Genomic DNA, 47,948 nt, shown 5'->3' with positions numbered 1-47,948 from the left:
CATTGCGGACCCCTGGAGGGACAATGAGGGCCTCCCACCTGCTTCCTGGAGCCTGGATAAGGGATGATCGCCGCCCGCATGCTTCACAGCAAGGTGCGGGACGCCGGATACTGATAACGATGAGGCCAAGGGAGCGCCACAGGGAGGGAAACCCGCCATACCAAACGCAAGGCATTGCCTGCAAATGCCTCAGGACTGGTGCGGCCGAAAAAGTGGCAAGTTGATATCTGCTTGATTTTATGGGAATTACAAAAAGTCAAAATCACCCTTGACAGGAGACATTATAGGATGTCCCCAAGAACTCCAATCAAAGACGTCCCCAAGAACTCCAAGACGTCCCCAAGAACTCCGGTCGTTGTGATAGTAATAGTAGACGCCGTCCTGCACCATAAACAGGGGATTGGACGACCACATGGAGTCGGGCTTGTACCCGTAGGACTTGATCAGGGTTCCGGTGGAGGTGAACTCTCCGATGAGGCCTTCGTCCGAGTAGAAATAGCATGTACGGGTTCCGCTGACGTCCTTCCACAGCCTGCGGCCGAAGGGATCGTAATAGTATTGTGCAATGACGCCGCCGGACCCGTTTTCCACCCGGATCATCCGTCCGTCCACGTCGTAGAAGTAGTTGACGGTTTCGTTGTTTTCGGTGCGGGAGATTACGGCGCCGTTTTCGTCGTATTGGAACGTTGCATCGCCGTAGCTGAGAAGTTCGTTGTTAGCGTTGCGGGTGAAGGTTATGGGCTGGCCGTTTTCCAGGGCGGTCGCGATGTTGGCGACTTCGTCATAGGTAAAGGTTTCCGTCCCCGAGGACTGGCTGACATGGGAGATCAGCATTCCCAGGTCGTCGTAAGCGTATCCGATGCTGTCGTTATGGGAGATCCTGTTGGTGACGTTTCCGGATTTATCCAGGGTGTACTCGTTGGATGCGACCACGTTTCCGGCGGGGTCTTTGGAAAGAGTGGCGCTTGTCTGGAGGAGCCGGGTGTACTGGGTTTCGGTCAGTGTCCGAATTTGATAAATCAGTGCTTCCATCCGTTGTGAAAAATTGCCAGCATCTCCATTTTTCTGACCATTTGTGGAATAAAAATTGCAGATTTTGGTGCGAGCATTTTCTTTTCTTTTTCAAAAAAAAGAGATAAGGCAAGGCCGGATGGATTGCTTTACCGGAAGTTGCAGAAGAGGTTTTCATGGAAAAAATGTCGTTGAAGGAACTTGCTGTCCCCATGATCAAGGCCATAGACAGTTTTAATTTCCTTCTGAAGTCCCACCACCGCAGAACCGCCGTAATATCCTATTATATTGGAAAAGAGCTGCACCTGAAAGACGACGAGTTGACCGACCTGGTATTGGCGGCGGCTCTTCACGATATCGGCGCCTTGTCCGTGCAGGAAAAAAAGTGCCTTATCGAGGAAGACGTGCTCCGCCCCAGCCCCCATTGCCTCATGGGATGTAAAATGCTGTCTTCCTTTGATGCTTTTGGCAACATCGCCCGCATTATAAAGCATCATCACGTCAAATATGAAGAATCTCGACAAGTTGAAGAAGGTGAAATCCTGTTCCAGAGCCATATTGTGCATCTTGCGGACCGGTGCGACATCCTGGTCAACCCGGATTTGTTTATTTTAAACCAAAAGAAAAAAGTGGTGGAAAAAATCCGCGAAAAATCAGGGACCCTGTTTCACCCCCGGGTTTTCCGGGCCTTTGAACAGGTTGCCAAAAAAGACATCTTCTGGATAGAAATCAATTACCTGACAATGGATCAGTTGTTCCGCAGAATCGATTTTTCCATTGATTACGAGCTTAGCGTGGAAAAGCTGGTGGACTTCGCCCGGACCATATCCCGAATCATCGACTTCAGAAGCCGGTTCACGGCGTCCCATTCCTACACGGTGGCGCATTTGGCCTATTTGATCTCCGGATACTTCGGATTCTCCGAAGAACGGCGAACAAAAATGATGATCGCCGGATATTTGCACGACATCGGTAAATTAGGGGTGGACCCGGCGTTGATTGAAAAGGAAGGCGGCCTCACCGACGAGGAATTCAATCTGGTTAAGCTGCACACCTATTTCACCAGCCAGATACTAAGCGAACTCAGCAGCTCGGTCTGGTTTCACGAAATCGTGCTTTGGGCGGAAAGACACCATGAAAAATCCGACGGAAGCGGCTATCCTTTCGCCCTGGATGACAGCAGCCTGGACGAAGGGGTGAAGATCCTGGCTTTTTCCGATATTATTTCCGCCCTGATGGAGGAAAGGCCTTATCGTAAAGGAATGCCTTCGGAAGAAGCCTTTGATCTCATCGGCAATATGCTGGCCGACCGCCTCTCGCCGGAGATGTTCGTGGAAATCGATAATCACAGGGACGAAATCGAAGACATGGTAAAGCAATGCTACGCGCACTCCTTTGAAGAGTATTATTCAGGACGTTCATGATCCGATGTTTGGGCGCGGCGCATTGCCCTGCATCCAAGGCGTCTTTGCCTTTAAAAAAGGACGAAAACGGCGCATGGCTTAGCGCTTTTGACAGCTGATACGGGCATGACCTGATTGCCTGACCGGGATTTATTGGCCGGGCAATGAATTTAAGGCGGAACCACCCGCAAGGCTTCCTCCACGGTGGTAATGCCCATGGCGACCATCTCCAGGGCGTATTCCTCCATGGTGACCATGCCGGCGGACTTCGCCGCCTTGAGAATTTTTTGCTCCGTGGCGTCCTGCCTGATAAGCTCCTGGATTTCTCCGCTTATCATAAGCATTTCATAGGTTCCAATCCGGCCTGAGTAGCCGGAAAAATGGCATTTTTCACAGCCTGCGCCATGCATGTGTTTAATTCCGGCCAGCTTTTCGGCAAGGATTCCCAGCCTTTCCAGGGATTCTGCAGGCGGCTCATATTCCTCGATGCAGGCCTGGCAATTGCGGCGCAGCAGCCTTTGCCCCAAGAAGGCCAGGGACGAGGAGGCGATGAGGTATGGCTTGATCTGCATGTCCACAAGACGGGTCACGGCGGACACGGAGCTGTTTGCATGCAGGGTGGACAAAACCAGGTGGCCGGTCAATGAAGCGCGAAAGGCGATTTCCGCGGTTTCCATATCCCGTATTTCCCCCACCATGATCACGTTCGGGTCCTGGCGCAATATGGCTCTCAGGCCATTGGCGAAGGTGATCCCGGCCTTGGCATTGACCTGAACCTGGTTGGCGCCCGGGATTTCATATTCAATGGGGTCTTCCACCGTTACCACGCTGATTTCCTCGGAGATGACTTCATTGAGCGAAGCATACAGGGTGGTGCTTTTTCCGCTCCCAGTGGGTCCGGTTGTCAGGATAAGCCCCTGGGGCTTGTGCAGGCAGGTTCTTAATTGTTCGTCCAAGGCAGGGCTCATGCCAAGTTCCCGGAGGGTAAGGAGTTTGGTGCTGTTTCCCAGGAGCCGTAACACCATTTTTTCCCCGTATTGAGAAGGCAGGGAAGAAAGCCTTAGATCGATCTTTCGGCCCTTGATGCGAATTCTAGCAGCGCCATCCTGGGGCCGCCTTCTGACGGCGATATCCATGTCCGCCATAACCTTTAAACGGGAGATGAGAGGCTGGTGAATCTTTTTGGGGAAGCGGTGCCGGGTCTGGAGCATGCCGTCAATGCGGTATCGGACCAGGGTTTCCTTTTCCGCCGCCTCGATGTGGATGTCCGTTGCGTCCGTGTCCACCGCCCAATACAGGATGATATTCACCATCCGCACAATGGGCTTGTCGTCCAGGGTCTTGTCTATGTCCTGGGTTTGCGTTTCATCTTCTTCATCCAGGCTTTCAAGCAATTCAAAGGCCTGGCTGGGATCGTACTTATCCAGGACGCTTTGGACCTCGGTGGGCACGAAATAAGTGGATTCGATCAGTTGCAATATCTGCTGGGGCGTCGCCACGATGGGCTTGATGGACGAAGAAAAGAGAAATCCCATTTCGGAAATGGTGTCCGTATCCAAGGGATTGGCCATGAGCACCCGGATTGTGCGGCCGTCCCGGGACAAGGGAAATACAATGCGCGAGGAAAGATACTCCGAGGACAGGATGCCGGACACGTCCTTGACCGGTTCCTGGCCCTCGTACATGGGAAGATCCAATTGATTTGAGAGCGCTTTGGCGATATCCTGCGCATCGACGCCCCGATGGGCCAGAATTTTTCCTATCCTCTCCCCTGTGGTGCGTTGTTCGTTCAGCGCCTTCCATAAATCCTTAAGGTCTATAACTCCCTCAGATAGCAGGATTTCCCCCAGTCTTTTTCGGGAGGTGGAATAGGAGGGCCTGGGAGCCTTGGTCTGCTTTGTCTGTTTTTGCACTTCCATACACGCCTACTTTTAAGCTCATGAAAAATATTTTAAAGCATGATGCACAGCGTTCGTAATGGACAGTTCAAGTGTGACCTATTTAACATGTTGATACCAAATAATAAACTGTCTTGACAATTAAATATAAAATAGGGAAATATATTCTCAGGATTTCATAGCATTCGGCTTAGGAGAGGTGGGACGGCTTGCGTATTGCTCTAATATCTGACATCCACGGTAACGACATCGCCCTGGAAACAGTGTTGAAGGATATAAAGTCCGCGGGCGGCATCGACCAGATTGTTTGTCTGGGAGACGTGGCGAACCTGGGGCCGGACCCGTGTTCCGTGGTGGCCAGGCTTCGGGACGTTAACTGCCCTTGCGTTCTGGGAAACCACGACGCTTTTTTATTCGACCGGGATTTGATTCATCAGTATACCGAGGTGGACTACATCATCGAAGCCGTGGATTGGTGCCGGGATCAACTGACCCAGGACGATATAGACTGGATGGGGGATTTCCACCGGGTTCTGGAAGTGCTCATGGAGAACTCGGGAAGCCTGATCGCATTTCACGGCTCTCCTTTGTCCCACATGGACAATATCCTTTCCAGGACTCCGGACGCGGAAGTGGACCGCATGATCCAGGGCCTGAACGGTGAAATCCTGGCCTGCGGGCACACCCACATCCAGATGGTCCGCCAGCACCGGGGCCGGCTGATAATCAACCCCGGCAGCGTGGGCCTCCCTTTCCGGGAATTTTTGATCCGCAACACCCCGCAGCTCATGGATCACGCGGAATACGCCATAATCACCTCTGAAAATGGAACCTTGGGCGTGGAATCCCGCCGGGTTTTCCTGGACAAAAGAGCCATGTTCCAAGCCGCCAAGGCCAGTTCCAACCCCATGCGCGCCTGGCTGATGGAAGAATACTCCTGATCAAGGCGGCTTTTCCCTTCATTTCCGGTTTCAATTCAAAACGGAAAACCTGACCGCCAAACATTCGGCCCGGATGTCCAGGATGCGCTTTTCGTCCTCCGTGCGCAGGATCTTATCCAGGTAATTTCGTAGAATGTCCTCCTGCTCCTCGGTTTTTACATTGTACCGGACCCGGTAAAAATCCACGGCCTCCTCCAGACCTGAAAATGCGCTGTTGCTCTCGTAGGAAAATGGAGTCGCCTCAGGGGCGTATCCCATTTGTTTGATCACGTTCATCAAAACGCAGGAATCAGGCATGGAGGAAAACTCCCGGCCGTGGAGAAGCGGATACAGTTTCTTGTAATGCTTGTTCCAGGAGACGTCTTCGGCGAACCAATACAGATAAACCGTATTGCTGCAGACGGCGGCCATCTTCTTGAGAGCGGCCCTTAGGTCGTCCATGCCCAAGGCGAAGGAGCAAACCACCGCATCGTAAGGCCCCTGGAGGTCGGATTCCAAGTCCACGTCCTCCCAACGCTTTTCCACAATGGACAGATTGGAGATGTTTTGAGCCTGAATGATTTCCTTTAATCGGTGGATCATCCCCGCGGCGGGCTCCACGGCCGTGACAAGCTCCGCCTGTTTCGCCAAAGGAACGGCCAGAATTCCGGGCCCTGCACCGATATCTAAAATTCTCAGACATTTGGCTGCGGTCAGGTCTTCAAGCATCTGGACGATTCGAGGGCCTTGGGTTGCTTTGGCCGAGTTTTCATAGATCTTAGCGGTGGAGGCCTTGGACCAGAAAGCCACGCAGTCGCGCCCCCCGTCCGAAGCCTTGTGTTTCGCCATTTGCTCCATCCAAACCTGATTCCAATCTGAAACATTCGTCGTCATTGGGGTTTTCCTTTGTTCAATTTCTGTTGACATTTTTTTTTATCCTCGTGTATGTTCAGTCCAATTGTGCAATAGAAGTTGTACGCAAAGCAGTAATCCATACAAAATACGCGAGAATAAGGCCATGAAGGTTTTTCCTTACAGGAGAAATGTTCATGGCTTTTTTTATTGTTTTAATACGGGGATCGGAAGGCATTTGGACTGATTGAAATGATTAATAAGGCGGGAAGACGGCGTCCCTCGGCCAAGGTAGCCGCCGTCCTCCCTCGGACGACGGATGTTCCACCGTTCCTGTTGGAGTTTTACTCATAATTCCCGGTTCTCGTCAAGACTGGAACGGCAGGAGCCTCCGCGTCCTGTAAAATCCTAACGGAGGAGTAATATACAGGAGGCGGTATAATGAAGAGGAAGTTTGGTTTTTTGGCAGGATTGATCTGCCTGGCGCTTTTATGCGCCCCTGCTTACGCCGAGGAAGAAAAGGCGGCCAAGGAAATGGATCAAATGGTGGTAACCGCCACCAAAACGGAAACGCCCTTGCGGGACGTTGCGGCGTCCGTGGATGTTCTGGATCGGGAAGCCCTGGAACTGCGCTCCCAGCCCAACGGCGATTTTATCGACCTGCTCAGAAACATTCCGGGCATGACCGTGGCCAGGGCTTATGCGCCCTTCCCGGCTACCGTGCGTATGCGCGGCGGCGTGGGCCAGACCGTGATTTTGGTCAATGGCCTGCCCGTGGATTTTAAGATGAGCCAGTCCATCCCCAATGAAATCATTGACCGGGTGGAAATCGTCAGAGGACCTACCTCGGCGATCTACGGCGCGAACGCCACCGGCGGCGTCATCAATATTATCACCAAAACGGGCAGCGAGAACCTGCGCGCAGAAATCCGGGGCGGCGGCGGCACCTCGGGCGCCTACCGGACCAGCGTCATGACCGAAGGCAGGGAAGACAACGTGGGCTTTGCCTTTGCAGGGCATTACGGCGGGGCGGCCGGAGAAAACGTGGTCAAGAATAATAATAACCCCACCATCCACATGATCAATAAATGCAAGTACAACAAATCCGGCGCCGCGGCTTCCGGCCAGTACGATTTCGGCAGGGCGTCCTCGGTCTCCCTGTTTTACAACTACTGGTGGGGAGACTACATGCGCGGCCGTGTGTATTACGGCGGCGAGTGGGAGCGGAATTACGCCAACATAAAATTCAACCAGGGCTTCAACGACATGTTCGACATGCAGGTCAACCTGGCCTATCACGTGGACGATCTGCTGCACACCTACGACATGGGCGGAACCAATTATTACACGCCCAAACAAAGGCGCTATACGGACTATGAAGCCATTCCCCTGGACGTCCAGTTTAACGGACGCTTTTTTGAAGGCAAAAACACCCTTGCAATTGGGTATTTCCATAACGATACCAGTGAGGAGCAGGATTATCGGGATTGGAACACCAACCAGGAATTGAACCTGATCCGCTATTCCACGGAAACCTGGGCCGTCTATGCCCAGGACACCTGGAAAATATTGGACAACCTGATCCTTTCCACGGGCATCCGTTATGACGATTGGAAAAACTACGACAACTACTTCGGCAACTACGTCAACAAAACCCCGGATGAAAGAACCGAAGATAACTGGAGCCCCAGAGTCGGACTGCGCTATAACTTCAACACCGCCACTTCGGTCTGGGCCAATTACGGACAGGGTTTCAACACTCCCACGGCTACCCAGCTTTACGATGACCGCACAGCCGGCGGCAACAAGCGCATCCCCAACCCGGACCTGCAGCCGGAAAAAACCCATTCCTACGAACTGGGCACGGACCATTGGTTCGGCAACTTCGCCAATGTCAAGCTGGTGGGCTTTCACACCTATACGGAAGACACGATTCTTTCGAGCTTCACTTCCGCCAACACCGTAACCAATGAAAACATCGGTAAAACCAAGTCCACGGGACTTGAACTAAACCTGGACTTTTTCATCACGCCCGAATGGAGCACCGGCGGCAACTATACTTATAATACTGCGGAAGTGGATGAGAATCCGGTGGATCGCACGCTGGAAGGCAAGGTCCTGCTGTACGCCCCCGAGCATCAGTTCAACTGGGACGTGACCTATAAAAAGCCCGAGGACGTCACGGCCTGTTTATCGGTTCGCTACAAAGGCGACCAACACGTCAATGCCACCAACACCAAGTATAACGCTCTTGACGAGCAGCTTTACATGAACAGCTCCTGGGTGTTGGATTTCAAGGCCACCAAGACGATCCTCAAGGATAAATGGATCCTGGATAAAGCGGACTTTTCTTTCTACATTGATAATATCTTCAACGAGAAATACCGCACCATGATCTATTACGAAGATCCGGGCACGACCGTGTACAGCGAAATCGCCCTGTATTTTGACTAAACCCAAGGTCTGTTTATGAAAAAGGCATTCAAGCCTATAACGCAATTCATCTGCCTTTTCCTGGTTTTGGCGGGCATGTTTACGGCCTGCCAAGGCCGGGAGAAGGCCTCCGAGGCCGGGGAGTTGGTTTTTCGCATTGGCTCCCCCATGACAATCCGAAGAGTCAACTCCCTGGCCGACTATGGGTACAGCACGCTGGCCATGCTCATGACCCACGACACCCTGGTGCGCTTTGACGAAAACCTGCGCCCCATCCCTCAACTGGCCAGCAAGTGGCGGTCCAACGAAAACGCCACCGAGTGGGTCTTTACTATTACGGACAAAGCCAAGTGGCATGACGGCGTTCCCGTCACTCCCGAAGATATTGTTTTTACGTTTAATTATTTGGCGGATACTCAAGTAGCAGGATATTCATGGGTTAAGCAATTCATTGATGAAATGATAGTTGACGGGCAAGACGTTATTTTTCGCCTGAACAAGCCCTACAGCCGTTTTTTAAGCCAGGGGGGGTACATCGTGCGCATTCTGCCCAAGCATGTCTGGGAAGGAATTTCCGACCCGGAAAAGGCGGAAGACGAAAGATTGTCAATAGGTTGCGGGCCGTTTTTATTCCAATCCTTTAATATGCAATCCAATCAGGTATCATTCGTTAAAAATCCCGATTATTATCTGGGCGCGCCCCTTGTGGACAAGGTGGTGTACACCTTTTACAAAAATCAGGACGTCCTGACGATGGCCCTGGTCAATGGGGAGGTGGACGCTTTTTACAAATACGCCTCCGGTTATCCGCCGGGCAAGGCCGTGCGCCTGAAAAACCAGGAAGGGATAACGATTGCCAAAGCCCCTTCCCTGGGAGTTCCGGCGGCCATGGGGTTCAACCCCCACGTAGCCCTGACAGCCGACCTGCGTGTGCGCAAAGCCATTACGTTGGCCATCAATTACAAACGCATCGGCGACAGCGTGGCCCTGGGAGAGGCCCAGGTTCCCGGCCCGGGATTTGTACCGGCTTCTTTCCCCTATTTCGCCCACATGCCCGCTTTTAATACGGATATTGAGCAAAGCAAGGCTCTGCTGGCGGAAGCCGGGCTGATTGACCATGATGGAGACGGCATCCTGGAAACCCCGGAGGGCGAGCCGGTTTGCTTGAAGCTCATCGCCCGGTCTGACCTGTTCGGCGACAAACAGGCGACCAAGTTGCTCATCCATGATCTGGCGCAGGTGGGGATCGCCGTGGATGTGATGTCGGCGGATCTTTCCACATGGATGGCTAAAATCAATAAGGATGATTACCATCTGATCCTGTTTCGGGCCACGCCGTGGGGCATGCTCATGGGGCCGGGATACGGGACCGGCTATTTTGACTCCCGCACCAAGGGAAGCGGACGCCTGTCCAGCCTGGACAGTCCTGCTTTTCACGCCTTGTGCGACGAAATCCTGGCGACCACCAATCCGGACAGGTTAAAGGAGTTGTATACCGGCGTCCAGGAGCAATACGCCGCCCAATTGCCGGCTATCGCCCTGTACTGGACCGACAACCTGTATCCCTATTCCGACAAGTGGGAAGGCCTGGTGGTTAACCAGATAGAGGGAGGCCTTGCCAATCGGCTGACCTGGAAAAGCCTGCGGAAAAAAGCAGACGCCGGGGAGGCAGGACCGTGAGGCGGTTTTCCGGGCTTGCACGCTACGCCGTGGTCTTATTGGTGATTGTGAGCGCGCAGTTTTTCCTGTTTCGAGCCATGCCGGGGGACCCCTTGATTCACGTTCTGGGTGAAGAAGGCTATCTTTTGGCCTCCATGAATCCCGAAGAAATGGCCCGGCTGCGTGTGGAATACGGCCTGGACAAGCCCTTGCCGCTTCAGTTTGCATCCTATTTATGGGAAACGGCCCACGGCCGCCTGGGATGGTCCTCTACCTGGAACATGCCGGTTTTTAGAATAATTATGGACCGTCTGCCATGGACGATTCTGTTGATGTTTCCGTCCATTATGCTGTCGGTTTTCTTTTCCGCCCTCTTGGGAACCTGGGCGGGATGGACAAACGATTCCCTGCCCCAAAAATGGGTTACCGGGTTTTTCTTGCTCCTTTACTCCTTTCCGGGATATTGCCTGGCGCTGCTATTGGCGGCGGCGCTTGGATTTGGGTGTGCAATTTTTCCAACAGGAGGCATGGTCCCGTTAGGAAGCCCGGGGCAGGGCTTTTCATTATTGGACGCAGCCAGGCACATGGCCTTGCCGGTCCTATCCCTGGCTTTAAGCGGGACGGCGTACAAATTCTTGGTCATGAAAAGCGCGGTCATGGGCATTACGGATCAGGAATACGTGCTGACCGCCGTGGCCAAAGGCTTGTCTCCGTTTCGGGTTGCGGTTTTTCACGTATTTCCCAACGCCCTGCCCCAGTTGATTCATCTGGCGGCCATGAGCCTGGGGCACATGGTTTCCGGCGCCTTGCTCATTGAGGTGGTTTTTTCGTGGAACGGCATGGGCGTGTTGATGCACGAGGCGGTCATGACCAGGGATTATCCCTTGCTTATGGGATCGTTTTTGGTGCTGACCTTTTGCGTGATGCTGGCAAACGCTTTGGCTGACCTGTTGCACAAAGCCGTGGACCCCAGGGTAAGGGACGGCGCGTATGGGGTTTGATCAAAAAAAAGCGCGCCTTTTGGCGCTGGCGGTTGCCATCTGCACGCTTCTGGCGATTTTCGCCCCTTCCCTCATCGCGCCCCAGGGCATGGACGAACTGGGCAGCCCCTATCTGCCTCCCGGCCCCGGACATGTTTTGGGGACCAACGACATTGGGCAGGATCTCCTGTCCGAACTGGTTTTCGGCGCACGGGCTTCGCTGCTGGTGGGCCTGCTTTCCGCGCTGATAGCAACGGCCGCCGGGGCTCTGGCAGGCGCTTTGGCCGGATATTTTCGCGGCAGGACCGACGCCTTGCTGATGGGCCTTACGGACATGTTTCTGGCCATTCCGGGACTGCCTCTGATTATCATCCTGGCGGCCTTTCTGGGACCGGGCATGGGCAATATCGTGTTTGTCATATCCCTTTTGTCCTGGGCGCCCACCGCCCGGATCATCCGTTCCAAAGTCTTAGAGTTAAGAGAGCAGGAGTTCATCCTGAACGCAAGATGCCTGGGCGCCGGGAATCTGTATCTCATCTTTCGGCACATTCTCCCCAATACGGGAGACCTCATCCTGGCCAAGGCGATCCTGGCCGCAGCAGCCGGGATGATGGCCGAGGCAGGGCTCAGCTTTTTGGGCTTGGGAGATCCGGTCAGTAAAAGCTGGGGCGGGATGATTCACGACGCTTTTTCCTGCGGAGCTCTGACCAACGGGGCGTATTGGTGGTATCTGCCTCCTATTTTTTGCCTGAGCCTGTTTGTGCTGGCCTTTTCAATCATCTCCAACGCATTTTTGCAGGCCAATCAAAACCCGTCCATGTCGGCCGGGAATTATTACGGACGCAATCCATCCAAGGCAAAAGAGGTGGATTACAGCGCCTCCCCCGCCCCGGCGCTTTTGCATTTTGAAAACCACAGCGTGTCCTTTCCGCAACGGACGGGCGACGTCGTACAGGCGGTTCAAGGACTTGATTTGACGGTTCAAACAAACGAAAAAATTGCGGTGCTGGGGCTTTCGGGCAGCGGCAAGAGCCTGCTCTTGCTCTCAATCATTGGGGTGAACCTGCCCAAAGGGAATTATTCCGGCCGGGTGCTGGCCTGCGGTGAGGATGTAAGGGGCATGTCTCAAGGAGAGCTTTGCCATTTGCGCCGCAGTTTTGCCGCTTATACTCCCCAGGGCATCGGCAATGGGTTGAACCCCGTCATGAAAATCGAGCAGCAAATCATGGAGTGCATTCCGAGAGCAAATAAGAAGAACGGCCAAACGGCGGCGGAGTTGCTCGCCAGGGCCGGGCTTGACGAACCGGAGCGGACGGCCGGCAATTACCCCCATCGCCTTTCCGGCGGGATGAAGGAAAAGGTCCTGGCCGCCATGGCTTTGGCCAGTCCGGCGAAAATTATCCTGGCTGACGAGCCCACCAAGGCTTTGGACGAGGATTCGTGCAAAGCAGTCACCAAGGCCTTTGCATCCATGAAAGACCGGGCCATGATCGCTGTAACCCACGACCTGAATTTCGCCCGAGCCGTAGCAACCCGCGTGTTGGTTTTGCATCAGGGACGCATTGTGGAGGACGCCCCGGCCTCGGTTTTTTTCAAAAATGCATTGCATCCTTTTTCCCTGGCCTTGCTCCAGGCAGTGGCCATGGAGGGTTGGAAACTGGAGGAGGTTAATAAGGCGCCAAGCATGGAAGCCCAAAAGCAAGAGGCTTGCTCGTTTATCCGAGAGTGCCCCTTTGCCTGGGAAAAATGCCGTAACCGCCCTCCCCTGTTAAACCGGGGCGATCAAAAAATCAGGTGTTGGCGTTATGCTGCTTAAATCAAGGGACATAAAAAAGACGTATCCGGTTCCCGGAAAAACGCGCAAAAAGGTGGTGCAGGCTCTGGGGGACCTGGAAATCCAGCAAGGCGCACGCATCGGCCTTATGGGCGTCAGCGGCGTGGGCAAGACCACCCTGGGGCTGATTCTGGCGGGATTGGTCCGGCCCGATTCCGGCCGGGTGTTGTTCAGGGATAAGCCCTTGCACAGGCTGAGAGGGCCGCAATGGAAAACTATGCGGAAAAGCATCCAAATGGTTTTTCAGCACCCGGAATCGGCCTTTGACCCGCGTTGGAAAATCCGAAAAAGCCTGGAGGAGCCTTTCAAAATCCACGGATTGCCCATCGAAAAAAGCGGTTTGGCATCCGCATTGGAGGAAATGGGGCTGCCTGAGGGCGTTTTGGACCGGTACCCCTCCCAGCTTTCCGGCGGGGAACTCCAACGGGCCGCCCTGGCCCGGGCGTTATGCCTCAAGCCGGATCTGGTGGTTCTGGACGAGCCCACCAGCATGCTGGATCCTCTCACTCAATCACGCATCCTGGCCGTAATTCAAAAAAGCCTTAAAAGGCGCAATACAGCCTGCCTGTTCATCACCCACAACCTGCACGTGGCCAAAGCGGTCTGCTCCCAATGCTATGTTTTGGAAGACGGCCGATTGGAAAACCTTTTTTAAAACGAGCTATTGGTTTTAAGATTTTCTTTCTATTCGTAATCCCGTTCCTTCCACCAGGGGTAGAAGTCGGGCATGTTTTTGGTGACCGTGTCCGTAAACTTGGGCGTGCGTTTTTCCAGGAAGGACTCGATGCCCTCCTTGGCGTCGGCCGAGGCGCCCAGGGCGAAAATGCCCCGCGTGTCCAGCTTGTGCGCCTCCACAGGATGATCCGCGCCCAGCATTTTCCACATCATCTGGCGGGCCAGGGCCACGGATACGGCTGATGTGTTGGCGGCTATTTCCAAAGCAATCTTCCGGGCCTCAGGATAAACCTCGTCCGGCTCGTGCACGCTGCGCACCAAACCGGCGCGAAGAGCTTCCTCCCCTCCGAATATCCTGGCGGAATACACCCATTCCAAGGCCTGGCTGATGCCGACCAGGCGCGGCAGAAACCACGAGGAGCAGGCCTCCGGGATGATTCCGCGCGCTGCAAACACAAAGCCCAGCTTGGCTTTGTTGGAAACCAGACGCATGTCCATGGCGAGGGTCATGGTCAGGCCCACGCCCACGGCCGAGCCGTTAATGGCGGCGATTACGGGCTTGGTGCAGTCGAAAATCCGGCGGGTCAGGCGGCCGCCCGTGTCTCCCTTGCTGATGTCAAAATCAAAGGTGGAATCGTCTCCGTCCCAGGTGGCGGCGCCCATGCTCAAGTCTGCTCCCGCGCAAAAGGCCCGGCCCGCCCCGGTGACAATGACAGCCCGGACTGAGTCGTCGGCGTCCGCCTGGTCGAATGCGTCCATCAATTCGTTGAACATACGCACCGTAAAGGCGTTCATCTTGTCCGGCCGGTTGAGCGTGATGGTCAGAATTCTGTCTTCAATCTCATATAAAATCTCTTGATATTCCATGGAATTCTCCGCTGTTGTCTTGAAAAATTTTTCGAAGGAAATTTTACGCCGCCCGCAAAGGCCAAGGGTTTATCACATCAGTGCATACCTTAGCTCTTATCACGGATGTGCTAGAATTGACATCGGATTTTCTCTCCAGCCTTGGACCGGGTGCGGGTTCAGGGGCCTTAACCCGCCCAAATGTTCTTATAGGCAGGTTCCGGTCCATTTTGCTTCAAAGGAACTTTTTGCGATAAATACCCATGCGGGCTCAAAATTTGCATGACCCATGCCTTGGTTTTGTCCGGTGGTCTGCACGACGTTTCCAAAAAGCCGCAAAAAGTGCAAGGGAGGCAAAAATGCCTGAAAACATATGGACTTGGTGGTCCTGGCTGGAGTCAAAATTCATACCCGCCCACACGAAGGATGCCGAGCTTCTCACTTTCTGGAGGGAGAGGATTCTCTTGGTCATATTCCTCTCCGCGGTTTTTTTGGGCCCCTTTGCTTTGGTCCCCTCTTTGACTCTGGCTTTTTTCGAGGGCAAATGGACCGTGGCGGGTCTTGACTTTTTGGCATACGCCGCAGCCGTATTTTTATTGTTGAAAAGGGACGCCCCCTTGCGTTTTCGGGCATGGTTCGCCTATGGCATGTTTTATTTTTTGGGCGTGGGCCTTATTTCAATCCTGGGGCCAAACGGCGCAGGCTATATTTGGTTATTCGGCGCGTCAGTTCTGGCCGGCTCCATGGTGAATTTTCGCGCTGCCGTATGGACCCTGGTCGTGAATTTCGTCACGCTTATAGGCATTGGAGGTCTCATTTATTATGGGCAATTTTCTTGGGCTGAAAAAATTGACAACGTTTTAAAGGTCTGGATGGTCATGTCGGTGAATTTTATTCTCATCAATGCAATCGTGACCTTGGCCACCGCCATAATCCTGAGAGGCCTGGAAAACGCTCTGGTGAATGAATACAGCATCAGCCACGATCTTCGCTTGAGCGAAGAAAAGCACCGTTCGATTCTGGAAAGCATTGAGGAGGGCTATTACGAAGTTGATCTGGCGGGCAGCTTTTTGTTTTTCAATCCCGGTCTGTGCAAAATACTTGGATATACCAAAGCAGAATTGTCCGGCAAGAATTACCGGGAAATATTGACTGAAAAGACTGCACAAATCGCCTATGAAAAATTTTTCGACGTATACCGGACAGGCGTGCCGTCCAAGGTAGCCGACTGGATTATGATAAAAAAGGATGGAAGCGAGTGTGCTGTTGAAGCCTCTATATCCTTGATAAAGGACCTCAATGACAAGCCCGTAGGGTTTCGGGGCGTGGCCCGGGATGTGACGGAAAACCTCAGATTGCTGGAGGCGGATCAAAAGCGCCAGTTGGCCGAGGCGGCAAGCCTTGCCAAGAGTGATTTTCTGGCGAGAATGAGCCATGAAATACGCACGCCCTTGAATGCGGTCGTCGGCATGGCCGAGTTGGCCTCCAACGAAAAAATGAACCAAAACCTGAAAAAAATAATCGAAACCATCACTTCGGAGTCCAACGCTCTCGTGGCTCTGGTGAATCGCATATTGGATTTTTCAAAAATTGAAGCCCAAAAAATGGAATTGGAGGAAATCCCTTTCGACCTGGGATACCTGCTGGAAGACATTGCAGACAGCATGGGCCTGGAAGCCTATAAAAAAGGGTTGGAGTTCATTCTACACATCAATCCCGCAATTCCGGTGCAGGTGAAAGGGGACCCGGGCAGGATCAGGCAGGTTTTGACCAACTTAATCGGCAACGCAATCAAATTCACCAGTGAGGGCGAAGTATTTGTAAAGGCGGAACTGGAAAGCCGCACCGATGAGGAAGCAATCATCAAATTCCACATACAGGACACTGGGATCGGAATACCCGAGGAAAAAAGAGGGCTTATTTTCGAAGCCTTCACCCAGGCCGACGATTCCACTACAAGAAAGTATGGGGGCACAGGTCTTGGCACCACCATTTCAAAAAAATTCGTGGAATTGATGGGCGGGGAAATCGGACTGGAAAGCAGGGAGGGCGGCGGCAGCATTTTCTGGTTCACCGTGGTCTTGCCGTTACAGCAAGCAAATAGGGTTCCTGAAATCTCTCCTGAGGACGACATCGTCGGAAAAAAAATTCTGATGATTGAAAACAACCTGTCATACAGGAAGGTAATCCAATCCTATCTGTTGTCCTGGGGAGGCATTGTTGACATTGCTCCTAACATAGAGGAAGCCATTCGCTATTTGGAATCTCAATCCTCCCAGGGTGAGAAACCTGCTCTCATCCTGATGGATTTGAATCTGCCCAGTCTCATTGACCTGGATCTGGCCGGAAGCCTGAAACGCAGCCCCCTGATGAAAGGCATTCCGTTGATTGTCCTGACCAATGTGGGGCGGATAGGAGACGGAAAAAAATGCCGCGACCTGGGTATAGACGGTTATTTGGCAAAACCAGTTCGCCGCGATGATCTTTGCAAGGTCGTCAGGGTGGTTCTGGGGCTGGCCAAGCAGGATTTGCCCGATCAGGGTTCCCAACTCGTCACCAGGCATTTTGCGTCCGAACTGAACCGCTCAAACACCAGTATTCTTTTGGTGGAGGATTACCCCGCCAATCAGCTCATAGCCATGGAGCATCTGACCAGTGATGGATACCGGGTCGCCTTGGCCGAAAATGGTCAAAAAGCGGTGGAGGCGTTCCGCAAAAAACCATTTGACCTTGTGTTCATGGACATCCAGATGCCAATCATGGACGGCTATGAAGCCACAAAACAAATACGAGCCCTGGAAGCCGAAAATGCCGGCGAAGGAAACGGGGGCGGGTCTAAAAAGGAGCGCTGCCCGATCATTGCCATGACCGCCCACGCTTTTAACGGTTACAGGGAAAAATGCCTTGAAGCGGATATGGACGACTACATAACCAAACCTATTTCAAAAAAGGAACTGCTTGAAATCGCGGCAAGGTGGTCCCCTTGGGCCAGAAGGTTGGAGCAGGGAAATGATTCCACGCACAATCTGGACGCCCCGTGCAAGGAAACGGCAATGCGGGAGGAGCCGGTCTCCAATACAACAAACGCCCCCCCCTTGGATATGGAAGCCGTGGTGGAAGAGTTCATGGGAAAAAGGGAATTAGTGATAAAGATTGCAGGCAATTTTGCCGATACGGTTCAAGGGCAGTTGGTTGCAATTCAAAAAGCCCTGAATGAAAACAATATGGATGCCGTCGCTTCGGAAGCGCACGCCATCAAAGGAGGAGCCGCAAATCTTACAGCTGAAAAGCTGTCCGAGGCGGCTGCCGCTCTTGAGGACGCCGCCAGGTCGGAAAATGGAGATGTTGTTATGGGCCTTGCAGAAAATCTTTCAGAAAAATTTTATATTCTCAAAGACTTTTTGAAAAACAAGGGATTCTTGAATTGATTCAAACATGATCCGGGAAAAAAGGCCATGAAAAGTTTAAAAACTCTTGTAGTTGACGACGAAGAAGTGAGCCGTCTAAAACTGTCGGCCATTTTAGAGGAAATGGGAGAATGCGCAGTAGCTGGCAGCGGGCCCGAAGCTATAGAAGCGGTTCGCAAGGCTCTCAGCAAGGGGTCCCATTTCGACCTCATCACCATGGATGTTTCAATGCCCCTGATGGACGGTATAGAGACGGTTTTCGAAATTCGCCGCCTGGAACAAGACGCCCCCCTTGATGCAGCATCCAAAACCAAAATAATGATGATCACCGCCAATAACGACCGGGATTGTCTGATCACATGCGTTCAGGCCGGTTGCAACGACTACTTGATCAAACCCTTTGATCCTGAAAAAGTGTTTCACCGCCTTCGGAACCTTAAGCTCCTGAACGGTGAAAACAGTATGCCAGGCGCTGGGCAGGCTCCCAAAAAACAGGCCCCAGTGCATTCGGAAAAGGTGGAAATCGGCAAGGAAGTGCTGAAAATGTTCCGCAGTGGAGAAACAAATTTTCCCTCTCCGCCAAATGTTTACAAGCAGTTCATGACCCTGATCGAAGCCGGAGCAGATGCCGGCGCTATTGCCGACCTGCTTAAAGAGGACATCAACATTTCCTTTCATCTTATCAGCGTATCAAATTCCCCGGTGTATCGAGGCGTTAACGATAACCGGAACCTTCACCAGGCCATCAGCAGGCTGGGGCTTCAATTGACCAGAAAATATGTGGATCTTTTATGCAACCGGACCATCTTCACCACTAAAAACAAGACATATGAACGCTTCATGGAAAAACTGTGGGAGCATTCCGTGGCCTGCGCCCACGCGGCCCAAACAATTGTGGAAATGACCGGCATGGCCCTGGAGTTGGACGCCTTTACCCTGGGCGTTCTTCACGACGTGGGAAAAATGGTTCTTATACAGATCGTGGCCGAGATAGATACAAAAGGCAAACTTCCACATAACACCAATCCCCAAGATGTTCTTTCCACCTTATCGGCCTATCACGGTCCGTTTGGGGAAGCGGTCCTTAACAAATGGGAGTTTCCCAAGGAATTCGGGCTGATCGCTAAACATCATGACGACGCGAACTGCGACGGCTGCGACTCAAAGGCGCTTCCACTGATACAATTGGCTAACCTCATCACCAAAACGATAGGAATGGGCTATGATGCCCCCATGCAAATCGACTTGGAACATTCGGAACCCGCCAAGCATTTATATATAGACGGAAAAACCATGGAAGCCATCCAATCCAAGGTCAAAAAACTGATGAGCGAGACCCAAAACGCGCTGGGTTGACTAAAAGTGAATTGCAAACGTCCAGATGTTCTATCGTTCGCATAAGCAGAGCAATTCCCCAACCCGCGGCCGATGATGAATTCCACGTTCAGGCGACCCGGGAAATTGCCCTCCCAGGCCAGGCTGCCTTCCTGCACCGGTTTTTTGATGCGTTCGCGCTTCCCGCCCATGGCTCCGATGATCTTCTCCAGGGCTAGGTCCATTTTAAAAGCCACATGGAGCAGCAACAGATGCTTAAAGGCGTAAGGCCAAGCCCCGGACAGAGTCGGCGGCGTCCGCCTGGTCGAAGGCGTCCACCAATTCGTTAAAAATACGCACCGTAAACGCGTTTATCTTGTCCGGCCGGTTGGGCGTGTTGGTCAGAATTCTGTCGTTAATCTCATACAAAATCTCGCGATATTCCATGGAAGTATCCGCCGTTGCAAGGACGGATATCAGGCGCTTCATGCCATCCGATTTTGCAGAAAATGCGTTTTTCTTGTCATTGCAGACAAGAACCAGCTAATCTATACTCATTCCAACTTGCAAGGACGGGAGGAGCCTATGCCGCATGTGATTGAAATTGTGCTATTCCCCGAGGTTTTGGGACGGGACGTTTTTGGGCCGATGAAGGTTTTCCATGCAGCGTCCGGAATTCTGGAGCAAACCCGGGGAATCAAGCAGGCGTATTCCTTTCGGTTCGCCGCCGGGCTTCTTCTGGACGGGAAAAGAGCAGGATAAAACGAACCATATTGGCCGGCATAGCGGCGGTCATACAAAAAAAGGGATTGAAACAATGAAACTGCAACTTATTAGAAACGCGACCATGAAAATCGAATACGGCGGCAAGACCTTCTTGACGGATCCCATGTTGTCGCCCAAAGGGGCCATTCGGTCTTTCGCCGGGATTGCGGAAAATCCCACCGTAGACCTGCCCATGCCCGTAGACGAAATCTTGCAAGGTGTGGACGCCGTGATCGTCAGCCACAATCATCCCGACCATTTAGACGAGCCCGCCGTGGCCGGCCTGAATAAAACCATGCCTGTCTTTTGCCAGCCTCGCGACGATTCTTTTCTTGTTGAAAACGGATTTTGGCAGGTTTTTCCAATCAGTTCCAAACACACCTGGGAAGGCATTGATTTCAGCCGCACCGGCGGAAGGCACGGCCAGGGGGAAATCGGCAAACTCATGGGCGAGGTTTCGGGATTCGTCCTGCAGGCTTCGGGCGAGCCCACGCTTTATTGGGCGGGGGACAGCATTTGGTGCGACGAGGTAAAAGAAGCGATTGAGCGTTTTTCCCCTGATGTGATCATAACCCACTCAGGCGGGGCGACCCTTCCCGGGCACGACCCCATCATCATGACCGGTGAGGAAACCATTTCCCTATCCAAAGCGGCGCCTGACGCCAGGGTGGTTGCCGTGCATCTGGAGGCTTTGGATCACTGCACCGTGACTCGCGAGGGATTGCGGAAAATGAGAGACGAGGCGTCCATCCCCGACTCCCGCCTTGTTATTCCTGAAGACGGAGAGACGGTCAACTTGTAGCGCTATGGTTCTGATGACTGGTTATTGTGCGTCCCGGACAAGCCGGACAAAGTTGTAAATGCGGACGGCGTCCCCCTGGGGACCGTGGCCCAACGGATAATCATCAGGATCCCCGGCTTTGGGATCGCTGCGCTGTGCGCCGGCGCCGTGAACGTCGATCCAGCCGTCCATGTATCCCATGGCCCTGCCGAACGCCACGTAAGCGGCGCTGGCCCCGGGCCTCAGGGTCCAGTTGGCGTGGGTGCTGCCGGACCAATAACAGGCGTAATCGGCGTCTCCTGCTTCGTTGGTTATTTGGGCGGCATTAAAAACAGGATCTATTGCTGCGGAGTTCGTGGCATCCGGAGAGCGTGTATAATCCACAATGGATTGCAGTTCCTTAACGTTTGGCAAACGCCAATCGCTGTATCCCAGGTAAGTTTGAGCGTTTTTCTCCTGCACCCAGGCTAAGGCCTCTTCCCAGTTATAAGCGGAGCCGCTGTCGTCCCTGGACCACATGAGACCGGTTGCATTGTCGGTCACGGTTCCGTCGCCATTATCTTGGAAGCCGTTTTCTCCGTATGCATCTCCGCGCACGTACAGCACGTAAAAAGTTTTATCCGACCCGGCGATGCTAAGCCCGTAGCCCTTGATTCTTCCGTCCGCGAAATTCACCCCGAACAGGGTTTGGGCGCTGTTGGGGCCTGTAACGGAAACGTACAAGGTGCTGGAGGCGAATTGGGCGTCGATGATGCGTTCGCCTGCGTTGACATCGCCGTAGCCGAATTCAAAATAATCCGTATCGATAAACGGAATTAGGCCTGACGCGCCGCTTCCCTCGTACCCGCTGGGATCTATTCCCCGGAAATCAATAAGGGAATACAGCTCTTTGATAGTGGGCAGCCTCCAGTCATTATATCCGGCCAGGGATAAGGAGTCCGCCTGGGCTGCGGCCTGGGCATAGGAGAGCTTGTCGTTTGCGTCAATTGTTCCGTCCTTGTTGAGATCCGGAGATTGCGCCCACATGAGCCCCGTGTTCAGGTCTGTGACGGTTCCGTCCCCGTTGTCCTGATAAGAGGGCTGCAGACCGTCATATTGGGAATCCTGACCGTAAAAATCCTGGCCCGGACTTGGACAGGAAATGACAAAGCCGTCATCGTCGTAACAGGATTCCTGGCCCGTATCCACGACCGCGTAGATAGGAGTCCGGACGCCTCTCAACCCTGCAGCGCTTTGAAGGATGAACGCCGTTTCCACGGCTGAAATCCTGCCGTCTCCGTCAACATCTCCGTTTAAGGCATTTTGAGCGTCCGAACTCAGGCCCGTCAGCAGTTGTAAAGACAGGACGGCGTCGTCCATGCAAACGGCGCCGTCATTATTCAGGTCTCCCGGGACGAGGTTTAAGTCTTTGACCATCTGCTTCGAACAAAAACCGGGAGCGGCGCCTGTGAGGATCAGCAATATGCAAAGGGATGCGCAACACATCGTCATAGCCATTTTGCTGGATTTATCGGCCATTTTCATATTCCATCTCCTGTTCACAGGCAAAACCGCCCCGGGTTAAACGTTATGCAAAAATCGAACTATTGCATCCGGCCCCTTCTTCCCGGACCGGTCTGCCCTTTTGCCGGGCGATTGTTGACGCCTTCCACGATAGCGTCCGCCTCGTCCTGGGTGATCAAGCCGCAATCAGCCGCTTTTTGCGCCATGGCGATGGTTTCTGCGTCCATGGCCTGGCAAAAGGCGTCCCGGTCGACGCCCGACTCCTCCACAATCGCCCGGATGTTCATGGGGCGGGAAGAGTCGGAGACTTCCACGGCCTGGCCTGTCAGATCCTCCAAAACGCGTTTGGCCATGGAATCATGAAAAACCTTGCCCATCATGGAGCCGGGGCCAGGGCCTTGATGCCGCATTGCGCGTCTGCCGCGGTCTTGGGAAGGACGTTCGTAGTCGCCGGAGCTAAAATCGCCTGCAAAGGCAAAAGACGCGATAGCCAGGAAAAACATTGCCGAAATAACGATTGCTTTTTTACTCATGATAGTTGTCTCCTTGTTCAGGTTTGCACCGCTCGTCGGTTCCGTGGAGGGTCGCGGCGTTCTATGGTTTCTAAGATAAGGAGCAAATGTGGAGAAAATATCGAGATAATCCATTTAGAATATGGGGATTGTTTGCAGGGCTTGAATCCACGAATCAACTAGGCTAACACAATGATCGGCAGGTAAGCATTCGCGTTCCCCATCCGATAAGGACATGCAATGAAGCTATCCCATAAGTTCCTGGCCGCCATTTTAAGCTACACCCTGTTGCTGATCATTCTCATGGCGGGAAGCGTGGCCTTTTTCGCCAACCGGAATTTTTCGGAATACGTAACCAAGGTGGAATTGGAAAACCTGGACGTCCTGGCGCAGGGGCTTGCCGAATCTTATGCAAAATCGGGCGGATGGGATTCCTTCCGTGACAATCCCCAGGCGTGGGGGCAAACGGTAATGCACTATGCGGAAAACCTCCGACCTAACCGAATGGGGGCTAAACCCGCCGCCTCCAAACAAGGGATGCAAAGCAGAAAGGGCCGAGCGGCGCTCCCTCCCCCGCCTGACGCCATGGATGGCCAGTTGCGCAGATTGTCCTTGTTTGACGCGGACAAGAAAATAGTTTTTGGAAATCCCCAAATAAAAGGACAAAGCCTGCTGCCCATTACATTGGACGGAAAAACAATCGGCCATATCGGCCTGAAGCAGCGGGATCATCTGCAGCATCCTTTGGACAGCCAATTTCTTAGGCGCCAGACGAAGGTGTTCGCCGTCATCTCCCTGGCCGCCCTGATATTGGGAGGCGCGGCCTCTTTTTTCCTGGCGCGCAAACTCACCAATCCCATCAAAGCCTTGACCCAAGGCGTGCAAAAACTGCAAACCCGGCAGTTTGACGCCCGCATCAGCCTGAATTCCAGGGACGAACTGGGCGAACTCGCCCGAACCTTCAATTCCATGGCCCAGACCCTGGCCCGTTACGAAGCCGCCAGAAAGCAATGGATCGTGGACGTGGCTCATGAACTGCGCACGCCTCTATCCGTCTTGCAGGTGGAAATCGAAGCCATGCAGGACAGGATCAAAAAGGTGGATGACAACGCCTTGGAATCGTTGCGGGCGGAGGTGCTGCATCTGGGGCGGATCGTTCAGGATCTGCACGAGTTGTCCTTGGCGGAAAGCAAAATGCTAACAATGGACAAACGGGAAATCCAGCCGTTGTCCGTGCTGCAGGAAACCCTGCAACGCTTTATGGAAAGGTGCTCCAAAGAAGGCTTGATGCTTGAAAACAGGCTGCCCAACGGCCCAGGTCCGGCGGCGCTGGCGGATAAGGACCGGCTGATCCAGCTTTTTTCCAATCTCATGGAAAACGCCATAAGGTATACGGACAAACCGGGAAAGCTCATAGTGGGGCAAAGGATTTCAGAGGATGAACTGATTTTGTTTTTTGAGGATTCCGGCCCCGGAGTCGATGAAGAGCATTTGGATCGCCTGTTTGACAGGTTTTACCGGACGGACGCCTCCCGGAGCCGGAACAAAGGCGGCAGCGGCATTGGCCTGGCTTTGTGCAAAAGCATCACGGAAGCCCATGGAGGGCGAATCCGCGCTCTAAAAGGCGATTCCGGCGGACTGCGGGTGGAGACCGTCCTGCCCATAACCAAGGCTTCTCCCAAGGAGTAGACATGACAATGCAGGCATTCATCCTGATCGTGGAAGACGAACCGAAAATCGCCGAAGGCCTGGCCGCCTACCTGAAAAATGCGGGGTTCCGCACCCATTGCCTGGATCGCGGCGACCGCGTGGCGAGATTCGTCAGGCAGGAGTCGCCGGACCTGGTGCTGCTGGATATTATGCTGCCCGGCAAGGACGGCATGGAGGTCTGCAAGGAGTTACGGAGTTTCTCCCAAGTCCCGATCATCATGCTCACAGCCCGTGTGGAGGAAATCGACCGGCTTTTGGGCCTGGAACTGGGCGCGGACGATTATGTTTGCAAGCCATTCAGCCCCCGCGAGGTGGTTGCGCGGGTCAAAGCGGTCTTGAGGAGGTCCAACCCTCCCCGGGAGGAATCAAAACGCATTGTAGAAGGCCCGGTCATTTTGGACGAGGATTCCAGGGAGGTGCGTGTGGCCGGAGCTTTGTTGAAATTGACGCCCAGCGAGTTCATGATATTGAAGGTCATGATGTCCCGGCCTAACCGGGTGTTCTCCCGCAACGAATTGCTGGATTTAGCCATCGGCTCTCAGTTCGAGGGATACGACCGCACCATCGACTCCCACATCCGCAACCTGCGCAAGAAAATCAAGGACGCCCTGCCCGACCTGGAATGCATCCATTCCATCTACGGCGCCGGGTATAAATTCAATTTGATAGAGTGAATCTTTTGGATGCGTACTAACATGATAATAGGCTCGGACGCTTGCTCATATAACCACCTATATTCTGATGGAATCCCGCCGGCGCTATTCTGATTTAGAATGACCTATGTATGCAGCAACAAGTTCGCTTTGGCCTTTCGATTGTTTATGTATCCGTTTTTAGCGAACCAAACCAGGGCGTCGCGTATGGATACTTTTACCGGACGCGGGTTATACCCCAATTCCTTTTTTGCGCGGGAGCAATCCGCCCGCAGACCTTTTATCCCTATGTTTACTTCCGAAGGCGTCAGCAATGGCGGTTTTTTGGATACGGCCTGGCTATACCGTAGCAACAGGCTTCCCGCCGCCCTTGCTAAAGGGACGGGAGCGGGAAGCACGAGTTTTTTCAGCCCGGCGATCTCCAGGGCGGTCCTGACGATGGTTTCATAGGCAAGATTTTCCCCGCCAAGCAAGTAGCTCCGGCCGGGCTCGCCTTTTTCCATGGCCAGGATGTGCCCCGCGGCCACATCGCGCACATCCACCATATTTGCTATGGATTGAAAACGAAATATTACAGGCAGGTTGACGGCGCTGGTCAGGATGCGGCCCGTCGGCGTAGGGCCGTAATCTCCGGGCCCGAGAGGACCGCATGGCGCGACGATGGTTGCATTTAGGCCTTTTTCGCAAAAAGCGGCAACCACTTGGTGGGAGGCGTATTTTGTCCAGGCGTAATAGGATCCTGAGTCGCCTAATGCAAAAGGGCTGTTTTCGTCGGCGTCCTTATCCGGCCCCTGCCCTCCAAACAAGGCGATGGAACTGCAATAGACCGTTTTTTCAACATCCAACTCGCCGGCCAGACGCATGACGTTTCGCGCGCCTTCCACATTCACCTTATGCATGAGTTGCATATTGGGAAGCCACAGGGCGTATATGGCCGCAAGATGATAGACTTGATTGCAGCCGTTCATGCATCTTTTGGTGGAATCGACATCCAGGACATTGCCTTCCATCAATTCCACATCCAGCCCGGACAGGTTTCTCAAGTCATCTCCAGGCAGATGAAAAACCCTGACATTCACCCCTTTTTCAACCAATTGCCTGACCAGATTGGAGCCGATAAAACCGGCCCCGCCCGTGACCATAACAGTATCCTGCTTTCGGATCATGACGCCCCCTCCGCGTTTTCCGAACAGGTTATGTGAAGGCGGGCCGGATAGCCTGCCTTGTCTGAATTTCTATTCCTTTTCCCGGGAGACGATGGCCTCGGCGATTTTTTCCGCGGAGCGGCCGAAGATGAATTCCACGTCCATGCGGGCCAGGAAATCGTCCTCCCAGGCGACGCTGCTTTCCTGCACCAGGTTCTTGATGCGTTCGTACTTGCCGCCCAGGGCGCGGATGATCTTCTCCAGGGAAAGATCCTTCTTGAAGTCCACGTGCAGCAGCAACAGGTGCTCGATGACGTTGGGCGACGGCCCTGAGCCGGAGATCACCGGGATGAAAATCAGGCTGCGATTGTCCTTCCTGCCTTGGCCTATATACACGTTGCCTTCGCGGACGATAATGCTCTTGGTGCCCTTAAGGCGCGTATCCTTTTCCACCCGGGAAGGCAGGGATTGGGAGCTGCCCCGTTTTTGCAGGATGGTGATGGTTGATTTTTCCGTGGGTTCGCCCAAAAGCGAAAGCCCCTGGATGCTGTACAGGGTGGAGCCGAGAATTTCGGCAACCACTTCCTGGAGGTTTCTCAGCACCAGCACGTTTTTGTTGATGAGCTGATCCGGGGAGAACCCGTGGCTGGAAACCGATTCGAATAGCAGGCCTTCGGCCTTTTCGGCGATGCGGCTGGTCCCGACGGTGACCGTCTTGGCCTGGTGCTTGATGGCGTCCACCGGCCTTGCAAGCTGATTAATGCCAAAAGAGAGGGTGGAAAACAGCTTGTTAAGCATGTTGGAAGGCGTGCCCTTGACGCCGAAGTCAATGGTGAAATCCGGCCCGCGCAGGCGGCCTTCCAAATATTTGGCCAGCAGGGTCAGGTCAGCGGGAACGGTTCCGCACAATCCGGCGGGAAAGGAGTTTTCCAGAATCCTTTTGCGGAATTCCTGGTAAAACATGGCCACGCTCTCCCTGAAATCCTGATCCAGGAGCAGTTCGTAAACGTCCTGGCCCTGAGCTGCGGCGTTTTCCACATAATTCCTTATTTTTTCGCGGAATTTAAACAGGAACTCGGAGCCGCGATTCAATGCCAGGGCCGCGTTATATCCCCAAATGTGCCCGGCCAGGGTGCTTAAAATGGGCGCCAGGTGGGGCGGAGCCCCGGGCACGCCGATGACGAATTCCGCATAATCGTTAAACCGGTTTTCGCCTTCATCTGCAATGACCACGGGCGCGGCCTTATGGGCCTTGAAGATGGCGGTGTCCTTGATGATATCCCCTAGGACTTCTTCGGGGCTGCCTGCGGCGCACACCAGGATCAGGGGTTCGGAGGACAGGTCGATATGCTTTTTATCCTCCACGTAGTCGCTGGAAATGGTCTTGTAGCAAAGCTCGGAGAGTTTAATCCGGATTTCATCGGCCGCCGCCTTGTTGGGGCCGCTGCCTACGGACGCCCAGTAGGTTTTGGTGACTGCCAAAGCCCGGGCCGAAGCGGCGATGGCCTCTTTATTGGCAAGCACCTGCCGCATGGAATCGGGCACGGCCAGGAGGTTGCGGATTTCCTGAGCCACAAAAGCGTCGTCGGCCATGTTGGTCAGGCGGGCCATGTGGAGCCCTAACAGGGCGCCGGCCACGATTTGAGAGTAAAAGGCCTTGGTGGAGGCCACGGACATTTCAATGTCCCGGCCGGATGAGGTGTACAACACCCCGTCCACCTTAAACGTGATATCCGAATCCCGGCGATTGACAATGGCCAGGGTATGGGCGCCGCGGGACTTGACCATGTCCACGGTGCGGTTGGTGTCGGTCGTGGTTCCGGACTGGGAAATGGCGACCACCAGGGTGTTTTTGAGGGAATCCTTGTCGTCTCCCTGGTGGAGCATGAACCCTGAGAACTCCGAAGCCTTTTGTGCAGAGACGCTTTTGAGGGAGTTCTTCATGTAATGCTTGAAGATGTCCGCGCAAGCCTGAGCTGCTATTCCCGCTGTTCCCTGCCCAATAAAATACACGTGCTCGATCTCGCCGGTCTTGAAGGCATTGGACAGGCTGTCAGGCACTATCTTGGAGTCCAGGTCGACGATAATCCGCTCAGCGCCGCCTTCCTTGACGATCCGCCAGCGGTTGCGCATGGTTCTTTCCACGGACAAAGGCGCTTCGGAAATCTCCTTGAGAAAATAATGGTCGAACCCCTGCCGGTCGGTGTCGCGGGTGGTGATTTCCGTGCGTTGAAGATCATCGTCGCTTAAAGGCAAAGGCGTGCCGTCGTAATAACATGCGGTGACGCCCTCCACGCCGCCTTTGGCCTGATCCAGGACAAAAACCTGCCCTTGGGTAATGCCGGAAACGCCTTCCACTTCCTTTTCGCCCTGGAGTTTGATGAACTTCTGGGTATGCTCCACAAAGCCGTAGACCTCGGAAGTAGGCATGTAAGATTCTTCGCCGATTCCCACAAACACGGTCTGGCCGCTGCCGCGCTGAGCCATGAAAAATTTGCCCGGCGCCAGGCTGGTATGCATGAATATGGCGTGGGACCCGGAAAAGTCGTTCACAGCAAGGCGAAACGCGGTCTCCAGCCTATGCCCCTTTTGGATGTATTTTTCTATCTGCAAGGGGATGATCTTGGTGTCCGTGGTGACGTCTTCGGGAATTTTTCCGCCGGTCCTGGCTTCGTAAGCGGCTTTCAACTCGGCGTAGTTATCGATGTCTCCGTTTAGGCATGTGTAAATCAGCCCTTTGGAGGCGGCGCCCTCCACGGCGTTATCCACGGGGTGGCAGTTGGGTTCCGTAATGGCGCCCACGGAAGCCCAACGCGTATGGGCGTTGACCGTAAAATGAATCATGGGAGCGCGGGCCAGCAAGGCCAGTAATTTGTCGCATTGAACCTGTTCCCGTAAAAAGGCGGTGTTATCGCCCAGACGGCCGATTTCGGCAGCCACTTTGTAGGTAATGCTCACGGCGACCTGGTTTTCGCCCTCGCGAACCGCCATGCCGTTATTCAGTAAAACCGGTTTGTGACTGCTGCGGGATTCCAGTTCGCCGACAAGACCCGCGTCGGCCACTTGGGATTTCCATTCTTTAAAATCCTCAGGCGTCATAAAAAAAAGCAGGGAGATTCCCGAGGAGTCCCGGCCGCGCACTTCCAGGCGATCGATGCTGGAAAGCACGGAGTGAATCTGAAAATAAACGTCCGTGGCGCAGGACTCGCTCTTAAGGGCGGCTTCGCCCATGAGGGAGGCGACGCCGGACAGAGCGCCCAGGACCTCGGAGGACAATCGCCAGGCAATGTCTTTCAATAATTCCAGGCGGTCCGTGGCAAGATCCATTTCCCCAGCGGACAGATTGACGCAGATGGACAGGGCTTTATCTTCGTCTCCGGCCAGTTGAGCCAGTTGAGAGGAAACCTTTGCAACCCGGTCCTTTAACGCCTGATCGGAAAAAAGCTGGCAAAAAACCTCATGCTTCTTGAGGGTTTGCACTTGCTCCATAAGCTGATCAAGCAGGTCGCCCCCCAAATAGGATGCATCCAGGCCTCCGTTGGCCGGCATGGACTCCAGTTTATGGGATTCTATGCCGGCGGGCGCCTTTTCCATCCGGGCGATCAGCGCCTCAATCCCCTCTGCGGGCGCATGGGCGCGTTGCTTGTAAGCGATCATTCCGGCCAGGCCGCAGCAAAGGAGGTCTTCCCTGTAGGGAAAGACGACCAGAGACCCCGGGGGAGCGTTTTTCAGGCTTTTGCCGAAAAAAACCGGCGTTTTCAAAAACGAATCAATCTCCTTCAGACCTTTGGATATCCTGCCGGAAAAACGGGACATGCTTTACATCCTCTCAAACATTTCTCTTGCTTTTTCACGGGTCATGATTTTTTTCCAGTCCTTGCCCAGGGCGTTTTCCCACAGAAGCTCCATGGCCAGGGACACGTTGATCATCTTTTCGAACTGCTCTTCGGTCAGGTTGGCGCACAATCCCCTGGGAAGCTCCACGCCGGCCTTGTCCAGCATGATGCGGAATTCCTTCACGCCTTCGGGGTAAAACTCCTCCAGATAGTCAAACACAATGGCGTTGCCGATGCCGTGATGCGTCCCGAGCACGTAGGCCAGGCCGTAAGACAAGGCGTGGCAGACGCCCACCTGGGAGTAAGCGATGCTCATGCCGCCGCAATAGGAGGCCATCATGAGCTTGTCTTCGGATTCCTCGGTGCGTTTGTTCAAAAAGACCTCACGGCAGAGTTCCAGGGATTTCTGGCCGTAGGATTTGGAAAACTCGTTTAAGAAGGTGCCTTCCAGGGACTCGATGCAATGGATGTAGCAATCCATGCCTGTATAAAAGCGTTGTTCGTCCGGGGCGCCGCGGATCAGTTCCGGGTCCAGGATGATTTGATCGAACACCGAATAGTCGGAGTTGATGCCCAGTTTCTTTTCCGGACCCGTCAACACGCACGTGCGGGAGACTTCCGCGCCCGTGCCGGACAGCGTGGGAATGGCCGCGTGATACAAAGAGGGATTCTTGGGCAGGTCATAGCCCTGGTACTCGGCGGAAGAGCCTTCGTTGGTCATCATGACGGAAACGGCCTTGGAAAGGTCCATGGCGCTGCCGCCGCCCACGCCCACGATGCCGGCGGGGTTCTTGTCCATGCCGTCCTTGATCTGCTCCACCAAGGCGTCCACCAGTTTGGTTTTGGGCTCGTCGTCCACGTTCACCCAGATGAGCATGTCATCGCCCTGGAGAGGAATGCTGTCGCCGAACTCGGTTCCCTTGAACACGTCGTCCACCAGATACACCATGTCGGACTTTTCTTTGTCCCGTTGCTGCCCTAGGATGTCCTTGGTCTGGTTATAGCATCCCCTGCCAAAGACCACATACGATACCATTCTGAAGTTGCGATACATATTATATTCCTCTTTTAAAGCCCCGCCAATAAGACGGGCTGTTGTTTTAAAGGATTATGACTCACTATGTCGGATGAACCCGCGTTTCCTGTTTCGCGTTTTAGGCTCTAATTGCGCATCCAGCGGCAGGAATTGCATCCTCCTTAATGTCCAATGCGCGGAACCATCCGACCTGCGCCCTTTTTCGTTGTAATCACGCTCCGAAGACCTGGCGGATTTTTGCAATCCGATCGTCAATATCCTGGTCCGTCCAGCCAAGCATGATCTGCATGGAAATGGTTCTGCCCATGACTTTGTGGGATTGCGCCAGGTCCAGATTGGCGTAATCCGGGGCCGTATCCACCAGTTCCAGGGTCTGGCGGCTGGGGAAGGAACGCTGCTTCAGGTGGTCCCAGGCCCTGATGTAATGCCAGTTGTTGTCGTACCAATAAGGGCATCCCCCTACCCCGGCCTTGGCGAGCTGGCCTGCGCATTCCCTGGCCTGATCCTCGTCCGGCAGGAAAAAAGACAGGAAGGTGGCCGAGTCTCCCTCCGGGTCGGGCAATGTTCTGAAAGTGACGCCGTTCAGTCCGGTCATGGCTTCCTTGATCCTGGATTTGTTGCTACGCTGGATTTCCAGGATTTTATCAAGTTTTCTCAATTGTGCAAGTCCTACGGCGGCGCCAAGTTCACTGATGCGGAAATTAAGCCCGGTTATGGGGTGCCCTTCCAGGCCCCGGTCATTGCCTATATGGTCGTGGCCGTGGTCTGCAAACTGGTCGATTCTTTCGTAAACTTCCTTGAAAGGCGTTACCACGCCGCCGCCTTCGCCGCATGTGATGGTTTTTACCGCGTCAAAGGAATAACAGCCGGCCTTTCCAAAGGTTCCCAGGGCCTGGCCCTTAAACGTGGCGCCAACGGACTGGCAGGCGTCTTCCACCAGAATCAGGCCTTTTTGGCCGCACAGGTCCTTGAGAGCGTCTATTTGAGCCATGGAGCCGCACATATGCACGGGAACCACGGCTTTGGTTCTTTCTGTAACGGCCTTTTCCACGGACTTGGGGTCCAGGCACAGGGTTTCGTCAATGTCGGCGAAAACCGGAATGGCGCCCGCCGCCATGACGGATTCAAAGCTGGCCACAAAGGTAAAAGGCGGAATGATGACTTCGTCGCCCGCCCCTATTCCACAGGCGGCCAGGGCGATAACCAACGCGGCGGTGCCGCTGGAGCATAAATGAGCGTAAGGAACGCCTACCCTGTCTGCGAATTCCTTTTCAAAGGTCTTGGCTTTCCAGCGTCCTTTTCTCTGGGCGTCAAAGCCGTAGCGAAAGAGCACTCCCGTTTCCAACACGTCATTGACTTCCCTGCGTTCCTCATCTGAAAAGATTTCGAATCCGGGCATCTATATCCTCCTTTATTAGGGCGTTCAGCCAAAAACTTGATTTAATCATCAAGCGTATGTCATAGTCAAAGGCCAAGTGCAAGGATAATCAAAATACGGAGGAAACCACCATGTCGGTGAGGACGCGGCACGAAAAATACGGCGAAATAGCCGTTATCCACGCTCCGGAACGACTCCGGGCGGACGAATCCGGAGAATTTCGGCAAACCCTCAAAGAAATTGTGGATCAGGGAATAAACCGCCTTGTCGTTGATCTTTCGGAAACTACAGCCATGGATTCCAGCGGTCTGGGCGCTTTGGTCAGCCGGATCGCCGTCACGCGGCAAAACGGAGGAGACGTGCGGCTTGCCGGATGCAATGAAACGGTCAATAGTCTATTAGCAATTACTCACCTGGATCAGGTTTTCGAATCCTTTGACGACGTCAAAGAAGCTGTTGAAAGCTTTTCCTAATCAAAGCGGAAAATGAAAAGATATGGCCAGAGCACGTAGAAAAGGCAGGCAGCGCTTCCACCTGTTGGAACCGGATTACGAGCGCCCTTTGCATAAAATTTCAGAGGAGACGGCTCAGGGAATTCTTGAAAAACTGACGATTCTGTACGGGGAGGAAGAGGCCAGGATTTACCAGTCTGAAGTCCTCCGCCTCATGAAGGTCTATTACGCGCATAAATCTCCTGAAATGATTGAATTTGAACAGGATTTTGACGCCCATAACCGATTTACCGAAGAGGACGTCATCCTTATTACATACGGGGACCTGCTGCATGACGACCGCATGTCCCCTCTGGACACCCTCACCTATTTCTGCGAACGCCATTTGCGGGGAACCATCAACACCCTGCATTTGTTGCCTTTTTTTCCGTACTCCTCGGACCGGGGCTTTGCGGTCATCGATTTCGAGGAAGTGGACCCCCGGCTGGGGACGTGGGAGGACATCGACCAATTAAAGTCGGATTTTCGTTTGATGTTTGACGGGGTTTTCAATCACGTCTCTTCCAAGAGCAAGTGGTTCGCCGAGTTTCGGGACGGAGCGCCTGACTTTCAGGATTTCTTCATCGTTTTTTCCACCAGCGAGGCTATTTCCAAGGAGCATTTAAAGATTATCACACGGCCCCGGCCCACACCCATCCTGAGCGAATTTTCCACATACAACGGATACAAATGGGTCTGGACCACCTTTTCGCCCGATCAGATCGACCTGAACTTCAAAAATCCCAGGGTGCTTTTAAAAACCATACAGATCCTTTTATATTACATCCGCAGAGGATCGGACGTACTGCGCCTGGACGCCGTGACCTATTTGTGGCATGAACTGGGCACCCATTGCGTGCATTTAAAGGAAACTCACGCCATCATCCAGCTGTTCAGGCTGATTATCGACGCCGTAGCGCCGGTGGCTGCGTTGATCACGGAAACCAACGTTCCCCACGACCAGAACGTCACCTATTTCGGCGACGGCAGCAACGAAGCCCACATGATATACAACTTCGCCCTGCCGCCCATGGTGCTCCACGCCTTTCAGAACGGGGACGCCACGGCCCTGACCAAATGGGCCTCCTCTTTGGGGCAAGTCTCCAAAACCGCTACTTATTTCAATTTTCTGGACTCCCATGACGGCGTGGGAGTCACTCCGGTCAAAGAGATCCTGACTTCCAAGGAAATTGAGCTTATGGCGTGGCGGGTGATCGAGCATGGCGGCTTTATTTCTTACAAAGACGACGGGGACGGCAACTTGAGCCCCTATGAAATGAATATCACCTGGTGGTCGGCCATCAACCGCGAGGATGCGGACGAAGACGACGATTTTCAGGTGAAGCGCTTCTGCGCGTCTCGCTCCATCGCCCTGGCGCTCATGGGCGTGCCGGGAATTTACTTCCATGGCCTGTTGGGTTCAAAAAACGACGCTGAAGCGGTTATTGCGGAAAAACACACCCGCAGCATCAACCGCATGGTTCTGGATTACAGCAGCCTGAAAGAAGGCCTAAACAACCCGGAAAGCACCACCTACAAAGTGGTCAACCAGTATGGCCGCATGATCGCCAAACGCGTGAAGGAAACCGCCTTTCACCCCAACGCCCCTCAGGATGTGCTGAATCTGCACCCCTCGGTTTTTTGCGTTAAACGCACCTGCCAGGAGGCGGGCCAGCCGCTTCTGGCCTTGACAAACGTGTCGGGCGACCAAATTGTGGTGGAGATACCATGCAACACAACGGGCATTCACTGCAACCGCTTTGTGGAGATTCTTTCCGGCGACAGGCGGACCTTTGTAACCGACAAGGGCTTTAATCTGCAATTAACAATGGAGCCTTATGACGTGTTTTGGCTGACCCCTGCCAAATAGAGCTTTCAGCCGTAAAAAAATCGGCGAGAAAGCCGCGTGTGCAGGCTTTTTCAAAAAACTGGCAAAAATCCCGGGAAAGGGAGGTCTCCATGCAAAAAGTGCGTTTAGGCAGGACAGAGATAGTGGTGTCGGAACTTGGATTTGGAGGCATTCCCATTGTAGGGTTGGGATCGGACCAGGCGGAAGAGGTGGTGCGCCACTGCTTTGAAAGAGGCATTAATTTTTACGACACAGCCAACATGTACGGAGACTCGGAGAGCAAGCTGGGCCGCGCCCTGGGTTCGGTGCGGGATCAGGTGGTCCTGGCCACCAAAAGCCTGGAACGCGGAGCGGAGGGCTTGAACCGGCATTTGGAAAACAGCCTGAAATGCCTGGCCACGGATTACATAGACGTGTTTCAGCTCCATAGCATCACCAAGCCGGTGGATCTGGAACAAATCCTGGCCTCGGGCGGCGCCCTGGAAGCGGCCTTCAAGGCCAAGGAGGCCGGCAAGGTGCGCTTTATCGGGATTTCGTCGCACGCTCGGTCCGTCGCCCTAAAAGCCATTGAAACCGGATATTTCGACACGGTTCAGTTCCCCTTTAATTTCGTTGAGACCGATGCGGACACGGACCTCTTTCCCGCCGCGCGAGAACGGGATATGGGCATCATCGGCATGAAACCCCTGGGCGGCGGCATGCTGTCGAGCGCCGATCTCTGCTTCAAGTTCCTCCAGCAGCACTCCCATGTGGTTCCCATTCCGGGCTTTTCCAGCATCGAGGAGGCGGACGAAGTTATAAACCTGTACGAGAATCGCCAGCCCCTGACGGATGCGGACCAGGCGGCAATGGAAGCCGTCAAAAAGGAACTGGGCGGCAGTTTTTGCCACCGGTGCGGGTACTGCCTGCCCTGTGAACAGGGGATCATGATCCCCGAGTCCCTTATGTTCCGGCCCATAATCCACAGGCTTGGGGAGGCTATTGCCGTGGCCATGTCCAAGCCTGCGGTAAGCGGGATCGAGGAGTGCACCCAGTGCGGGGAATGCGCCGAACGCTGCCCTTACGGGCTTCCCGTGCCTGAGTTGCTGGCGGAAAACCTGGCCTTGTTTCGGGAACTGGAAGCCAAACTCGCGCCCTGAAAAGAACGGGCTGCTTAAGGCATGAAAATACTTAGAAGATATATTTCATTTTTAAAATTATAGAGCTGTTATGGGTATAAACCGTGGAATATCAGATCAATCAGCGCCCCGAACCAGGAAAATCCCTGCTGCTGTTTGCAGGAGACACGGTTACATTTACCCTCCAGGCGCCAAGTCGTTTGCAAGGCGCGGCCTGGCTCAGGACCAACCTGGATCAGGCGCCCGTCACCCGGCGTGAAATCATTCGGGAAACGGAGTTGGGGGAGCATCCCCTGGGCCATGACTGGTTTGATATCCCCATGGCGCCCCTTGGCGGCGGCCGGTTCATCCTGACTCTGCCTGTTTGCGATCCCGGCCATTTTCAATGCAAATGCTATTTTTTGGAACAAGGAACAAGCCTGCCCTTGTGGCCTGAGGGCGATAACACGGTCCTCAACGTCGAGCCCGCGGACCTCTGCTGCCACAACACCCTGTATAACGCCTTTGTGCGCCAGTTCGGCCCGAACAAAGCGGGAAAAGGCCAGACGTCCGAATCCCGCCAGGAGTTGCTGGCGGATCTTGACAAGCAAGGCTTCTCCGTCATCCCGCCCTCGGGAAAATTCCGGGACCTGATCAAGGAACTCGACTTTATCATAGACGTCCTGGGATGCCGCACCATCCAGCTTTTACCCATTCATCCCACGCCCACCACCTACGCCAAAATGGGAAGATTCGGCAGCCCTTACGCGGCGCTCAGCTTCAGGGGCGTGGATCCGGCCCTGGCGGAATTCGATCCCAGGGCCACTCCCATGGAGCAATTCAAGGAGCTTGTGGACGCAATTCACGCCCGCTCCGCTAAAATTTTTTTGGACATCGCCATCAATCACACAGGCTGGGCGGCCCGGCTCCATGAAACCCATCCCGAATGGCTGGCAAGGACGGAAGACGGCGAAATCGAACGTCCGGGCGCCTGGGGCGTGGTGTGGGGCGACCTGACAAAACTGGACTACTCCCACAAATCCTTGTGGAAATTCATGGCGGGCGTGTTCCTGAAATGGTGCAGGCGCGGAGTGGATGGGTTTCGGTGCGACGCGGGTTATATGATCCCTGCGGAAGCGTGGAAATACATCCTGGCCAAAGTGCGGGAGCAGTTTCCCGACGCAGTGTTTCTGTTGGAGGGTCTGGGCGGACACCTATGGCAAACCCGGGCGATTTTGGATGGGTCCAATTTTGACATGGCCTATTCGGAATTGTTTCAGAATTACGAAAGAAGCCAGATTGAACATTACCTGCCCGGCGCCATCGAGTTGTCCGGCAGCGTGGGGATCATGCTGAATTTCGCCGAAACCCACGACAACGCCCGTCTGGCGGCCACATCCCACACCTACGCCAAAATGCGCACCGCCCTGTGCGCGTTATGCGCGCCCAACGGCGCCTTTGCCTTTGCAAACGGAGTGGAATGGCTGGCCGAGGAAAAAATCGACGTGCATAAGGCTTGTTCCTTGAACTGGGGCTCGCCGGTCAATCAGGTGGAAGCCATTCAAAGGCTGTCAAACATACTGAAACATCATCCGTGTTTTGGCAGCGGAGTCTGGCTGGCCATGATCCAACAGGGGGACGGCGAGTTTCTCGTTTTACTGCGTTTGCACAAATCCACGGGCAAGAGGGTTTTGGTTTTGGTGAACCTGGATTGCGAAAACCCGGTCCGGGCTTCGTGGTCCTCCCATAACGCGGGCATGGACGGCGTGGAATACACGGATCTCCTCACTAGATTTGAGGTTAAAACCACGCTTGAAAACGGACTACAGGCCGTCAACCTCAATCCAGGCCAGGTCATGTGCCTCACGCCTGACCGGGAGGATTTGGAACTGATTTCCGGCGACGGCGCGGGGGAATCGCGGTTTATTGTACGCCAGAGATTAAAAGCCAAAGCCCTGTCCGTGCTGCGTTGCTTCAAAGGCACGGGCCACTTGGGAGAAATCAACCCGGACTTGCTGGCGAATTCCCTGGAGAAAGACCCGGAAGCCTTTATTGCAGAGTTCAAGCGCCAGGACGAAGCGCCCGGCATCATCCCGTGGCATTGGCCCAGGGACAAAAAACGCGAGGTCATGATTCCGCCGGGGCATTTTTTGATCGTATTTGCAAAGCATCCTTTTTCCGCCAGGGTTGTGCGCGGAGCCAGGGTGCTTGCCTGTGAACGCAGCTTTAGGATGCAGGGAGAGATGGATTCCACCGGGGATAATTTTTTCTGCCTTTTCATGCCGTTTGAACAGCCCACCCGCATGGAATTTTTAAAGATTCATATGGAAGTCTATGAAAACGGCGCATGCGAAAGGTCGGAAAATCCGCTTTTGCTGCTCCCCTTCCCTGACGGTCCCGCCATTTCCAATATTTACAAGGGAAAGGAAATTCAGGAAAACGCACCCATGCTGTTGGGGACCAACGGACGAGGCGGCATGATGCGCGCCCATGCGGCATGGGGGGAATTGAAGTCCCGCTATGACGCGTTGCTGGCCGCCAATCTCGATCCTTCCGTACCCGTGGACCGGTGGATTATGCTTGCCCGCTGCCGGGCCTGGGCGGTCTATCAGGGGCACTCGCGGGAGCTTAACAGCACGTGCCTGGATGCCTTTCGGGCCGACATGGACTCCAGGGGATTCTGGAAATTCTCCGCGCCCTGCGGCCAGGGCCAGCATGTGGTTTTGAGTTTCGGCCTGGAAATGCTTCCCGGCAAAAACGCCATTGTGATGCATGTGCGCCGCCATGTCGCCTCGGGGCAAAAGGATCGCCTTCCCAAAGACCGGGCGATAAGCCTGATTTTGCGTCCTGACGTGGAGGACCGGAGCTTTCATGACGTGACCAAGGCCTACGCCGGGCCGGAAGATATTTTTCCCGGGGCGGTAAAGCCCTTTGACCGGGGCTTTAACTTTCAGCCGCATCCTCAACGAACGCTCAGCCTTAGCGCGGACAAAGGCCGATTTTTCCAGGCGCCGGAATGGTATTACATGGTCCACCGGGAACTGGAGGCCCAACGCGGCCTGGACCCGGACTCCGACCTGTTTTCGCCGGGCTATTTTTCCATAGACCTGAAAGGCGGGGATTCGGTCCGGATTGTCTGCGCCGTCAATGAGGAGGCTGAAGCCGTGCGGCCGTCTGAGCAGACAACCAATTTGATGAGCGCTCCGTCCCTGTTTCAGGCGGAAACCCAATCCGCCGGGGAACTGGCCCATCAGGCAATGACGCACTATGTGGTCAAACGGGATCAGGAAAAAACCGTCATTGCGGGATACCCCTGGTTTCTGGATTGGGGACGGGATTCGTTGATTTTCCTGCGGGGTTTGATCGCCGCGGGCAGGCTGGAGGAGTCCGGGGCCATTCTTAAACAATTTGCGGCCTTTGAGGACCGGGGAACCATTCCCAACATGATCCGCGGGGCCGACGCAGGAAACCGGGACACCTCGGACGCGCCGTTATGGTTTTTCACGGCGTGCAGGGATTATGTGGAGGCCGGCGGCGGCATGGGTTTTCTCGGCCAGGACTGCGGAGGCCGAAGCCTTTGGCAGGTCATGGAATCCCTGATAGAAAACATCCGCTCGGGCGCGCCTAACGGTGTGCGCCTGGACCCGGAATCGGGCCTGGTATACAGCCCGTCTCATTTTACCTGGATGGACACCAACTACCCGCCCGGAAGCCCCAGACAGGGATACCCGGTTGAAATTCAGGCTTTGTGGTATGCAGCCCTTGACTTCGCCTCTTCAGTTGATGAAAAATACAAGGAAGCAGCTATCCGGGCGAGCCAATCTTTGGCAAAGTATTTTTTTCGCCCGGACCTGGATTTTCTGGCAGACTGTTTGCATTGCAATCAGGGAGACGCTGCAAAAATAGCACGCGCTGACGACGCGTTAAGGCCCAACCAATTATTTGCGGTTACCTTGGGCGCAGTCAGGGATTTGACGATCAGCCGGTCGATCGTGCGGGCATGCCGGGAATTGATTGTTCCGGGCGCCATTCGCAGCCTGGCGGATCGGCCTGTGCAAACGCCTTTGGCTGTCACGGATAACGGCAAGGCCCTGAACGATCCGCTTCGCCCCTATTTTGGGACTTACGAGGGGGATGAGGATACCCGGCGCAAGCCCGCGTATCACAACGGGACAGCCTGGACCTGGGTCTTCCCCTCATTTTGCGAGGCCTACGCCATGGTCTGGCCGGACGCCAGGGATACGGCCCTTGCCTGGCTTATGAGCAGCGCACGGCTGCTGCGACAAGGCGTTTATGGGCATCCGCCCGAGGTCATGGACGGAGACTATCCCCACAAGAATCGGGGATGCGACGCCCAGGCGTGGGGCGCCAGCGAGTTTTACAGGGTATTTAAAAAGCTGACGCCAGGAAAAGAATAATTTGACTGAAAATCCGGGGACGGACGGCGCGCCGCTCCCTGTAATGCAGTGATTCGGGCTTGCCCGGGATTAAGATAGGATCATGGTTAAAGACACAAAAAAGCCCAGGGTTTTAATTGTAACCCCCGAAGTGACTTACCTGCCCCCCGGCATGGGGAATATGGCCAACTATTTTCGCGCCAAGGCCGGAGGCCTTGCCGACGTTTCGGCGGCCCTGGTCTCGGCCCTGTTCAAGCAAGGCGCTGACGTGCACGTGGCCTTGCCGGATTTCCGCACCGTATTTTACTCGGGCGTGGGGCCTGTTATGCGCAAGGAATTGAGCACCATACGCAGCAACATGCCCGAAGACCGCATTCATCTGGCGGAAGACCGCGCTTTTTTCTATCAAAGCGGGGTGTATTCCAACTATCCCCAGGAAAATTTTAAAATCTCCCTGGCCTTTCAACGGGAGGTCATCAACCATATCATCCCCCGGGTACAGCCGGACCTGATCCATTGCAACGACTGGATGACCGGGCTTATCCCGGGCCAGGCGCGGTGGATGGGCATTCCCTGCTTGTTCACCATTCACAACATCCATACGGAAAAATACACCCTGGAACAGATCGAGGATCGGGGTGTTGACGCGGCGTCGTTCTGGCAGGGATTATTCTATGAGCGCCCGCCGGAAAATTACGAAGAAAGCCGCAACAACAACAAGGTGGACTTTTTGACCAGCGGCGTATTCGGCGCTCACTTCGTTAACACGGTCAGCCAAACCTTTTTGATGGAAATCATCGAAGGCCAGCATCATTTCATCCAGGAGCCCATCAAGCAGGAGCTGGCCAACAAATGGCATGCGGAGTGCGCCACAGGCATTTTAAACGCCCCGGACCCGTCGTACAATCCGGCTACGGACAAATCCCTGCCCGCCGCATACGGGCCGGACGACCACGTGCGCGGCAAGCTGGAAAACAAGCGCTATATCCAGCAAAACCTGGGCCTGCTTCAGGACGACAAGGCTCCGATTTTCTTTTGGCCGTCCCGGCTGGATCCGGTGCAGAAAGGCTGCCAGCTTCTTGCAGACATCATGTACGATGTAATTTCCAAGTATTGGGACAACAATTTGCAGATCGTGGTGGTGGCCAACGGCGAGTATCAAAAAATATTCCGGGATATTGTGCTGCATCATGGCTTTGAGGAAAGGGTGGCCGTCCAGAATTTCGACGAAAGGCTTTCCCGCATCGCCTTTGCGGCCTCGGACTTTGTGCTCATGCCGTCCAGCTTCGAGCCCTGCGGCCTGCCCCAGATGATCGGCGCCATATACGGGTCCCTGCCCGTGGCCCACGACACCGGCGGCCTGCATGATACGGTCTGGCAGATGAACGCCCAGCAAGACAAGGGCAACGGCTTTTTGTACCGGTTCCAGGACACGCAAGGCCTTTGGTGGGCCATTGACAAGGCCATGGAGTTTTACTTTCTGCCTCCGGAAGTGCGGGAAGCCCAGGTCAAGCGGGTGATGCTCCACGGCAAGGAGAATTTCAATCACGAAGTTAACGCACGGGCGTATATTGATCTTTACGAAAAAATGCTCCACAGGCCGCTGATAGGCGGCGGGGGCGGAAAGAAATCCTCCCAGTCATCTTCTGATGAAAAAACCAAATCCTAAAATGCCCAAACAAGGCGGGTCCAAGGAAAAGGCGCCCGGTCTGGTTCGTTCGGACCCGCTGCTCAAGCCTTTTTTACAGGATATTCTCCGGCGCGAGGACAAAATCCGCGCCATGCACGACCGGCTTGTCCCCAAGGGAAAAAGCCTGGAGGAAATCGCCTCGGGCCACGAGTTTTTCGGGCTGCATTTCCGGAACGGCGAGTGGATCTTCCGGGAATGGGCGCCCAACGCCGACGCAGTGTATCTGATTGGGCCTTTCACCGAATGGCGGGAAAAGGAATCCCACCGCCTTCAAAGAATCGACGGAAACGGCGCCTGGGAAATCCGCCTGCCCCGGCGGGCTTTGCATCATGAAGACGTCTATCGCCTGAAAATCAAATGGGCCTGGGGCGAGGGAGACCGCATCCCTGCCTACACCCGCCGCGTGGTCCAGGACTGGCAGACCGGCATATTCAACGCCCAGGTCTGGAAGCCGGACAAGCCCTACGCCTGGAAGCACACGGATTTCATCCCGGAAAAGCCTATATTAATCTACGAAACCCACGTGGGCATGGCCCAGGAAGAGCCCAAGGTCGGCTGCTTCAACGAATTTCGCGAAAAAATCCTGCCGCGCATTAAAAAGGCCGGTTATAATACCATCCAGGTCATGGCCCTGCCCGAACACCCCTATTACGGATCCTTCGGGTATCAGGTTTCCAGCTTTTATGCGCCCTCCTCCCGGTTCGGGACGCCCGAGGAGCTCAAGGAATTGATCGACGCAGCCCACGGCATGGGGATCGCCGTGGTCATGGACATCATCCATTCCCATGCGGTTTCCAACGAGGTGGAGGGGCTTTCGTGCTTTGACGGCACGCCCTATCAATATTTTCACGACGGGGAGCGCGGAACTCATCCGGCGTGGGGATCGCGCTGCTTTGACTATTCCAAGCCCCAGGTGCTGCACTTTCTCCTGTCCAACTGCCGCTACTGGCTGGACGAGTTCCACGTGGACGGGTTCCGGTTCGACGGCGTCACCAGCATGCTGTATCAAGATCACGGCCTGGGCAAGGCTTTCACCTGCTACGACGATTATTATACCGAAAACACGGACGAAGACGCCCTGGCCTATCTGGCCCTGGCCAACCGCCTGATCCACACCTTGAATCCCAACGCCATCACCGTGGCCGAAGACGTCTCCGGCATGCCCGGCCTGGCCATGGACGAAAAGCAAGGCGGGTACGGCTTTGACTACCGCTTCGCCATGGGCGTGCCCGACTACTGGATCAAGCTCCTGAAGGACCAACGGGACGAAGACTGGCACATGGGAAGATTGTGGCACGAGCTGACCAACAAACGGGCCGACGAAAAAACCATCAGCTACGCCGAATCCCACGACCAGGCTCTGGTGGGCGACCAGACCCTCATCTTCCGCATGCTGGAGGACGATATGTTCTGGTACATGTCCCTGGATCGCGAAAGCCTCCGGGTGGACCGGGGCATGGCCCTCCACAAGATGATCCGGCTGATCACCCTGGCCACAGCCGGGGACGGGTATCTGAACTTCATGGGCAACGAGTTCGGGCATCCGGAATGGATCGACTTCCCCAGGGAAGGCAACGGCTGGTCCTATCACTATGCCCGCCGGCAATGGAGCCTGATGGACGCGCCCAATCTGCGCTACGGCCTCTTGGGGCGGTTCGACCGGGACATGATCGAGACTGCAAAAAAAAGCGCCCTGCCCTCGGGCCAGGCGCCCGTGATTTTAAGAGAGGATGAAGACAAAAAAATTCTGGCCTTTTTCCGCCATGGTTTGGTCTTCGCCTTCAACCTCCATCCCACGGAATCCTATGCGGACTGCATAATCCCCGCCCCGGCCGGAGCTTATTCCATCATCCTGGATACGGATCGCCAAGCCTACGGAGGCCACGGCAGGCAGGATCGGGACATCCAACACTTCACCCAGCCCGGCCCCCAAAAGGACGAAAACTACCTAAGCCTGTACCTGCCTTCCAGAACGGCGTTGGTTTTGGCCGCGAGTAAATAGGAGACAGCCAAATCGCATCCCAGGGTCTCTCAATACACCGTAGGCGTCGATCATGAAGCATAAAGTATTTATTCAATTTGATGCGCAGTTTCCCGAGATTCCGAATTCCAGGACTTACAATGCTGAGAATCTGCTCAAACAATTAGTCCAAAACCTCCAATCCCGGAGACTTTGGGGGATGTCTCTCAAAAACTCAAAGACTTTGGGGGATGTCTCTCAAAAACTCAATAACTGTATATCTTTCTGATGTCATGTATTATTCGTAGCATCTATTGGGTTGTTTGTGGGCGTTTTTGAAGTGAGAAGGCGGAGGAGCGATTGAAATTGGTTTTGTTTCTGGGATTGGAAACAGAGTGCGCCAGTACAGGTTATTACTGACAACCATTTAATTTTGTTGGGTTTCGCAAGCTCTACCCAACCTACGTCTCTTTCCGCAACGCATTGATTTGATGCGATATCTTAAAAAATGGAGACGCTGGATTCCCGACAGGGACGCTCGGGATGTTGGTGTTCTCGTGTTCTCGGGGACGTCTCTCAAAAACTCAATAACTTCGTATACCATTAAAATCATGGATTATTTTTGGATGATTTTCAGATCGTTTGAAGATTGGGTCAGTTCGGCGGCGGACAGGGTGGGTCGAATTTCTGGTTTTGTTCGGTTTTGGACAGAGCGTCCGTCCGCTGGAAGTTTCCGGTTTCCACATGCAAAAAAGGTCGCACCTACTGCGCTGGCGCGCCCAGGCAGGATACTGCTTTGCCTGGGCCACCCGTCTTGATGGAGGCCATCCCTTTGTTCATAATATAGGGATTCGACACTCTGAACGATCGAATTACAGGTCGCTTATGCGACCCAGGCGGGATACTGCCTTGCCAGGACGCCCTGGAATGGCGGTTAAAATCCTCATCCCTTGATTTCCTCGTCTGCAGCGTCAAAAATAGCATCCATGTATTTGTAGGGAAACAAATGGCCCTGATCTTCCAGCCTGTGGAGGATGCAGTCCGGAACATTTTGCTCCAGGTTCAAACCGAATTCAAAAGGAACCATGTGATCCGCCGTTCCGTGAAATACGTGCAGCCTGCATTGTATTTCGGACAAGGAAAATCCCCAGTCCACATAATGGACCGCCGCGTCCGTGGTCACGCCCTGCGCCCCCTGCTTGAAGGCTTCGCGCTGATCGTTAAGAAACAATTCCTTGAATTCCGGCTGCGCGGATATTTCCTTATCGCTGGGGCACAGTTTTTTCATAAAGGCGTCATAGGCGGCTTCCGGGGCGACTTTTTCGCTGAAATTCATCAAGTCGAAAAACATTTTAAACAGGCGGGGGTGGGATTTGGACAGGCCGACGGCAACCTGATCCGCCTTGGATTCCAGGTATTTTTCCGCGTCGGGCAGTTCCGAAAAATTCGTATAGCCTGCGCAAGTGATGTTAAAAAGCAGGCGCTCCGGCAAAGCATACGCGCAAACCGTGGTGTGGGCGCCTCCTCCCGACCATCCCATGACGCCGAATCTCCCAATATTCAAAGCGTCTGCAAGCTCTTCCAGGTCTTTTGGATAGTCCAGCAGCTTTCGGTTTTCCAGGAATGTTGATTCTCCCATGCCCGGGCGATCCGTGGCAATAAATCGATACCCCCGCTCCAGGGCTTTGGAATGAAATAAGGCCCCTTCCAGGCGGGACCCAGGGCCGCCGTGCGCATAAAACACCGGGACGCCGCCCGGTTTCCCAAACTCGCCATAGGCCAGGATTCTTCCTTCATTCAGGGTGTGATGCTTTGTTTCCATTGAGTACGTCCCTCCTCTTTGCCGTAATGCCCATGAACAGTTTTTGGCTTCGTTCTGAGAATATCGATGCAAATAGAAGGCCAATCCGGATTTTTTCCAAGCATTCCATGGACGCCTCTCAAAAAATCAATAACCTTATAGCTCCATAAAATTATGGATTATTTTGGAATAGTTGCATTTCGTTTGAAGGCCGTTTCGTGAAAAAACGGCCGTGGAACGATTAAAGCGTCTTTGATTTCAGGCATTGGGAACGCTGTCCATGAAGGCGCGTTATAGGACGTCAGCTGACCATACAGCCGAACGGCGTGTTGCTCTGCGGACATGGCGGTGCACCACGCTGCCATGGCCGCTCCAAATACACGAGGAAACGGCCCCTGGATTCCCCAACAGGCCGCTCGGGTGCAACGATCAAAATGCAGCGGCAGGCGCCGGGGGGCTGTCGGTGCATGAATCTATGACGCCCCCAAAAAAAACCGGCCGCCCGGGCGAATCCCGAACGGCCGGCTTGGCCTCATAACAGCCGCCTTGTCACGACAAGGGGCGATTACAACCTGTCATTAGGAAAGCAGAGGCATCATGTAGCTGAAGATGCTTGTTCCGCTGTCGTGGGGCTTGTCGTTGGCGAGATCGCCGATCTTGTCCCAGTTGTCGCGGATTTCTTCGGGGGTGATGTCCCTTTCAGCGTCTCCGATGCACACGCCGTCGCCGGAGACGATGGCGGTTCTGCCGTACCAGCCTGCGCCCATGACGAAGATCTGGCCGGTGGTCTGATTGTCTTCGGAGCAAAGGTAAAGCACCATGGGAGAGTTGAACTGGGGACGAAGTTTTGCGCCCATTTTCTCGTCAATGATGTCTTCGGTCATGCGGGAGTACGCCGTGGGGGCGATGGTGTTGATCTTGATGTCGTACTTGGCCAGTTCCAGCTTGAGGGTGTTCATGATGCCCACAACACCCATTTTGGCTGCACCATAGTTGCACTGGCCGAAGTTGCCGTACAGGCCGGAAGTGGAGGAAGTGAAGATGACCCTTCCGTAACCGTTTTCCTTCATGAGCTTGACGGCGGGCTGGGTCACGCAGAAAGCGCCTTTAAGGTGCACGGCGATCACCAGATCCCATTCCTCTTCCGTCATTTTCAGGAAGGAGCGGTCCCGCAGAATGCCTGCGTTGTTGATCAGGATGTCCACCTTGCCGAAATTATCCACAGCGGTCTGCACGATGTTGGCGCCGCCTTCCATGGTGGCCACGTTGTCGTAGTTGGCGGCTGCTTCGCCGCCGGCGGCCTTGATTTCTTCCACAACCTTGTCGGCCGCGGAGGTGCTGGCCCCGGAGCCGTCGCGTGCGCCGCCGAGATCGTTGACCACCACCTTGGCGCCCCTGGCGGCCAGTTCCATGGCGTACATCCTGCCGATTCCAGCGCCTGCTCCGGTTACTATAGCCACTTTTCCGTCAAATCTGATATCAGCCATCCTACTCCTCCTGCTTTTCCGCCCGGGCCCTCGCCCTTGGGCTGTTTATGTATTATGGTGGTTCCGATGGGCAAAGCCGACTGGCTTCATCTTAGAAGGAATACAAAAACCACCTTATTAAACATGAGTCAAGACAAAAATGCCCCGAAAATAAACGATCCACCCAAATTTCTACATTCATTGCCAAGGGGAGGTACAAAAATAATAGAATCCAGGAAGTAAAAGTTCAAATCAGAGCGAGCGTTCGCCATTATTTGTCGGGTTCCCCCCCGTTCGGCGGAATCCCGGCGCCTTGCAGGGCATACGCATGTAAAAAAAGACGGGCTTCAGGGTGCAGTATATGGTAGCACATCTATAATAACTTGAAATACTTATAAATATTTTTCAACTAGACTTTTTTAAAGCACTGGTGTAAGGTCTGTGGGCGACTTAAACAAAGGAGGCGCTCATGGAAGAACGCACCATAGACCAGTATTTCGAGACCGTGCAAGATCCCCGGCATCATAACGCGCTGCATAAACTAATAGACATCATCGTCATGGCCATATGCGCCGTGGTATCCGGGGCTGACACATACGAGCAAATTGAGAATTTCGGCAAAAAACGAAAGCGATGGCTGTCAAAA

33 protein-coding genes are annotated in these 47,948 nt (G+C 54.2%); 20 read left to right on the top strand and 13 right to left on the bottom strand.

The window, feature by feature from the left end:
• Nucleotides 1-246: 246 nt before the first annotated feature.
• A complete protein-coding gene (locus BUE18_RS23035; RefSeq protein ID WP_073478513.1) occupies nt 247-1,032 on the bottom strand; it encodes an RHS repeat protein in 786 nt (261 codons plus the stop codon).
• A 155-nt stretch (nt 1,033-1,187) separates the two neighbouring features.
• On the opposite strand from BUE18_RS23035, the gene BUE18_RS23030 reads away from it, so the two are divergent.
• Nucleotides 1,188-2,435, top strand: a complete 1,248-nt coding sequence (locus tag BUE18_RS23030; RefSeq protein ID WP_073478512.1) for an HD domain-containing phosphohydrolase — start codon at nt 1,188-1,190, stop codon at nt 2,433-2,435.
• A gap of 149 nt (nt 2,436-2,584) precedes the next feature.
• Here the strand turns inward: BUE18_RS23030 and BUE18_RS23025 are convergent, their stop codons facing one another.
• A complete protein-coding gene (locus BUE18_RS23025) occupies nt 2,585-4,333 on the bottom strand; it encodes a GspE/PulE family protein (RefSeq protein ID WP_073478511.1) in 1,749 nt (582 codons plus the stop codon).
• Between the two features lie 188 nt (nt 4,334-4,521).
• Between BUE18_RS23025 and BUE18_RS23020 the strand changes: the two genes are divergently transcribed.
• Entirely contained in the window at nt 4,522-5,253 is a 732-nt protein-coding gene (locus BUE18_RS23020) for a metallophosphoesterase family protein (RefSeq protein WP_073478510.1), read from the top strand.
• Nucleotides 5,254-5,283: 30 nt separating this feature from the next.
• Here the strand turns inward: BUE18_RS23020 and BUE18_RS23015 are convergent, their stop codons facing one another.
• Entirely contained in the window at nt 5,284-6,126 is an 843-nt protein-coding gene (locus BUE18_RS23015; protein WP_073478509.1) for a class I SAM-dependent methyltransferase, read from the bottom strand.
• A gap of 399 nt (nt 6,127-6,525) precedes the next feature.
• Between BUE18_RS23015 and BUE18_RS23010 the strand changes: the two genes are divergently transcribed.
• From BUE18_RS23010 to BUE18_RS22990, 5 genes are read left to right on the top strand one after another with little or no spacing between them, the layout of a single operon-like run.
• Nucleotides 6,526-8,538 carry a TonB-dependent receptor gene (locus BUE18_RS23010; RefSeq protein ID WP_073478508.1) on the top strand — a complete coding sequence of 671 codons (2,013 nt, stop codon included), beginning with the start codon at nt 6,526-6,528 and terminating at the stop codon, nt 8,536-8,538.
• 15 nt (nt 8,539-8,553) lie between these two features.
• Nucleotides 8,554-10,197: an ABC transporter substrate-binding protein gene (locus tag BUE18_RS23005; RefSeq protein WP_073478507.1), complete on the top strand. Its 1,644-nt coding sequence runs from the start codon at nt 8,554-8,556 to the stop codon at nt 10,195-10,197.
• Complete coding sequence (locus tag BUE18_RS23000; RefSeq protein WP_073478506.1) at nt 10,194-11,177, top strand: ABC transporter permease; 984 nt, start codon at nt 10,194-10,196, stop codon at nt 11,175-11,177. Before BUE18_RS23005 ends, BUE18_RS23000 begins: the two co-directional genes overlap by 4 nt.
• Nucleotides 11,167-12,972 (top strand): oligopeptide/dipeptide ABC transporter ATP-binding protein, encoded by a 1,806-nt coding sequence (locus BUE18_RS22995; protein WP_073478505.1) that lies wholly within the window; start codon nt 11,167-11,169, stop codon nt 12,970-12,972. Before BUE18_RS23000 ends, BUE18_RS22995 begins: the two co-directional genes overlap by 11 nt.
• Nucleotides 12,962-13,645 carry an ABC transporter ATP-binding protein gene (locus BUE18_RS22990; protein WP_073478504.1) on the top strand — a complete coding sequence of 228 codons (684 nt, stop codon included), beginning with the start codon at nt 12,962-12,964 and terminating at the stop codon, nt 13,643-13,645. The genes BUE18_RS22995 and BUE18_RS22990 overlap by 11 nt, the downstream gene beginning before the upstream one ends.
• Nucleotides 13,646-13,674: 29 nt before the next feature.
• Here the strand turns inward: BUE18_RS22990 and BUE18_RS22985 are convergent, their stop codons facing one another.
• On the bottom strand, nt 13,675-14,532 hold the full coding sequence (locus tag BUE18_RS22985; protein ID WP_073478503.1) for a crotonase/enoyl-CoA hydratase family protein: 858 nt from the start codon (nt 14,530-14,532) through the stop codon (nt 13,675-13,677).
• A gap of 338 nt (nt 14,533-14,870) precedes the next feature.
• Here BUE18_RS22985 and BUE18_RS22980 point away from each other — a divergent pair, with 338 nt between their 5' ends.
• Together BUE18_RS22980 and BUE18_RS22975 are read left to right on the top strand one after the other, a co-directional pair.
• Nucleotides 14,871-17,939 (top strand): hybrid sensor histidine kinase/response regulator, encoded by a 3,069-nt coding sequence (locus BUE18_RS22980; RefSeq protein ID WP_073478502.1) that lies wholly within the window; start codon nt 14,871-14,873, stop codon nt 17,937-17,939.
• A 27-nt stretch (nt 17,940-17,966) separates the two neighbouring features.
• Nucleotides 17,967-19,274, top strand: a complete 1,308-nt coding sequence (locus BUE18_RS22975; RefSeq protein WP_073478501.1) for an HDOD domain-containing protein — start codon at nt 17,967-17,969, stop codon at nt 19,272-19,274.
• Between the two features lie 234 nt (nt 19,275-19,508).
• Here the strand turns inward: BUE18_RS22975 and BUE18_RS22970 are convergent, their stop codons facing one another.
• Complete coding sequence (locus tag BUE18_RS22970) at nt 19,509-19,721, bottom strand: hypothetical protein (protein WP_073478500.1); 213 nt, start codon at nt 19,719-19,721, stop codon at nt 19,509-19,511.
• 96 nt (nt 19,722-19,817) lie between these two features.
• Here BUE18_RS22970 and BUE18_RS28080 point away from each other — a divergent pair, with 96 nt between their 5' ends.
• Nucleotides 19,818-19,994, top strand: coding sequence for a hypothetical protein (locus BUE18_RS28080; RefSeq protein ID WP_170868440.1), 177 nt, complete (start codon nt 19,818-19,820; stop codon nt 19,992-19,994).
• Between the two features lie 55 nt (nt 19,995-20,049).
• Nucleotides 20,050-20,799 carry an MBL fold metallo-hydrolase gene (locus tag BUE18_RS22965; protein WP_073478499.1) on the top strand — a complete coding sequence of 250 codons (750 nt, stop codon included), beginning with the start codon at nt 20,050-20,052 and terminating at the stop codon, nt 20,797-20,799.
• Between the two features lie 21 nt (nt 20,800-20,820).
• On the opposite strand, the gene BUE18_RS22960 is transcribed toward BUE18_RS22965, so the two are convergent.
• Complete coding sequence (locus tag BUE18_RS22960) at nt 20,821-22,302, bottom strand: Lcl domain-containing protein (protein WP_211482835.1); 1,482 nt, start codon at nt 22,300-22,302, stop codon at nt 20,821-20,823.
• 59 nt (nt 22,303-22,361) lie between these two features.
• On the bottom strand, nt 22,362-22,814 hold the full coding sequence (locus BUE18_RS22955; RefSeq protein WP_073478498.1) for a hypothetical protein: 453 nt from the start codon (nt 22,812-22,814) through the stop codon (nt 22,362-22,364).
• 219 nt (nt 22,815-23,033) lie between these two features.
• On the opposite strand from BUE18_RS22955, the gene BUE18_RS22950 reads away from it, so the two are divergent.
• Together BUE18_RS22950 and BUE18_RS22945 are read left to right on the top strand one after the other, a co-directional pair.
• Nucleotides 23,034-24,482 carry an ATP-binding protein gene (locus tag BUE18_RS22950; RefSeq protein WP_073478497.1) on the top strand — a complete coding sequence of 483 codons (1,449 nt, stop codon included), beginning with the start codon at nt 23,034-23,036 and terminating at the stop codon, nt 24,480-24,482.
• 2 nt (nt 24,483-24,484) lie between these two features.
• A complete protein-coding gene (locus tag BUE18_RS22945) occupies nt 24,485-25,177 on the top strand; it encodes a response regulator (RefSeq protein WP_073478496.1) in 693 nt (230 codons plus the stop codon).
• A gap of 104 nt (nt 25,178-25,281) precedes the next feature.
• Here the strand turns inward: BUE18_RS22945 and BUE18_RS22940 are convergent, their stop codons facing one another.
• From BUE18_RS22940 to BUE18_RS22925, 4 genes are all read right to left on the bottom strand, one after another.
• Nucleotides 25,282-26,322: an SDR family oxidoreductase gene (locus BUE18_RS22940; protein WP_083611239.1), complete on the bottom strand. Its 1,041-nt coding sequence runs from the start codon at nt 26,320-26,322 to the stop codon at nt 25,282-25,284.
• 69 nt (nt 26,323-26,391) lie between these two features.
• Entirely contained in the window at nt 26,392-30,117 is a 3,726-nt protein-coding gene (locus BUE18_RS22935) for an SIS domain-containing protein (RefSeq protein ID WP_073478495.1), read from the bottom strand.
• Between the two features lie 3 nt (nt 30,118-30,120).
• The gene (locus BUE18_RS22930; protein WP_073478494.1) at nt 30,121-31,191 is read right to left on the bottom strand and encodes an iron-containing alcohol dehydrogenase family protein; all 1,071 of its coding nucleotides are present in this window, start codon (nt 31,189-31,191) and stop codon (nt 30,121-30,123) included.
• 193 nt (nt 31,192-31,384) lie between these two features.
• Nucleotides 31,385-32,572 (bottom strand): DegT/DnrJ/EryC1/StrS family aminotransferase, encoded by a 1,188-nt coding sequence (locus BUE18_RS22925; RefSeq protein ID WP_073478493.1) that lies wholly within the window; start codon nt 32,570-32,572, stop codon nt 31,385-31,387.
• A 110-nt stretch (nt 32,573-32,682) separates the two neighbouring features.
• Here BUE18_RS22925 and BUE18_RS22920 point away from each other — a divergent pair, with 110 nt between their 5' ends.
• The 6 genes from BUE18_RS22920 (at nt 32,683) to BUE18_RS22895 (ending at nt 44,077) form a co-directional block, all read left to right on the top strand.
• Entirely contained in the window at nt 32,683-33,024 is a 342-nt protein-coding gene (locus BUE18_RS22920) for an STAS domain-containing protein (protein WP_073478492.1), read from the top strand.
• Between the two features lie 22 nt (nt 33,025-33,046).
• Nucleotides 33,047-34,912: a sugar phosphorylase gene (locus BUE18_RS22915; protein ID WP_073478491.1), complete on the top strand. Its 1,866-nt coding sequence runs from the start codon at nt 33,047-33,049 to the stop codon at nt 34,910-34,912.
• An 89-nt stretch (nt 34,913-35,001) separates the two neighbouring features.
• The gene (locus BUE18_RS22910; RefSeq protein ID WP_073478514.1) at nt 35,002-36,030 is read left to right on the top strand and encodes an aldo/keto reductase; all 1,029 of its coding nucleotides are present in this window, start codon (nt 35,002-35,004) and stop codon (nt 36,028-36,030) included.
• Nucleotides 36,031-36,113: 83 nt separating this feature from the next.
• Entirely contained in the window at nt 36,114-40,406 is a 4,293-nt protein-coding gene (locus BUE18_RS22905; RefSeq protein WP_073478490.1) for an amylo-alpha-1,6-glucosidase, read from the top strand.
• Between the two features lie 82 nt (nt 40,407-40,488).
• The gene (locus BUE18_RS22900) at nt 40,489-42,054 is read left to right on the top strand and encodes a glycogen synthase (RefSeq protein WP_073478489.1); all 1,566 of its coding nucleotides are present in this window, start codon (nt 40,489-40,491) and stop codon (nt 42,052-42,054) included.
• A gap of 1 nt (nt 42,055) precedes the next feature.
• Nucleotides 42,056-44,077 (top strand): alpha amylase C-terminal domain-containing protein, encoded by a 2,022-nt coding sequence (locus tag BUE18_RS22895; RefSeq protein WP_073478488.1) that lies wholly within the window; start codon nt 42,056-42,058, stop codon nt 44,075-44,077.
• A 901-nt stretch (nt 44,078-44,978) separates the two neighbouring features.
• Here the strand turns inward: BUE18_RS22895 and BUE18_RS22885 are convergent.
• On the bottom strand, nt 44,979-45,857 hold the full coding sequence (locus BUE18_RS22885; RefSeq protein ID WP_073478486.1) for an alpha/beta fold hydrolase: 879 nt from the start codon (nt 45,855-45,857) through the stop codon (nt 44,979-44,981).
• Between the two features lie 557 nt (nt 45,858-46,414).
• Nucleotides 46,415-47,323 carry an SDR family oxidoreductase gene (locus BUE18_RS22880; protein WP_073478485.1) on the bottom strand — a complete coding sequence of 303 codons (909 nt, stop codon included), beginning with the start codon at nt 47,321-47,323 and terminating at the stop codon, nt 46,415-46,417.
• Nucleotides 47,324-47,771: 448 nt separating this feature from the next.
• Here BUE18_RS22880 and BUE18_RS28825 point away from each other — a divergent pair.
• Nucleotides 47,772-47,948, top strand: a 177-nt coding sequence (locus BUE18_RS28825) for a transposase family protein (RefSeq protein ID WP_139264556.1), incomplete at its 3' end; no start/stop codon positions are given.

Source organism: Desulfatibacillum alkenivorans DSM 16219 (genome assembly GCF_900142135.1).
In the GTDB taxonomy this organism is placed as follows: domain Bacteria; phylum Desulfobacterota; class Desulfobacteria; order Desulfobacterales; family Desulfatibacillaceae; genus Desulfatibacillum; species Desulfatibacillum alkenivorans.
The sequence above is the reverse complement of the archived record's forward strand: the minus strand, read 5'-3'. Positions and strand labels throughout refer to the sequence as shown.

Coding starts and splice junctions, on each gene's coding strand:
- BUE18_RS23035 (WP_073478513.1), bottom strand. CDS start 1,032: ATGGAAGCACTGATTTATCAAATTCGGACACTGACCGAAACCCAGTAC.
- BUE18_RS23030 (WP_073478512.1), top strand. CDS start 1,188: ATGGAAAAAATGTCGTTGAAGGAACTTGCTGTCCCCATGATCAAGGCC.
- BUE18_RS23025 (WP_073478511.1), bottom strand. CDS start 4,333: ATGGAAGTGCAAAAACAGACAAAGCAGACCAAGGCTCCCAGGCCCTCC.
- BUE18_RS23015 (WP_073478509.1), bottom strand. CDS start 6,126: ATGACGACGAATGTTTCAGATTGGAATCAGGTTTGGATGGAGCAAATG.
- BUE18_RS23010 (WP_073478508.1), top strand. CDS start 6,526: ATGAAGAGGAAGTTTGGTTTTTTGGCAGGATTGATCTGCCTGGCGCTT.
- BUE18_RS23005 (WP_073478507.1), top strand. CDS start 8,554: ATGAAAAAGGCATTCAAGCCTATAACGCAATTCATCTGCCTTTTCCTG.
- BUE18_RS22995 (WP_073478505.1), top strand. CDS start 11,167: ATGGGGTTTGATCAAAAAAAAGCGCGCCTTTTGGCGCTGGCGGTTGCC.
- BUE18_RS22990 (WP_073478504.1), top strand. CDS start 12,962: ATGCTGCTTAAATCAAGGGACATAAAAAAGACGTATCCGGTTCCCGGA.
- BUE18_RS22985 (WP_073478503.1), bottom strand. CDS start 14,532: ATGGAATATCAAGAGATTTTATATGAGATTGAAGACAGAATTCTGACC.
- BUE18_RS22980 (WP_073478502.1), top strand. CDS start 14,871: ATGCCTGAAAACATATGGACTTGGTGGTCCTGGCTGGAGTCAAAATTC.
- BUE18_RS22975 (WP_073478501.1), top strand. CDS start 17,967: ATGAAAAGTTTAAAAACTCTTGTAGTTGACGACGAAGAAGTGAGCCGT.
- BUE18_RS22970 (WP_073478500.1), bottom strand. CDS start 19,721: ATGAAGCGCCTGATATCCGTCCTTGCAACGGCGGATACTTCCATGGAA.
- BUE18_RS28080 (WP_170868440.1), top strand. CDS start 19,818: ATGCCGCATGTGATTGAAATTGTGCTATTCCCCGAGGTTTTGGGACGG.
- BUE18_RS22965 (WP_073478499.1), top strand. CDS start 20,050: ATGAAACTGCAACTTATTAGAAACGCGACCATGAAAATCGAATACGGC.
- BUE18_RS22960 (WP_211482835.1), bottom strand. CDS start 22,302: ATGAAAATGGCCGATAAATCCAGCAAAATGGCTATGACGATGTGTTGC.
- BUE18_RS22955 (WP_073478498.1), bottom strand. CDS start 22,814: ATGAGTAAAAAAGCAATCGTTATTTCGGCAATGTTTTTCCTGGCTATC.
- BUE18_RS22950 (WP_073478497.1), top strand. CDS start 23,034: ATGAAGCTATCCCATAAGTTCCTGGCCGCCATTTTAAGCTACACCCTG.
- BUE18_RS22945 (WP_073478496.1), top strand. CDS start 24,485: ATGACAATGCAGGCATTCATCCTGATCGTGGAAGACGAACCGAAAATC.
- BUE18_RS22940 (WP_083611239.1), bottom strand. CDS start 26,322: ATGATCCGAAAGCAGGATACTGTTATGGTCACGGGCGGGGCCGGTTTT.
- BUE18_RS22935 (WP_073478495.1), bottom strand. CDS start 30,117: ATGTCCCGTTTTTCCGGCAGGATATCCAAAGGTCTGAAGGAGATTGAT.
- BUE18_RS22930 (WP_073478494.1), bottom strand. CDS start 31,191: ATGTATCGCAACTTCAGAATGGTATCGTATGTGGTCTTTGGCAGGGGA.
- BUE18_RS22925 (WP_073478493.1), bottom strand. CDS start 32,572: ATGCCCGGATTCGAAATCTTTTCAGATGAGGAACGCAGGGAAGTCAAT.
- BUE18_RS22920 (WP_073478492.1), top strand. CDS start 32,683: ATGTCGGTGAGGACGCGGCACGAAAAATACGGCGAAATAGCCGTTATC.
- BUE18_RS22915 (WP_073478491.1), top strand. CDS start 33,047: ATGGCCAGAGCACGTAGAAAAGGCAGGCAGCGCTTCCACCTGTTGGAA.
- BUE18_RS22910 (WP_073478514.1), top strand. CDS start 35,002: ATGCAAAAAGTGCGTTTAGGCAGGACAGAGATAGTGGTGTCGGAACTT.
- BUE18_RS22900 (WP_073478489.1), top strand. CDS start 40,489: ATGGTTAAAGACACAAAAAAGCCCAGGGTTTTAATTGTAACCCCCGAA.
- BUE18_RS22895 (WP_073478488.1), top strand. CDS start 42,056: ATGCCCAAACAAGGCGGGTCCAAGGAAAAGGCGCCCGGTCTGGTTCGT.
- BUE18_RS22885 (WP_073478486.1), bottom strand. CDS start 45,857: ATGGAAACAAAGCATCACACCCTGAATGAAGGAAGAATCCTGGCCTAT.
- BUE18_RS22880 (WP_073478485.1), bottom strand. CDS start 47,323: ATGGCTGATATCAGATTTGACGGAAAAGTGGCTATAGTAACCGGAGCA.